53 protein-coding genes, 1 tRNA gene and 1 pseudogene are annotated in these 55,227 nt (G+C 70.4%); 38 read left to right on the top strand and 17 right to left on the bottom strand.

Features of this window, described 5'->3' with window-relative positions:
- The first annotated feature begins 249 nt into the window (after positions 1-249).
- From ftsH (OV207_RS31665) to tsaE, 7 genes are all read left to right on the top strand, one after another.
- Positions 250-2,166: an ATP-dependent zinc metalloprotease FtsH gene (gene ftsH, locus OV207_RS31665; protein ID WP_193348447.1), complete on the top strand. Its 1,917-nt coding sequence runs from the start codon at positions 250-252 to the stop codon at positions 2,164-2,166.
- A gap of 182 nt (positions 2,167-2,348) precedes the next feature.
- Positions 2,349-3,572 carry a dihydropteroate synthase gene (gene folP / locus OV207_RS31670; RefSeq protein WP_193348448.1) on the top strand — a complete coding sequence of 408 codons (1,224 nt, stop codon included), beginning with the start codon at positions 2,349-2,351 and terminating at the stop codon, positions 3,570-3,572.
- A gap of 167 nt (positions 3,573-3,739) precedes the next feature.
- Positions 3,740-5,134, top strand: a complete 1,395-nt coding sequence (glmM, locus tag OV207_RS31675) for a phosphoglucosamine mutase (protein ID WP_267558745.1) — start codon at positions 3,740-3,742, stop codon at positions 5,132-5,134.
- A gap of 129 nt (positions 5,135-5,263) precedes the next feature.
- Entirely contained in the window at positions 5,264-5,989 is a 726-nt protein-coding gene (locus OV207_RS31680) for a pyridoxine 5'-phosphate synthase (protein ID WP_193348450.1), read from the top strand.
- Positions 5,990-5,994: 5 nt separating this feature from the next.
- Positions 5,995-6,369 carry a holo-ACP synthase gene (gene acpS, locus OV207_RS31685; protein ID WP_193348451.1) on the top strand — a complete coding sequence of 125 codons (375 nt, stop codon included), beginning with the start codon at positions 5,995-5,997 and terminating at the stop codon, positions 6,367-6,369.
- Positions 6,370-6,388: 19 nt separating this feature from the next.
- Entirely contained in the window at positions 6,389-7,921 is a 1,533-nt protein-coding gene (locus tag OV207_RS31690; protein WP_267558746.1) for an NAD(P)H-hydrate dehydratase, read from the top strand.
- Positions 7,918-8,397 (top strand): tRNA (adenosine(37)-N6)-threonylcarbamoyltransferase complex ATPase subunit type 1 TsaE, encoded by a 480-nt coding sequence (gene tsaE / locus OV207_RS31695; protein ID WP_193348453.1) that lies wholly within the window; start codon positions 7,918-7,920, stop codon positions 8,395-8,397. Before OV207_RS31690 ends, tsaE begins: the two co-directional genes overlap by 4 nt.
- Positions 8,398-8,414: 17 nt before the next feature.
- Here the strand turns inward: tsaE and OV207_RS31700 are convergent, their stop codons facing one another.
- The 5 genes from OV207_RS31700 to OV207_RS31720 form a co-directional block, all read right to left on the bottom strand.
- The gene (locus tag OV207_RS31700) at positions 8,415-9,290 is read right to left on the bottom strand and encodes a class II glutamine amidotransferase (RefSeq protein ID WP_267558747.1); all 876 of its coding nucleotides are present in this window, start codon (positions 9,288-9,290) and stop codon (positions 8,415-8,417) included.
- A gap of 87 nt (positions 9,291-9,377) precedes the next feature.
- Positions 9,378-10,649 (bottom strand): imidazolonepropionase, encoded by a 1,272-nt coding sequence (hutI, locus tag OV207_RS31705; protein WP_267558748.1) that lies wholly within the window; start codon positions 10,647-10,649, stop codon positions 9,378-9,380.
- Between the two features lie 5 nt (positions 10,650-10,654).
- Positions 10,655-11,377, bottom strand: a complete 723-nt coding sequence (locus OV207_RS31710; protein WP_267558750.1) for a hypothetical protein — start codon at positions 11,375-11,377, stop codon at positions 10,655-10,657.
- 10 nt (positions 11,378-11,387) lie between these two features.
- Positions 11,388-13,043, bottom strand: coding sequence for a urocanate hydratase (hutU, locus tag OV207_RS31715; protein ID WP_267558751.1), 1,656 nt, complete (start codon positions 13,041-13,043; stop codon positions 11,388-11,390).
- 131 nt (positions 13,044-13,174) lie between these two features.
- On the bottom strand, positions 13,175-13,606 hold the full coding sequence (locus OV207_RS31720; protein ID WP_193348458.1) for a hypothetical protein: 432 nt from the start codon (positions 13,604-13,606) through the stop codon (positions 13,175-13,177).
- A 201-nt stretch (positions 13,607-13,807) separates the two neighbouring features.
- Between OV207_RS31720 and OV207_RS31725 the strand changes: the two genes are divergently transcribed.
- The 4 genes from OV207_RS31725 to OV207_RS31740 all read left to right on the top strand — a co-directional run bounded on the left by OV207_RS31725 (position 13,808) and on the right by OV207_RS31740 (position 20,781).
- A complete protein-coding gene (locus tag OV207_RS31725) occupies positions 13,808-16,195 on the top strand; it encodes an FdhF/YdeP family oxidoreductase (RefSeq protein ID WP_267558752.1) in 2,388 nt (795 codons plus the stop codon).
- Entirely contained in the window at positions 16,192-18,447 is a 2,256-nt protein-coding gene (locus OV207_RS31730; protein ID WP_324291580.1) for a hypothetical protein, read from the top strand. The genes OV207_RS31725 and OV207_RS31730 overlap by 4 nt, the downstream gene beginning before the upstream one ends.
- 209 nt (positions 18,448-18,656) lie before the next feature.
- Positions 18,657-19,817: a sigma-54-dependent transcriptional regulator gene (locus OV207_RS31735; RefSeq protein ID WP_267558753.1), complete on the top strand. Its 1,161-nt coding sequence runs from the start codon at positions 18,657-18,659 to the stop codon at positions 19,815-19,817.
- Between the two features lie 94 nt (positions 19,818-19,911).
- Complete coding sequence (locus tag OV207_RS31740; protein WP_267558754.1) at positions 19,912-20,781, top strand: MaoC family dehydratase; 870 nt, start codon at positions 19,912-19,914, stop codon at positions 20,779-20,781.
- Positions 20,782-20,826: 45 nt separating this feature from the next.
- On the opposite strand, the gene OV207_RS31745 is transcribed toward OV207_RS31740, so the two are convergent.
- Entirely contained in the window at positions 20,827-21,063 is a 237-nt protein-coding gene (locus tag OV207_RS31745) for a helix-turn-helix domain-containing protein (protein ID WP_120533568.1), read from the bottom strand.
- Positions 21,064-21,401: 338 nt separating this feature from the next.
- Between OV207_RS31745 and OV207_RS31750 the strand changes: the two genes are divergently transcribed.
- The 6 genes from OV207_RS31750 to OV207_RS31775 all read left to right on the top strand — a co-directional run bounded on the left by OV207_RS31750 (position 21,402) and on the right by OV207_RS31775 (position 27,618).
- Complete coding sequence (locus OV207_RS31750; RefSeq protein WP_193348462.1) at positions 21,402-21,809, top strand: (deoxy)nucleoside triphosphate pyrophosphohydrolase; 408 nt, start codon at positions 21,402-21,404, stop codon at positions 21,807-21,809.
- A gap of 2 nt (positions 21,810-21,811) precedes the next feature.
- Entirely contained in the window at positions 21,812-22,747 is a 936-nt protein-coding gene (locus tag OV207_RS31755) for a hypothetical protein (RefSeq protein WP_267558755.1), read from the top strand.
- A 149-nt stretch (positions 22,748-22,896) separates the two neighbouring features.
- Positions 22,897-24,951 carry an ATP-dependent zinc metalloprotease FtsH gene (gene ftsH, locus OV207_RS31760; protein WP_415835160.1) on the top strand — a complete coding sequence of 685 codons (2,055 nt, stop codon included), beginning with the start codon at positions 22,897-22,899 and terminating at the stop codon, positions 24,949-24,951.
- A 102-nt stretch (positions 24,952-25,053) separates the two neighbouring features.
- A complete protein-coding gene (locus OV207_RS31765) occupies positions 25,054-25,302 on the top strand; it encodes an RNA polymerase sigma factor region1.1 domain-containing protein (RefSeq protein ID WP_193348463.1) in 249 nt (82 codons plus the stop codon).
- Between the two features lie 84 nt (positions 25,303-25,386).
- On the top strand, positions 25,387-25,983 hold the full coding sequence (locus OV207_RS31770; RefSeq protein ID WP_267558756.1) for a nucleotide exchange factor GrpE: 597 nt from the start codon (positions 25,387-25,389) through the stop codon (positions 25,981-25,983).
- Positions 25,984-26,085: 102 nt separating this feature from the next.
- The gene (locus OV207_RS31775; RefSeq protein WP_267558757.1) at positions 26,086-27,618 is read left to right on the top strand and encodes a trypsin-like peptidase domain-containing protein; all 1,533 of its coding nucleotides are present in this window, start codon (positions 26,086-26,088) and stop codon (positions 27,616-27,618) included.
- Positions 27,619-27,649: 31 nt separating this feature from the next.
- Here the strand turns inward: OV207_RS31775 and OV207_RS31780 are convergent, their stop codons facing one another.
- Positions 27,650-28,288 (bottom strand): DUF6066 family protein, encoded by a 639-nt coding sequence (locus OV207_RS31780; protein WP_193348466.1) that lies wholly within the window; start codon positions 28,286-28,288, stop codon positions 27,650-27,652.
- A gap of 188 nt (positions 28,289-28,476) precedes the next feature.
- Between OV207_RS31780 and OV207_RS31785 the strand changes: the two genes are divergently transcribed.
- The gene (locus OV207_RS31785; RefSeq protein WP_193348467.1) at positions 28,477-28,836 is read left to right on the top strand and encodes a PilZ domain-containing protein; all 360 of its coding nucleotides are present in this window, start codon (positions 28,477-28,479) and stop codon (positions 28,834-28,836) included.
- A gap of 79 nt (positions 28,837-28,915) precedes the next feature.
- On the opposite strand, the gene OV207_RS31790 is transcribed toward OV207_RS31785, so the two are convergent.
- Entirely contained in the window at positions 28,916-30,466 is a 1,551-nt protein-coding gene (locus OV207_RS31790; protein ID WP_267558758.1) for a Glu/Leu/Phe/Val family dehydrogenase, read from the bottom strand.
- Between the two features lie 301 nt (positions 30,467-30,767).
- Here OV207_RS31790 and OV207_RS31795 point away from each other — a divergent pair.
- The 3 genes and pseudogenes from OV207_RS31795 (at position 30,768) to OV207_RS31805 (ending at position 32,443) form a co-directional block, all read left to right on the top strand.
- Positions 30,768-30,843, top strand: a tRNA-Thr gene (locus OV207_RS31795).
- 69 nt (positions 30,844-30,912) lie between these two features.
- The gene (locus OV207_RS31800) at positions 30,913-31,476 is read left to right on the top strand and encodes a hypothetical protein (protein WP_267558759.1); all 564 of its coding nucleotides are present in this window, start codon (positions 30,913-30,915) and stop codon (positions 31,474-31,476) included.
- Between the two features lie 222 nt (positions 31,477-31,698).
- Positions 31,699-32,443: pseudogene (locus OV207_RS31805) on the top strand (IS5 family transposase).
- 235 nt (positions 32,444-32,678) lie between these two features.
- Here OV207_RS31805 and OV207_RS31810 read toward each other — a convergent pair.
- From OV207_RS31810 to OV207_RS31840, 7 genes are all read right to left on the bottom strand, one after another.
- On the bottom strand, positions 32,679-33,059 hold the full coding sequence (locus OV207_RS31810) for a YgaP-like transmembrane domain (RefSeq protein WP_267558760.1): 381 nt from the start codon (positions 33,057-33,059) through the stop codon (positions 32,679-32,681).
- Between the two features lie 119 nt (positions 33,060-33,178).
- Positions 33,179-33,955, bottom strand: a complete 777-nt coding sequence (locus tag OV207_RS31815) for an MBL fold metallo-hydrolase (protein WP_267558761.1) — start codon at positions 33,953-33,955, stop codon at positions 33,179-33,181.
- Between the two features lie 35 nt (positions 33,956-33,990).
- Positions 33,991-34,446 carry a beta-lactamase hydrolase domain-containing protein gene (locus OV207_RS31820; RefSeq protein ID WP_267558762.1) on the bottom strand — a complete coding sequence of 152 codons (456 nt, stop codon included), beginning with the start codon at positions 34,444-34,446 and terminating at the stop codon, positions 33,991-33,993.
- Between the two features lie 108 nt (positions 34,447-34,554).
- Entirely contained in the window at positions 34,555-35,178 is a 624-nt protein-coding gene (locus OV207_RS31825) for a class I SAM-dependent methyltransferase (protein WP_267558763.1), read from the bottom strand.
- Positions 35,179-35,206: 28 nt separating this feature from the next.
- Positions 35,207-36,043: a sulfite exporter TauE/SafE family protein gene (locus OV207_RS31830; RefSeq protein ID WP_267558764.1), complete on the bottom strand. Its 837-nt coding sequence runs from the start codon at positions 36,041-36,043 to the stop codon at positions 35,207-35,209.
- Between the two features lie 19 nt (positions 36,044-36,062).
- Positions 36,063-36,389 carry a rhodanese-like domain-containing protein gene (locus OV207_RS31835; protein WP_267558765.1) on the bottom strand — a complete coding sequence of 109 codons (327 nt, stop codon included), beginning with the start codon at positions 36,387-36,389 and terminating at the stop codon, positions 36,063-36,065.
- A 32-nt stretch (positions 36,390-36,421) separates the two neighbouring features.
- Positions 36,422-37,123, bottom strand: a complete 702-nt coding sequence (locus tag OV207_RS31840) for an MBL fold metallo-hydrolase (RefSeq protein ID WP_267558766.1) — start codon at positions 37,121-37,123, stop codon at positions 36,422-36,424.
- A gap of 234 nt (positions 37,124-37,357) precedes the next feature.
- Between OV207_RS31840 and OV207_RS31845 the strand changes: the two genes are divergently transcribed.
- The 15 genes from OV207_RS31845 (at position 37,358) to OV207_RS31915 (ending at position 49,822) form a co-directional block, all read left to right on the top strand.
- Entirely contained in the window at positions 37,358-37,825 is a 468-nt protein-coding gene (locus OV207_RS31845) for a carbonic anhydrase family protein (RefSeq protein WP_267558845.1), read from the top strand.
- 180 nt (positions 37,826-38,005) lie between these two features.
- Entirely contained in the window at positions 38,006-38,431 is a 426-nt protein-coding gene (locus OV207_RS31850; protein WP_267558767.1) for a YeeE/YedE family protein, read from the top strand.
- 12 nt (positions 38,432-38,443) lie between these two features.
- Positions 38,444-38,905 (top strand): DUF6691 family protein, encoded by a 462-nt coding sequence (locus OV207_RS31855; protein ID WP_267558768.1) that lies wholly within the window; start codon positions 38,444-38,446, stop codon positions 38,903-38,905.
- A 96-nt stretch (positions 38,906-39,001) separates the two neighbouring features.
- Positions 39,002-39,631 carry an ATP-binding protein gene (locus OV207_RS31860; protein ID WP_267558769.1) on the top strand — a complete coding sequence of 210 codons (630 nt, stop codon included), beginning with the start codon at positions 39,002-39,004 and terminating at the stop codon, positions 39,629-39,631.
- Complete coding sequence (locus OV207_RS31865) at positions 39,628-40,140, top strand: RNA polymerase sigma factor (RefSeq protein WP_267558770.1); 513 nt, start codon at positions 39,628-39,630, stop codon at positions 40,138-40,140. The genes OV207_RS31860 and OV207_RS31865 overlap by 4 nt, the downstream gene beginning before the upstream one ends.
- Positions 40,127-40,888 (top strand): anti-sigma factor family protein, encoded by a 762-nt coding sequence (locus OV207_RS31870; RefSeq protein ID WP_267558771.1) that lies wholly within the window; start codon positions 40,127-40,129, stop codon positions 40,886-40,888. The genes OV207_RS31865 and OV207_RS31870 overlap by 14 nt, the downstream gene beginning before the upstream one ends.
- Positions 40,889-40,988: 100 nt before the next feature.
- A complete protein-coding gene (locus OV207_RS31875; RefSeq protein ID WP_267558772.1) occupies positions 40,989-42,194 on the top strand; it encodes a cytochrome c biogenesis protein CcdA in 1,206 nt (401 codons plus the stop codon).
- A 161-nt stretch (positions 42,195-42,355) separates the two neighbouring features.
- Positions 42,356-42,709 (top strand): rhodanese-like domain-containing protein, encoded by a 354-nt coding sequence (locus OV207_RS31880; RefSeq protein ID WP_267558773.1) that lies wholly within the window; start codon positions 42,356-42,358, stop codon positions 42,707-42,709.
- Positions 42,710-42,824: 115 nt separating this feature from the next.
- The gene (locus tag OV207_RS31885; RefSeq protein WP_267558774.1) at positions 42,825-44,435 is read left to right on the top strand and encodes a bifunctional metallophosphatase/5'-nucleotidase; all 1,611 of its coding nucleotides are present in this window, start codon (positions 42,825-42,827) and stop codon (positions 44,433-44,435) included.
- A gap of 35 nt (positions 44,436-44,470) precedes the next feature.
- Positions 44,471-45,346: a DoxX family membrane protein gene (locus tag OV207_RS31890; protein ID WP_267558775.1), complete on the top strand. Its 876-nt coding sequence runs from the start codon at positions 44,471-44,473 to the stop codon at positions 45,344-45,346.
- A 105-nt stretch (positions 45,347-45,451) separates the two neighbouring features.
- Complete coding sequence (locus OV207_RS31895) at positions 45,452-46,162, top strand: MBL fold metallo-hydrolase (protein WP_267558776.1); 711 nt, start codon at positions 45,452-45,454, stop codon at positions 46,160-46,162.
- Positions 46,163-46,318: 156 nt separating this feature from the next.
- Complete coding sequence (locus tag OV207_RS31900) at positions 46,319-47,290, top strand: YeiH family protein (RefSeq protein ID WP_267558777.1); 972 nt, start codon at positions 46,319-46,321, stop codon at positions 47,288-47,290.
- Between the two features lie 27 nt (positions 47,291-47,317).
- Positions 47,318-47,788 (top strand): DsrE family protein, encoded by a 471-nt coding sequence (locus tag OV207_RS31905; RefSeq protein ID WP_267558778.1) that lies wholly within the window; start codon positions 47,318-47,320, stop codon positions 47,786-47,788.
- A gap of 47 nt (positions 47,789-47,835) precedes the next feature.
- Positions 47,836-48,909, top strand: coding sequence for a hypothetical protein (locus OV207_RS31910; protein ID WP_267558779.1), 1,074 nt, complete (start codon positions 47,836-47,838; stop codon positions 48,907-48,909).
- A 103-nt stretch (positions 48,910-49,012) separates the two neighbouring features.
- Positions 49,013-49,822: a sigma-70 family RNA polymerase sigma factor gene (locus tag OV207_RS31915; protein WP_267558780.1), complete on the top strand. Its 810-nt coding sequence runs from the start codon at positions 49,013-49,015 to the stop codon at positions 49,820-49,822.
- Between the two features lie 23 nt (positions 49,823-49,845).
- On the opposite strand, the gene OV207_RS31920 is transcribed toward OV207_RS31915, so the two are convergent.
- Positions 49,846-51,360, bottom strand: coding sequence for a flavin-containing monooxygenase (locus tag OV207_RS31920; protein ID WP_267558781.1), 1,515 nt, complete (start codon positions 51,358-51,360; stop codon positions 49,846-49,848).
- A gap of 229 nt (positions 51,361-51,589) precedes the next feature.
- Between OV207_RS31920 and OV207_RS31925 the strand changes: the two genes are divergently transcribed.
- A complete protein-coding gene (locus OV207_RS31925) occupies positions 51,590-52,948 on the top strand; it encodes a hypothetical protein (protein ID WP_267558782.1) in 1,359 nt (452 codons plus the stop codon).
- On the top strand, positions 52,945-53,316 hold the full coding sequence (locus tag OV207_RS31930; protein ID WP_267558783.1) for a DUF2019 domain-containing protein: 372 nt from the start codon (positions 52,945-52,947) through the stop codon (positions 53,314-53,316). Before OV207_RS31925 ends, OV207_RS31930 begins: the two co-directional genes overlap by 4 nt.
- A gap of 26 nt (positions 53,317-53,342) precedes the next feature.
- On the opposite strand, the gene OV207_RS31935 is transcribed toward OV207_RS31930, so the two are convergent.
- Complete coding sequence (locus OV207_RS31935) at positions 53,343-55,199, bottom strand: DUF4135 domain-containing protein (protein WP_267558784.1); 1,857 nt, start codon at positions 55,197-55,199, stop codon at positions 53,343-53,345.
- Positions 55,200-55,227 lie beyond the last annotated feature (28 nt).

Here is a 55,227-nt window from a genome sequence, read left to right on the forward strand (position 1 = left end):
TGGCTTCCCGACACTCGCTGTGGGCGTCGCCGCCGCTCTCAAGCGAACACCCGGGGCCTCCGTTATAGAGTCGATGCCTCGAAACAGGGGATGGTCGCGCACCCCTAAATAGTTGAGGGCTTTTTGCTGTTGCTGATACGGTCCGTCGCTGGCCTGCACACAGGCGGGCGCCGGGCACATGACGAACTTCGCCGGGGTTCTTCCTGGCACGGCCCTCATCCCGCCGAGTACCGAAAGGGCAGCTGAAACGTGCGTTCGACCTACAAGACCATCGGGCTCTGGGTCATCCTGATCGTCCTCTTCGTCGCCTTCTACAATTTCTTCTCGCAAGGCAACGAGCAGGTGCAGGAGCCGACCTTCACCCAGCTTCTGACGAAGGTGGATGAGAAGAAGGTCCAGGCCGTCTCCATCAAGGGCAACACCTACTCCGGCACGTTCAGTGATTCGAACGACAAGTTCCGGACGACGGGGCCGCCGCCGGAGGTGGCCGTGCTCAACCAGCTCCGCGCCGCCGGCGTGGACGTGAAGTACGAGCGCGAGGAGCAGAACAGCCTCTGGCTCACCATCCTCGGGCAGTGGATGCCCGTCGTCTTCCTGTTCCTCTTCTTCATCTTCTTCATGCGCCAGCTCCAGGGCGGCAGCGGCAAGGCGATGACGTTCGGGAAGTCGAAGGCGAAGCTCCTGAGCGAGAGCCACAACAAGGTCACGTTCGCGGACGTGGCGGGCGTGGACGAGTGCAAGGAGGAGCTGGAGGAGATCGTCGCCTTCCTCAAGGACCCCAAGAAGTTCACCAAGCTGGGCGGCCGCATCCCCAAGGGCGTCCTGATGATGGGGCCTCCGGGCACGGGCAAGACGCTGCTCGCCCGCGCGGTCGCCGGTGAAGCGGGCGTCCCGTTCTTCTCCATCTCCGGCTCGGACTTCGTGGAGATGTTCGTGGGCGTCGGCGCCAGCCGCGTGCGCGACCTGTTCGAGCAGGGCAAGAAGAACGCCCCCTGCATCATCTTCATCGACGAGATCGACGCCGTGGGTCGCCACCGTGGCGCGGGCCTGGGCGGCGGTCACGACGAGCGCGAGCAGACGCTCAACCAGCTGCTGGTGGAGATGGACGGCTTCGAGTCCAACGACGGCGTCATCCTCATCGCCGCCACCAACCGTCCGGACGTGTTGGACCCGGCGCTCCAGCGCCCGGGCCGCTTCGACCGCCGCATCATCGTTCCCCGTCCCGACCTCAAGGGCCGCCTGGGCGTGCTGAAGGTGCACACCCGCCGCGTGCCGCTGGCGCCGGAAGTGGAGCTGGAAGTGATTGCCCGCGGAACTCCCGGCATGACGGGCGCGGACCTGGAGAACCTGGTCAACGAGTCGGCCCTGATGGCCGCGCGCCAGAACAAGGAGCGCGTGGACCTGACGGACTTCGAGCAGGCCAAGGACAAGGTCTTCATGGGCCCGGAGCGCCGGTCCATGATCATGACCGACAAGGAGAAGCGGAACACGGCCGTCCACGAGGCCGGCCACGCGCTGCTCGCCAAGCTGCTGCCGGGCTGCGACCCCCTGCACAAGGTCACCATCATCCCGCGCGGTCAGGCCCTGGGCGTCACCTGGTCCCTGCCCACCGAGGACAAGGTGAACGGCTACCGCAAGCAGATCCTCGATCAGATCACCATGGCGATGGGTGGCCGCATCGCCGAGGAGATCATGTTCAACGAGATGAGCAGCGGCGCGGCGAACGACATCGAGCGGGCGACGGAGACGGCGCGCGCCATGGTGTGCCGCTGGGGCATGAGCGAGAAGATGGGCCCGCTGGCGTTCGGCAAGAGCGACGGTGAGGTGTTCCTGGGCCGCGACTTCAACTCGTCCAAGGACTACTCCGAGGACACCGCCCGGCAGATCGACGCGGAAGTGCGCAGCATCGTCGTGGGCTGCTACACGCACGGCAAGCAGCTGCTGACGGACAAGATGGACGTGCTGCAGCGCGTGTCCGACGCCCTGGTGGAGTACGAGACGCTCGACGCCGAGGACGTGAACATCATCCTGCAGGGTGGCCAGCTCACCCGTGAGCGTCCGCCCCCGCGCGTCAGCTCCTCCCCGAAGCCGACGGAGAAGAAGGACAAGCGGAAGATCCTCGACGCGCTCGAGGGCCTGCCCAACATGGAGCCGAAGAAGGCGTAGTCGCCTCCCAGGTTCCGCTGAAGTGACGAAGGCCCTTCCCGCGACTGTCGGGGAGGGCCTTCTGCTTTTCTCCCACGCGGGGCCGGGCCTTCACGCGTTCGTGACGTCGCCCTTTCCGTGGACCCCGGGAAGCGGCGACACTGGGCCTTCCGCCAGGCCCGTGCCTCCGAGGTGTCCCGACCGTGCTGCGTGCCCGCCTCATCTCCCGTGACCGCCCCGACGACCTGATGCTGGCGCTGCGCCGGCTGAACCTCTCCATGCGCTCCTGTCAGCAGCTGACGCGCGAGCTGGGGCACGCGCAGGTGCTGGTGACGGGGGGACGTCCGTCCTACGAGGAGGAGCTGCTGCCCGAATACGGCACCCGCGAGCGCGAGCAGTTCCCGGCCTGGGTGTCGGGCAAGGCCAGCGACCGCGCCGGGGACTCGCTCCTGTCCGGCAGCCGCAAGCAGTTCGAGAAGCTCATCACCCTGGCGCGCAAGTCCCCCCGCACGGACGCGCTGGCGCGGGCGCTGGAGGCCGTGCTCGAACTCCAGGTGACGCCCGTGCTGGAGCTGGGCGGCCGCACGTTCGAGTGGGGCACGCGCACGTACGTGATGGGCGTGGTGAACGTGACGCCCGACAGCTTCTCCGACGGGGGCCGGTTCCCGGACGCGGCCAGCGCGGTGGAGCACGGGGTGGCGCTGGCGGAGGCCGGCGCGGACATCCTGGACGTGGGCGGAGAGTCCACGCGGCCGGGGTCGCTCCCGGTGTCCGCGGAGGAGGAATTGGCGCGCGTGCTCCAGGTGGTGGAGGGCCTGCGCGCGCGCACGTCGGTGCCCATCTCCGTGGACACCATGAAGGCGTCGGTGGCGACCGAGGTGCTCAAGGCCGGCGCCCACCTCATCAACGACGTCACCGGCTTCCACTTCGACCCCGCGCTGCCCGGCGTGGTGGCCGCCGCGGGCGCCGCCTGCTGCCTGATGCACACGCAGGGCATGCCCCGGTCGATGCAGCAGGCACCCCACTACGAGGACGTGGTGAGCGAGGTGATGGAGTACCTGGAGCAGGGGGTGCTCCAGGCGCTGCTGGCGGGCATCCCGCGCGAGCGCATCCTGTTGGATCCGGGCATCGGCTTCGGCAAGACGCTGGAGCACAACCTCTTCCTGCTGCGCCGGCTGGAGGAGCTGCGCGGGCTGGGACAGCCGCTGCTCGTGGGCACCAGCCGCAAGTCCTTCCTGGGGACGCTGGCGGGCGGCAGGGGCCCCACCGAGCGGCTGGCGGCCACGCTGGGGTCCGTGGCGGCCATGGCGGTGATGGGCGGCGCGGACGTGGTCCGGGTGCACGACGTGACCGAAGCGCGCGACGCGCTGGCGGTGGCGGATGCCATCCGCAGGGCCCGGGGTGGCGGCGACCTGTATGGCGCCTGACGCACGCAACCCCGACCGTCACAAAGAGGCCAGGCGGGCATGCCTGGGTGCTTGCCTGGTGGTGGACCCGTCCCTACGTTCGAGCCCGCGTGACGGAAGGGGTATAAGCCCCGGGACGTGAGCGAGGCCGGAAACACTCCGGCGTGCGAAAGGTTGGAGCGGGACACATGGCGTACAGGATGAACATGCCCCCCAAGGAAGCGCAGAAGACGGAGCGGCTGTTCGGCACGGACGGCGTCCGCGGCGTCGCCAACGTCTATCCGATGACGGCCGAGGTCGCGATGAAGCTGGGGCGCGCGCTCGCGTACCTCATCCGCAACGGCCCGCACCGGCACCGCGTCATCGTGGGCAAGGACACGCGACTGTCCGGCTACATGCTGGAGCAGGCGCTGTCCGCCGGCCTCATCTCCATGGGCGTCGACGTGGAGCAGGTGGGCCCGCTGCCCACGCCCGGCATCTCCAACCTCACCACGTCCATGCGCGCGGACGCGGGCGCGGTCATCTCCGCCTCCCACAATCCCTACCAGGACAACGGCATCAAGTTCTTCTGGCGCGACGGCTTCAAGCTGCCGGACGAGACGGAGGCCAAGATTGAAGAGCTGGTCTCCAGCGGAGAAATCGACAACATCCGCCCCACGGCCACCAAGATCGGCCGCGCCATCCGCCTGGAGGACGCGCGGGGCCGCTACATCGTCTACCTGAAGGCCACGTTCCCCCGCGAGCTGACGCTGGAGGGGATGACCATCGTGGTGGATTGCGCCAACGGCGCGGCCTACAAGACGGCGCCCGCGGTGCTGGAGGAGCTGGGCGCGAAGGTCATCGCGCTGGGCGTGTCTCCGGACGGCAAGAACATCAACCACAAGTGCGGCGCGCTCCACCCGGAGGGGCTGGCCAAGGCGGTGGTGAAGCACGGCGCCAACCTGGGCGTGGCGCTGGACGGTGACGCGGACCGCCTCATCGTCGTGGACGAGAAGGGCAACGTCGTGGACGGCGATGCCATCATGGCCATCTGCACGGGGGAGCTCGTCGCGCGCAAGGAGTTGAAGAAGAAGACGCTCGTCGCCACGGTGATGAGCAACATCGGCTTGGAGCGCGCGGTGGCGCAGTGGGGCGTGAAGGTCGCGCGCACCCGCGTGGGCGACCGGCACGTCGTGGACGAGATGCGCCGCAATGGCTACAGCCTGGGCGGCGAGCAGAGCGGCCACCTCATCTTCCTGAACCACACCACCACGGGTGACGGCACGCTCGCGGCGCTCCAACTGCTGGCGGTGATGTGCCGCCACGGCAAGCCCCTGAGCGAGCTGGCCTCCATCTTCCAGCCGGTGCCCCAGACGCTGCTCAACGTGGTGGTGAAGCAGCGCCGGGAGCTGGGCGAGCTGCCCACGGTGATGAAGGCCATCAAGAACGTGGAGCAGAAGCTGGGCACCTCCGGCCGCGTGCTGGTGCGCTTCTCCGGCACGGAGCCCAAGGCCCGCGTCCTCATCGAAGGCGAGGACGCCGCGCGCAACGAGGCCTATGCCCGGGAGATCGTCGAGGCGATCTCCAAGGCCCTCAACGGTTAGCAGGGCGGGACTTCCGTCCTGTGCCCCTCGCAGGACGGTTGACTTCCGGACGCCGGCCACGAATAGAGGGGCCGGCGCGGGCCCGGGCCCCGGACAATCCCGCACCTCGCGCCAGGTGAGGAGCGGTCGATGGGACAGCGACTGGGTGTCAACGTGGATCACGTGGCGACGCTGCGGCAGGCGCGGCGCACCGTGTATCCGGATCCGGTGACGGCGGCGGCGTTGGCGGAGCTGGCCGGCGCCCGGCAGATCACCATCCACCTGCGCGAGGACCGGCGCCACATCCAGGACCGGGACCTGCGCATCCTCCGCGACACGGTGCAGACGCTCCTGAACCTGGAGATGGCCGCCACCGCGGAGATGGTGAAGATCGCCTACGAGTACAAGCCGGACGTGGTGACGCTCGTCCCCGAGCGGCGCGAGGAGCTCACCACCGAGGGCGGCCTGGAGGTGGCGGGCCAACGCGAAACCATCGCGAAGATCATCAAGAACCTGAAGGACGGGGAGATCGCCGTCTCGCTGTTCATTGATCCGGACCTGGACCAGGTGCGCGCGTCGCACAAGGTGAACGCGGACCGGGTGGAGCTGCACACGGGGCGCTACTGCGAGGCGCGCAACGACAAGGAGCGCGCGCGGGAGCTGGCGCGCATCGTGGACGCGGCCAAGGCGAGCGCGAAGCTGGGCATGGGCGTGGCCGCGGGCCACGGGCTCAACTACGACAACGTGCAGGCCATCGCGCGCATCCAGGAGATCGACGAGCTGAACATCGGGCACGCCATCGTCGGGCGCGCGGTGCTGGTGGGCTTCGAGCGCGCGGTGCGTGAGATGTTGGACCTCATGCGCGACGCCAGGTAGCCGGCATGCCCATCGTCGGCCTGGGGTTGGACCTCTGCTCCATCGAGCGCATCCAGCGCATCCTCGACGGTCCGCGCAAGGACGCCTTCCTCGCGCGCGTGTACACCGAGGGTGAGCGGGCCTACTGCGCGCCCCGCCACGACGCGGCCAGCGCCTTCGCGGCCCGGTTCGCGGCCAAGGAGGCGCTGGTGAAGGCGATGGGGGTTCCGCCCGGGGTGCACTGGAAGGACATGGAGGTGGTGCGCGAGGGCGGCCCGCCGCGCTTCGTGCTCTCCGGCGTGGCCCGTGAAGTGATGGAAGCGCGAGGGTGGGAGGCGATGCTCGCGCTCACCCATGATGCCGGCGTGGCCGCGGCCACGGTGGTGCTCCAGACGAAGTGAAGCAGGAAGGACTGAAGCCATGCAGCGCGTGCTGACCGCCGTCCAGATGCGTGAAGCCGAAGCGGCCGCCCAGGAGCGTCACGGGATGCCCTCCGGGTTGTTGATGGAGAACGCGGGCCGCGCGCTCGCGGACGCCGCCCGGAGCGTCGCGGGCCCGGGCGGGCGCTTCACCGTGCTCTGCGGCCCCGGCAACAACGGCGGGGACGGGCTCGTCGCCGCGCGCTTCCTGCTGGAGGGCGGCGCGCGCGTGGTGGTGTCGCTGGTGGGAGACGCGGCGAAGCTCACGGCGGAGTCGAAGCGCAACCTCCAGGCGCTGGAGGGCTTCGGTGAGTCGCCCCGCGCCTTCGAGGCGCTGCCGGAGGCGGGCGCGGGCGACGTGGTGGTGGATGCGCTCTTCGGCACCGGCCTGCGCCGCGCGCCGGAAGGGGCGTTCGCGGATGCGATTGGCACCGTGGCGCGGTGGCGGCGCGCGGGGGCGAAGGTGGTGGCGGCGGACGTGCCTTCCGGCCTCCAGAGCGACACCGCGGAGCCCTTCGCGCTGTGCGTGGAGGCGGACGTCACGGTGGCCTTCGGGTTCCTGAAGCCCGCGCATGAGCTGGAGCCCGGCGCGTCGCTGTGCGGGGACGTGCGGCGGGTGGACATCGGGCTGGGCGGGGAGTCCGCCCGGGCCGTGTCCGGCGCGGAGCTGCTGCGGGTGGAGGAGGAGGACGCGCGCGAGGTGATCCCCGCGCGCCGCGCGGACTCGCACAAGGGCACCTACGGCCACGTGCTGGTGGTGGCGGGCAGCCCTGGCAAGACGGGCGCGGCGGCCATGGTGGCGCTGTCGGCGCTGCGCAGCGGCGCGGGGCTGGTGACGGTGGCCACGCGCGCGGAGGCGCTGCCGTGGGTGATGGCGCACTCGCCGGAGATCATGGGCATCGCGCTGCCGGGGGACGGGCCGCTGGGCAAGGGCGACCTGGAGGCGCTCCAGGCCGCGCTGGAGGGCAAGGACGCGCTGGTGATGGGACCGGGCATCCCCCGGGGGCCGGAGACGGGCGCGTTGATTGGCGACCTGCTGGCGACGGTGGACGCGCCCGCCGTGCTGGACGCGGACGCCCTCAACGCCGTCGCGGAGGACCTCACGGTGCTGCGCCGGGCGAAGGGTCCCGTGCTGCTCACGCCGCACCCGGGCGAGATGGCCCGGCTGTGGGGGCGGACCACCAAAGACGTGCAGCAGCACCGCGTGGGCGTGGCGCTGAACCTGGCCACGTCGCTCAACGTGACGGTGGTGCTCAAGGGCTCGCGCACGCTCATCGCGGAGCCGGGCGGGCGCGTGTTCATCAACCCCACGGGCAACGCGGGCATGGCTACGGGGGGCACGGGTGATGTGCTGTCGGGCGTGTGCGGCGCGCTGCTCGCGCAGGGCATCAAGCTGCCCCGGGCCGCGTGGACGGCGGTGTACGCGCACGGGCTCGCGGGCGACCTCGCGGCGAAGCGGCGGGGCCTGATGGGCCTCATCGCCACGGACCTGCTGGAGGACCTGGGATCGGTCTGGCTGCGGTGGGGACGGTGAGCGGGCCCACGCGCACGCGGCGCCTGGTGTCCCCATCCCCGGAGGAGACGCACCGGCTGGGCGTGAAGCTGGGCACGCTGCTGGCGCCTGGGGACTTCGTGGGCCTCGTGGGCGACCTGGGCGCGGGCAAGACGCACCTGGTGCGCGGCGTGGCGGAGGGGGCGGGCGTGGCGAAGTCGGAGGTCGCGAGCCCCACCTTCGCCATCGTGTACCCGTACGAGGGCCGCATCCCGCTGTACCACGCGGACCTGTATCGCCTGGCGGACTACGAGGAGCTGTACGCCACTGGCTTCGTGGACATGGTGGCGGACAACGACCGCGCGATGCTGGTGGAGTGGCTGGACCGCATCCCCCAGGCCGCCCCGCGTGAGCACCTGCGCGTCACGCTGCGCCATGAAGGGGAGGCCGCGCGGAGCCTGGAGGCGGAGGCCTTCGGCGAGCGTCCCGCCGCGCTGCTGGAGGCGTGGCTCGGCTGAAGGAGGAAACAGCGCCGTCAGGCCGCGCCGCCGTGATTCGGCTCGGGCGGACGCGGGCCCAGCACGCCTTCGGCCAGTGTCTGCACCTTCCAGCGGCGGAAGACGAGCCGCGCGTCCACGCCCACCACGTCCTCTTCATCCACCGGCGCCCAGTGGGGTCCGCCGCACAGCGACTCGCTGGCGATGAGGAACTGCTGGAGCGGGACGTCCGTGTGCGGCGCGCGCAGCGCTTCGGGGCAGCCGCCGATGCCGGATGAGATGAAGAGCGTACGGTTGCGGCGCGTGGCCACCATCGCCTCGCCGTCGGTGACGAGGAAGTTCATCGCGGAGCGCTCCTTCGGCTCGCGGCTCCCCGGCACGTCCGTCATCGTGGACACGAGCGTCATCGTCTCCGCGAGCGCCCGCGCCATCGCCTCCGCGGGCACCGACCCGCCGAGCGGGCCCCACTCCGCGAGCCGCGTCAGGAACAGATAGAAGCAGCGCTCGCTGTCGGTGGTGCCCTTGATGTTGACGCGCAATTCCGGGTGGATGAGCGCCTCCACGGCGGCCTTGTGCTTCGCGAACTCGCGCAGCGTGCCGTTGTGCACGAACGACCAGCGGCCGTAATGGAACGGGTGCGAGTTGCGGATCTCCACCGCGCCCACGCTCGCGAGCCGGATGTGCGCGACCACCGTGCGCGCGGACACCTGGCTCGACACGCGCTCGAAGTCAGGGTCGCTGTGCGCGGGACCCACACCATGCGCGACGAGCGGCGAGCATTCCTGCCCATACGAGGCGATGCCCCAGCCGTCCTTGTGCTCGCGCGACTGGATGAGGAGGGAATTCCTCTCCGTCACCAGGGCGGTATGGACAGCAGCGGGGACCGCGGATCTGAACCCAAATAGTCGGCACATGGTGGCAGCTGATCTCTACAACGGCCGGCCCACGAGAGAAGTTCCACTTGCCCCCTCGGACGATGGCCGTTGTTCAGCGGCGCGCACTCAGGGACAGCATTCCATCCGCGCGCGGCCCACCACCCGTCCACTCTTCACCACCACCCGCGCGTGGCTGATTCCCAGATGATAGGGCAGGTGCCTGTAGCTGCGACAGCCGAAGACCACCAGGTCGCCCGCATCACCCACGGCCAGCCGCCCCTGCCGTTGCAACCCCAAGCACTGCGCGGCGCCCCGGGTGGCGGCCCAGTACGCCTCGGCGGCCGTCAGGCCGTTCTCCAGACAGGCGAGCCCCAGCACCAGCGCCAGGTTTTCCGTCATGGAGGAACCGGGGTTCACGTTGGAACCCAAAGCAATGTTGACGCCCGCGTCGCGCAGCTTCCGGCCGGGCGCGTAGGGGCGCATGCGCAGGAAGAGGGTGGAGGTGGGCACGAGCACGGCGGTGACGTTCGCGGCGGCGAGCGCGCGGATGCCTTCGTCCGTCACCTGCTCCAGGTGGTCCGCGCTGGAGGCCCCCACTTCGGCGGCGAGCGCGGAGGCCCCGCAGGCGGTGAGCTGGTCCGCGTGCAGGCGCGGCGTGAGGCCCAGCGCCTTGCCCGCGAGCAGCAGGCGGCGGGACTCCTCCACGGTGAAGGCGCTGTCCTCCGTGAAGACGTCACAGAAGCGCGCCAGTCCCTCGCGGGCCACCGCGGGGAGGATTTCGTTGATGCACAGGTCCAGGTAGTCGCCCCGGCGGCCCTGGTACTCCGCCGGCACCGCGTGCGCGCACAGGAGCGTGGGCACCAGTTCCAGCGGGGACAGCGCGCCCAGGCGGCGCACCGCGCGCAGCATCTTCAGCTCGTGCTCCAGCGACAGGCCGTAGCCGCTCTTCACCTCCGCGGTCGTCACGCCCTGCGCGAGCAGCCGCTCCAGGCGGGGCAGGGCGAGCCGCGCGAGCTCCTCCTCGCTGGCCGCGCGCGTGGCGCCCACCGTGTTGACGATGCCGCCGCCCGCCTTCGCGATTTCAAGGTACGTGGCGCCCTGGTTGCGCAGGTCGAACTCCGCGGAGCGCTCCCCCGCGAAGACCAGGTGCGTGTGCGGATCCACGAAGCCGGGGCCCACGAAGCCGCCTTCGGCGTCGATGATCTCCGTCGCGTCCGTGAGCGCGCCCTTCGGCAGGTCCGCTTCCCGGCCCACGAAGGCCACGCGGCCCTGGCGCAGGCCCACGCACGCGGCGGGGCGCGGGGTGAGGGCGACTTCAGCGGGCTCGCGGTGCGTGCCCTCCACGGTGAGCACTTCGGACGTGTTGCGGATCCACAGGTCCAGGGCTTCGGTTTGCATCACGGTCAGCGTCCTCCACGCACTCCAGCGATGGGCACGTTCCAGCTCGCTCCATTCGCGTGCGCCCGGCCGTAGCCGCCGGACACCTCCAGCTTCGACTTGCCTGCGCTCAACGAAATCTGCGCCGCCACCACCGCGCCGTAATAGAGGGCGGTCTGCTGCGAGCCAGGATTCACCAGCGACCGGTGCGCGCCCACGAAGGGCACCAGCCCCAGGGACACGCCGGCCTCCGGATGCACGGTGAAGGCGCAGGTGCCCTCCAGGCCGAACAGGCTGCTCGTGCTGTCCGTCTCGCCCAGGCCGAAGTCCGACGCGCCCCGCACCGCGAACGCCGGGGCCAGGCCCACCGTCGGCGTACCGATGTAGTACGACAGGCCCGAATAGAGGCCGTAGCCCGGCACCGGCGCGAGGAAGAACTCCCCCTGGAGCCCGACGTGCAGCGACAGCCGCTCATCCAGCGGCAGCGTCACCGCGCCGTCGAAGGCGACGCCCCACTGCTCGGTGTCGAAGGGCTTCGCGTCGCCCTGGAAGGCGCCGTCCAGCTCCCCGCGCTCGGACAGCTGCGGGGCGTTGAGGCGGGGGCCGGTGCGGAAGCCGACCTGGTAGAAGCGCTCCGTGGAGAGGCCCGGCCCCATGCGCATCACCATGGGCCCGGTGGTGGTGGGCCTGCAGCCCGCGAGCACGCCCAACACCCCAGTCGTCAGGAACGCGAGGATCCGGCTTGGCATCCGGCGCACTCTAGGCGGTGAGGCCCGGGATGCGCACGCCCCGCTCCTTCGCGACGTCGGTGGCCTCCGTGTAGCCCGCGTCCGCGTGGCGCAGCACGCCCATGGCGGGGTCGGACGTGAGCACGCGCTCGATGCGGCGCGCGGCCTCCGGCGTGCCGTCCGCGACGATGACCTGGCCCGCGTGCAGCGAATAGCCCATGCCCACGCCGCCGCCGTGGTGGAACGACACCCAGGAGGCGCCGTTCACCGCGTTCACCAGCGCGTTGAGGATGGGCCAGTCGCCCACCGCGTCCGAGCCGTCCTTCATGGCCTCCGTCTCGCGGTTGGGGGACGCCACGCTGCCGCAGTCCAGGTGGTCGCGGCCAATCACGATGGGCGCCTTCACCTCGCCCTTGCGCACCAGCTCGTTGAACGCGAGGCCCGCCTTGGCGCGCTCGCCGTAGCCCAGCCAGCAGATGCGCGCGGGTAGGCCCTGGAACGCCACGCGCTCCTGGGCCATGTCCAGCCAGCGGTTGAGCGACGCCTTGTGCGGGAACAGCTCGCGCACCGCGCGGTCCGTGCGGCGGATGTCCTCCGGGTCCCCGGACAACGCCACCCAGCGGAACGGGCCCATGCCCTCGCAGAACAGCGGGCGGATGTACGCGGGCACGAAGCCGGGGAACTCGAAGGCGTTCTGCATGCCGCCCTCCTTCGCCTGGCCGCGCAGGTTGTTGCCGTAGTCGAAGACGTGGCTGCCGGCGGCCTGGAAGTCGTTCATCGCCTGCACGTGCATGATCATCGACTCGCGCGCGCGCTTGACGTAGCCCTCCGGGTCGCGCTTGCGCAGCTCCGCCGCGGCCTCCAGCGACAGGTCCGTGGGGACGTAGCCGTTGAGCGGATCATGCGCGCTCGTCTGGTCCGTGACGAGGTCCGGCTTGATGCCGCGCCGGAACAGCTCCCGGAACACCGAAGCCGCGTTGCCGATGATGGCGATGGAGCGGCCCACGCGCTTGGCCTGCGCGTCCTTCGCCAGGGCCAGCGCTTCGTCGATGTCCTTGGCCACCACGTCCAGGTAGCGCGTCTCCACGCGGCGCTGGGCGCGGTGCGGATCGATTTCAACGCCCAGGAACACGGCGTTGTTCATCGTGGCCGCCAGGGGCTGCGCGCCGCCCATGCCGCCCAGGCCGCCGGAGAGGATGAGGCGGCCGGCCAGGTCCTCGCTGCCGAAGTGGAAGCGGCCCGCGGCGGCGAAGGTCTCGTAGGTGCCCTGCAGGATGCCCTGCGAGCCGATGTAGATCCACGAGCCCGCCGTCATCTGGCCGTACATCATGAGGCCCTTCTTCTCCAGCTCGTGGAAGTGCTCCCAGTTGGCCCAGTGGCCCACGAGGTTGGAGTTGGCGATGAGCACGCGCGGCGCGTCCGGGTGCGTGCGCAGGATGCCCACGGGCTTGCCGGACTGCACGAGCAGCGTCTCGTCGTCGGTGAGCGACTGGAGGCTGGACACGATGCGGTCGAAGGACGGCCAGTCGCGCGCGGCCTTGCCGGTGCCGCCGTAGACGACCAGGTCGCCGGGCGCCTCGGCCACGTCCGGGTCGAGGTTGTTCATCAGCATCCGGAGCGCGGCCTCCTGCACCCAGCCCTTGCAGGAGAGGGTGGTGCCGCGGGAGGCGCGGATGATGCGGGACATGCGGAGGACTCCTGGATAGGTGGCGCGGGAGAGGACGCCCGGGCGGGCACCCTAACCGAACCTCCCACGTCGCGGGGGAACGCCGTGCGCGGCATGTCCCCTCGCGAACCCAGGCGGCTGGACGCCGTGCGTCAGTAGTCCTTGCGCGTCGTCACGGAGGCACTGAAGCCGTAGACCTCACCCGTCGTGTAGAACTTGAAGTAGCCGCCCACCGCCGCGGTCAGTCCGTACGCGCTGCCAGTGCAGCCGCCGCAGACGAGCACGCCGTTGCGGCGGACGTTCCAGAGCCCCGTGATTTCATACGCGGTGGCCGTGCTGGCCGGAGAGCCGACGAGCTCGAAGTCGTACTCGTTGCCGCCCGCGAAGCCGTGGAAGTTCAGGAACGCGGTGCGGGTGGTCACGTTCCAGCTGACCACCGCGTTGGAGCTCGTGACCGGGAGCGAGCCCGCGGTGTCGTCCTTCACGAACAGGCCCTTGCTGGACCAGATGCTGTGCACGTCCGCGGCCAGGGCGGGGAGGGACACCAGCAGCGCGGCGACGACGAGGGAGCGGAACGACTTCATGGGGGAACCTCCAAGAGGGGTGAACACGCGGTGTCGGGGGACACTGCGCGTGAACCCATCCTGCCTGAAGGCCGCAAAGCTTGATAATGCTGCCTTGTCATTATTGACGGAGATTCCTGCTCAATCCCCGCGCTGTCGGGAAGTCGGGAGCGGGGTAGAGTCGCGCGCCCGGAAGAGGAAGACCCGGCACGAAGGTGGGACATGGCCAAGGCACCACGACAGGGGGAGGACGCGGACGTGAAGGCGGAGGCCCTGGCGGTGCCGGCGGCCCAGCCACCCGTGGAGGCCCGGCCCCCGGACGTGGGGGGCGTGAAGACGGTGGCGGGGGGCGCCCCCGCGGTGCTGCACGCGCTCAAGCACGTCCTGGGGGAAGCGGGGCCGTGGCGCGGCGGCAAGCTGCTCTGGAAGATCAACCAGACGGATGGCTTCGACTGTCCGGGGTGCGCGTGGCCGGACCCTTCTCACCGGTCCGCGAACGAGTACTGCGAGAACGGCGCGAAGGCGGTGGCGGAGGAGGGGACGCGCGAGCGCGTGACGCCGGAGTTCTTCCGCGAGTGGAGCGTGGCGAAGCTCGCCGAGCAGTCGGACCTGTGGCTGGGCAAGGCGGGGCGGCTGACACACCCGATGGTGCTGCGCGAGGGCGCCACGCACTACGAGCCCGTGTCCTGGGAGGACGCGTTCGCGCTGGTGGCGGAGGAGCTGGACGCGCTGGGGTCGCCGGACGAGGCGTGCTTCTACACGTCTGGCCGCACGAGCAACGAGGCCGCGTTCCTGTACCAGTTGTTCGTGCGGCAGTTCGGCACCAACAACCTGCCGGACTGCTCCAACATGTGCCACGAGTCCAGCGGCACGGGCCTCACGGAGACGCTGGGCATTGGCAAGGGCTCCGTCACGCTGGAGGACTTCGACCACGCGCAGGCCATCTTCGTGATTGGCCAGAACCCGGGGACGAACCACCCGCGCATGCTGACGGCGCTCCAGGCCGCCGCGCGCCGGGGCTGTGAGATCGTCAGCATCAACCCGCTGCCGGAGGCGGGGCTCAACCGCTTCAAGCACCCGCAGGAGGTCCTGCACCTGCTGGGCCCGGGCACCGCGCTCAACAAGCTCTTCCTCCAGGTGCGCATCAACGGCGACGTCGCGCTCCTCCAGGGGCTGGGCAAGGCGCTGCTGGAGCGCGAGGCGAAGGCGCCGGGCACCGTGGTGGACCGGGCGTTCGTCGAGGGCAGGACGGCGGGCTTCGACGCCTACGCGGCGCACCTCGCCACGGTGTCGTGGGACGACGTGGTGGAGCAGGGCGGCGTGCCCCGCGACCAGATCGAGGCCGCGGCGGACATCCTGGCGCGCTCCGAGCGCACCATCTTCTGCTGGGCCATGGGCCTCACCCAGCACCGCAACGCGGTGGGCAACGTGCAGGAGGTGGTCAACCTGACGCTCCTGCGCGGGAGCATTGGCAAGGCGGGCGCGGGCGTGTGCCCGGTGCGCGGCCACAGCAACGTGCAGGGCGACCGCACCATGGGCATCTGGGAGCACCCCCGGCCCGCGTTCCTGGATGCGCTGGAGCGCGAGTTCGCCTTCTCGCCGCCGCGCGAGCCCGGCCTGGACACGGTGGGCACGCTCAAGGCCCTGCACGACGGACGGGTGAAGGTGTTCTTCGCGCTGGGCGGCAACTTCCTGTCGGCCACGCCGGACACGGAGTTCACCGCGGCGGGGCTGCGGCGCGCGCGCCTCACGGTGCAGGTGTCCACGAAGCTCAACCGCGCGCACCTGGTGCACGGAAGGCGCGCGTTGATCCTCCCGTGCCTGGGCCGCACCGAGCACGACGTGCAGGCCACGGGGCGTCAGTTCGTTACCGTGGAGGACTCCATGGGGATGGTGCACGCGTCGCGCGGCGCGGTGACGCCCGCGTCCGAGCACCTGCTCAGCGAGCCCGTCATCGTCGCGCGGCTGGCGCACGCGGTGCTGGGGGCGCGCTCGACGGTGCCCTGGCTGTCGCTGGTGGAGGACTACGACCTGGTGCGCGAGCGCATCTCGCGCTGCATCCCGGGCTTCGACGACTTCAACCGCCGCGTGCGCGAGCCCGGGGGCTTCGCGCTGCCCAACGGCCCGCGCGAGGGGCGCTTCCCCACGCCGGACGGCAAGGCCCACTTCACCGTGCACGCCATGCCGCGCCTGGAGCTGGGGCCCGGCCAGCTGCTGATGATGACGCTGCGCTCGCATGATCAATACAACACCACCGTGTATGGCCTGGACGACCGCTACCGGGGCATCCACCAGGGCCGGCGCGTGGTGTTCCTGCACCCGGAGGACGTGAAGGCGCGGGGGCTGACGGCGGGGCAGCTGGTGGACCTCACCAGCCACTTCCAGGGGGAGACGCGCGTGGCCCGGGAGTTCCGGGTGGTGCCGTACAACATCCCCCGCTCGTGCGCGGCCACGTACTTCCCCGAGGCGAACGTGCTGGTGCCGGTGGACAGCCACGCGGAGAAGAGCCGCACGCCCACGTCGAAGTCCGTCGTCATCACCGTGGCCCCCAGTCCGGGCGCCGGGGCCTCGTCGCAAGCCGGCGCTCCGGATGACGCGAGGCCCGGGTGAGCCTGTCCGTGCCCATGCCGTCGTCGGCCGAGGCTGGTTGGCCGGAGTCGCTCCAGCCGCTGCATGCGCAGGTGGCGGCGGCGGCGGCGCAGGAGGCCGTGGCGCTGAGCGCGGGCTGGCGGGAGGACTTCGCCCGCTGGGTGCGGGGCGCTTCGCTGGAGGAGCGCACGCGGGCCCAGGCCACGGCGTGGGAGCGGCTGTCCCCGGGCGAGCGCAGCCCGGGCGAAGTGCTCTTCCTGCTGTCCTCGTGCAGTGAGCTGCTCTGGCCCTACGCGGAGCCGCCCCCGGGCCTGCTGCGGCAGTTGCTCGCCCGGCAGCGCGAAGCCGTGGCGATGCTCCGCGAGGCGGGGGACCCCGAGGGCGCGGAGCGGCTCCAGCGCGAGACGGACGCCTCGCTGTCCACCGTGCTCACGCGCTACCTGAAGCGCCACCCGGACGCGCTCCTGTCGCTGGTGCGGGGCGTGCCGTGCACCTTCGACGGCCGCGCGCTGCGCTTCCAGGACGCGGTGGACGTGGACCTGAAGCAGGTGCTGGGCGCGGGGCCGAAGTCGGTGGGGCTGCTGGAGCAGTTGCGCTCGCTCTTGCCCGACACGCGGGAGGAGGGCCGGGACCGGCTCTCCGAGTTCATCCGCACGCGCGCGGCCCGCATCCCCTGGCGCGAGGCGAGCGAGGTGCTGGGCGAGCGGCTCTTCGCGCTGGCCACGTCGCCGGACGGTCGCGGCGGGATGCGCGGCTTCCTCGCGTGCTACCCCAACGGGCGCAAGGAGCCGGACTGGTGTTCGCGCGCGGGCCTGCTGCTGGCGCGCACGGTGGAGGTGGGCGGGCCGCCAGCGGTGGTGGAGAACCTGTGCGAGCTGCTCACGCTGTTCGACTCGCCCCCGGTGGACGGGCTGCGCGGGGCGCTGGGCGCGCTGGTGCAGAGCGACTTCGAGACGGCGGCGGACCTGGGCCACGCGCGGTTCGTGTTGGATCACTGCCAGGGCACGATGCGCAAGAAGGAGCCCGCGCTGGCGCTCGCGCTGCTGTGGCTGGAGGAGCGGCTGTTCCGCGCGGCCGTGCGGCGGGGCGCGCCGGAGGCCTTCGAGCGGCGCACCCGGGCCCGCGCGCGGCTGGAGTCGCTGCCCGGCTTCGAGCACCTGGTGTGGCTGGCGGAGGAGTGCGCGGAGGTGTGGCCGCGCTTCCGGACGTCCGCGCGGCCCGGGTTGGATGGGCTCGTGGCGTGGCGCGCGGAGGTGACGCAGCGCATGGGCAAGAAGCCCGTGCTGCGCAAGGCGGCCATCGAGTTCCTCCTGTGGTGCGCGCCGGACGAGGCCTCCTCGGAGGCGGAGCTGGCGGCGCTGGCGCTGGTGCGCACCGCGACGGACCGGCGGCTGGTGCGCAAGATGCTGGAGCACCCGTCCCCCAAGGCCCGCTTCCGCGCGCGCTCGCTCCAGTCCTGGCTCCAGGCCGGGGCGGGGCAGGGCAGGACCCCGGCGCCAGTGGAGGCCACCGAGCCCGCGACGCTGACGGCCTCCCTGCGCCACCTGCACGCGACGCGCGCGGTGCCGGTGGGCGGGCGCACCTGGCTGCGCGACCGCGACCTGGAGGACCTGCTGGTGGGCGCGGTGGGGCGCGTGGAGGCGGACGTCGCCTCGCGCCACCCGGAGCGCTTCCGCGAGGAGACCGCGGAGCTTGTCGCGGGGCTGCTGGAGGGCGTGCGCTCGGAGCTGGAGCGCATCCACGCGGACCTGGGCTCGCTGCTGGCCCAGGGGCGGGCCTCGCCGCTGTCCCTGACGATGACCGTGCACCGCCAGCCGCCCCGGGCGCCCGAAGCCGGCGTGGAGGTGGCCTTCATCGTGTCCGTGGAGCGCGAGGGCTTCGTGCGCACGCGCCGCGTGGTCCGGATGCCGGTGGCGAAGCTGGAGCAGCGCGGCGAGGGCCAGTGGCTGCCCACGTTCCGGCTGGGCCGCGAGCGGCTGGACGCGCTGCTCTCGCGCACGGAGGCCGCCTTCTGTCTCTTCCTGGTGCCCGCCTTCGTGCGCGCCGAGTGCTGGGTGGTGCCGGCGCGGCTGGCGCGGGCGCTGATGGAGACGCAAGGCGCGCTGGCCGGCGTGCCCCGTGAAGCGGCGCAGGGCGTGTCCCGGCCGCTGGCGCAGTGGCTGGTCTACGACGTGCTGGGCCTGTGGGTGGGCGACGAGCGGCCCGACGTGGTGGACGCGGCCCGGGCCGAGGACACCGGCGCGGACTTCGTGGTGGACCTGACCGTTCGCTGAAGTCCCCCTCCCGGGCGGCGGAGAACGCCCCAGGGAAATGTCCGGGAATATCCAGAAGGCCCAGCGTAAGGGCTGAGGAGGGTGCTGGGACACCGTCCGGGACAGGGGCCCAGGAGCTCCGTCCGTCCGCAGAGGGGGAAGTCCGTCAAGCGCAGGGGGGCTGGATGAGGAGCGTTTCCTCAATGAAGACGTCGAGCGAGGGGGTCGCCGTGTCGCGTTTCCAAGGCGTGCTGAAGACGGAGCGCAAGGGCGCGCGCATGCGGTCTCCGGATGAGCGTCCGGGGACCTTCGTGCATGGGGTCCGGTGGCGTCAGGCCCAACCGCGGGGGGGCGGCGGCGCCGGCGGGGTGTCGCTCTCCGCCCGCTGCGAGGCGCAGGAGGGGAGCGTCGCGCCGTCGTGTCCGGAGCGTGCCGCGGAGTGGGCGACCTTCGGGGACCTGGTGGCCACGTCCGCCGTGGCGCGGGCCAGCTTTGACTGGATGGAGCGCGCGGCGTCGTGCAGCGCCACGGTGTTGCTGGAAGGGGAGACGGGCACGGGGAAGAGCCGGGCCGCGCTCGCCATCCACCGCGCGGGGGCGCGTGCGAGCGCGCCCTTCCTGGTCGTGGACTGCGGCGCGCTTCCGGCCAACCTGCTGGAGAGCGAGCTGTTCGGGCATGAGAAGGGCGCCTTCACCGGGGCCATCCAGCGCCGCGTGGGTGCGTTCGAGGAAGCCGACGGCGGCACCATCTTCCTGGATGAGATTGGCGAGCTGCCCTCGGAGCTGCAGCCCAAGCTGCTGCGCGTGCTGGAGAACCGGGAGATCCGCCGCCTGGGCTCCAACACGCATCAAGCGGTCAACGTGCGCGTCATCGCGGCCACGCACCGCGACCTGCGCGCGGAGGTGCAGGCGGGCCGCTTCCGGGCGGACCTCTTCTTCCGCCTCGCGGTGGTGGGCATCCCGATCCCCTCCCTGCGCGAGCGCACGGAGGACGTCCCGCTCATCGCCGAGCGCATCCTCGCGGGGCTGGGCGCCACGCCCGCGCAGGTGGCGTCGCTGACCACGCCGGACTTCCTCGCGCAGCTCCAGAGGGCCCCGTGGCCGGGCAACGTGCGCGAGCTGCGAAACCACCTGGAGCGGTGCGTCGTCTTCCAGAGCGCGCTGCCGCCCCCGGTGTCCGGGACTGGCGTCCAGACCCCGGCCCCCCGTTCCGTGGACGCGTTGCTGACGTACGCGGAGTCCCGCCGCAGGGCGCTGGAGTCCTTCGAGCACGACTACGTGGAGGCGCTCCTCAAGCTGCACGGAGGCAAGGTGTCCCAGGCCGCCGCCGCCGCGGACATGGACCGCGTGTACCTGTACCGCCTCCTGCGCCGGCACGGCCTGAAGAGCTGAAGCCGGGCTGGATCCGGGCCGGGGGCGTGCCGAAGCCGCCGGGCCGTTCACAAAACTCGCGCGGGATGAGGACGGGTGGCGGAGAATCCCGCCCATGTCCGCCACCATCTTCGACCTGCACACGCTCCCCGCGATGCCCGCCGCGCTCCTGCGGGCGGCCTTCACCCGCAGGAACGCGCGCGGCACGTCCCTGCCGGACATGAGGCTGCGCGTGCACGGCTGCCGCGCCTCCCCGGAGCTGCTGGCGCGCTACCGCGACGCGTGCGGCTTCGATGCCGACGGCTTCCTGCCGGCGACGTACCCCCAGGTGCTGGCGACGCCGCTGCACCTGGGCCTGCTGGGCCTGCCCGACTTCCCGTACCCCGTGCTGGGCACCGTGCACGTGCGCAATCAGATCGCGCAGCACCGCCGCATCGCGGACACCGCGCCGCTCACCGTGTCCTGCCACTTCGAGGGACCCCGGGAGGTGCCCGCGGGCCACGAGTTCGACGTGCACACCCGCGTCGAAGCCGAGGAGAGCGGCGAGCTGCTCTGGCAGGCCGTCACCACCATGCTGCGCCGCCACGGGGCCCGGACGGACAAGGACGCGGGGCGCAAGGACCGGCCGCCGGAGGACGCGCGGTTCGCCGCGAGCCGCCCCGCCCCCTGGACCGTTCCCGCCGACACCGGCCGCCGCTACGCGCGGGCCTCCGGCGACTTCAACCCCATCCACCTCACCGCCCTCACGGCGCGGCCCTTCGGCTTCCCGCGCGCCATCGCCCACGGCATGTGGACGCTCGCGCGCTGCGTGGCGGAGCTGGGCGAGGCGGCCCACCCGGACGCGCTCACCCTGGACTGCGACTTCAAGAAGCCCCTGCTCCTGCCAGCCCGGGTGACGTTCCAGACGGCCCGCGAGTCCGGGGGCGTGGCGTTCCGGGTGCTGTCGGGCGAGGGGAAGCCGCACCTGCTGGGGCGGCTGGGCTGACCACCGAGCGACCTGCCGTCGGGCCGGAGGACGGCCCGCCCGACGTCAGTCGCTCAGCTCCGGGAGGTCCGGCAGGCTGTCCGGATCCAGCTTCATCATCGCGCACAGCCGGCTCAACGTCGGGATGGTGGGCACCATCACGCCGCGCTCGACACGGGCCAGGACTTCCACCCCCAGCTCCAGATGTTCGGCGACTTCCTCCATGGAGAGCCCCGCCTGCTGCCGCGCCGTCTTCAGCGCCGCGCCAAGCGCTTCGGCCCGCTCTCTCCGACTCTGTGTCATTCCCCGAGCATGGCGCCATCCGGCCCTGGCGTCACTTGAATCCCACACGCACCGCTTCCGGACGGTGGCCCGCCCGGGGACCTGTCCCTCCCGGCGTGAAGTCCCCAACAGCACGCCGACCCCAGGGCCCGCTGGACCGGCCCTCCCGGCCCTCCCCACCGCCGCCCGGACCGGTGGCGCCCGCCAGCCAGGGGGCGGGCATGGCGGGGTGGACGCCCGTCCAGGGCATGCGCACGCTGCCTGGGAGAAGGGGCCTGCGGCATTGGCGCCGGTCGGGGCCTGTGTTAGGCCGCCGCTCCCTGCCCGTGGTTCATGGGACACCCATCGAGGAGAAGTGAATGACCCGTCGTCACGTGCGCGTCGTCGGCGCGATGCTCCAGAACGATCAGGGTCGCTACCTCATCACCCAGCGGCCTCCCAAGGCGACGCTGCCCCTCCTGTGGGAGTTTCCGGGCGGCCGGGTGGAGGAGGGGGAGGACGACGCCGCGGCGCTCGCCCGCGAACTCCAGGAAGAGATGGGCGTCCGCATCGTGGTGCTGGAGCAGGTGATGCACACCCACCACGAGTACCCCACCTACGACATCGACTTCCGCGTGTTCCGCTGCCAGCTGAGCGACCGCGGGGCGGAGATCCAGCACCTGCGCGTGCATGACCACCGCTGGGTGGCGCTGGAGGAGATGGGGCAGTACCGCTTCCCTGACGCGGACGCCAAGACGCTGGCCCGGTTGCTGGACCTGGACCACTGACCGTGCGCTCCCTCCCGCGTCTGCTCGCCACCGCGGCCCTGCTGCTGGGGTCCGCCTGCTCCAGCTCCCGTCCCACCCCGTCCGCCTCCGAAGTCCCCGATGCCGGCGCGCAGGTGCCCGCCACCGGCCTGGAGGGCTGCACGCTCTACGCGGACGGCCGCAAGACGGGCACCGTACCCCGGCAGGTCCCGGAGCTGTCCGGCCTGGCCGCCAGCCAGCGCCACCCCGGCATCTTCTGGGGACACAACGACTCCAACAACGCCTTCGAGCTGTTCGCCCTGGACGAGGCGGGCGCCGTGAAGGCCACGCTGACGCTCACCGGCGCGGATCCGCGCGACATCGAGGACGTGGCGGTGGGGCCGTGCGCGCCGGGGCAGAAGGCCACCTGCGTCTTCCTGGCGGACACCGGCGACAACTTCGAGCGACGCAAGGAGGTGCGCCTGTTCCGGCTGGCGGAGCCGGAGTCGCTCGCGGACGCCACGCTCCCGGTGGAGGCGCTGCCCTTCACCTATGAAGACGGCGCGCACGACACCGAGTCGCTCATCATCGACGCCCGCTCCGGCCGCATCGCGGTGCTGACGAAGACGCGCGTGTCGCTGGGCGACCTGTACGCCGTGGAGGGCCTGGCGCCGGGGGGCTCCGGCAAGGCGCGGAAGCTGGGCACCCTGCGCGTGCCCGAGGACGTGGACCGGCTGTCCACCGGCGCCGCGCTGCACCCGTCCGGCGAGCGCCTGCTGGTGCGCACGTACACGCGCGTCTGGGAGGTCCGCAAGTCGGGGGCGAAGCGCCTGGAGGATTTGATCCAGGCCCAGGTGGTGGAAGTGCCCGGCGCCAGCCAGGCCCAGGCAGAGGCCATTACCTTTCTACAGGACGGGCGCGGCTACCTGCTGGGCAGTGAGTTCACGGGGGAGCCCCTGGTCCGCGTGGATTGCCGCTGATCCAACACTCCGGCGGGCCTCAGTTGTCATCCCGTCACGACCGGCGGTTGACGGCTTGGCGCGGGTGACCATCTTTGGCCGGCTAAGGGAACCGTCACACGACATGTCGTCTGTGTGTACGGGGGAGGGGGAGGGCGAGCGTGCCGACGATGAAGCCACAGGACCTGCCGCCGGGGATGGGCCCGCGCGGAAAGAAGAGCGACAAGCCAACACCCACGAAAGGTGGGTTCAAGTTCGGCTCACCACTGGGCTACATCCTCCTGCTCGTCCTGGGGTTCCTGCTGTTCCGGAACGTGTTTCAGGACGCGGGTGTTCGCCGGGTGTCGTACAGCCAGCTGCGCGACGCGGTGGAGAACGGCCAGTTCAGCCGGGTGCAGATCTCCAACGAATGGGTGAAGGGGTTCCTCAAGGACAACGCCCAGCCGCCGCCGCCGGCCTCTGGCGAGCGGGGCACGCTGCGCAGCGAGCCCAGCGCGCTGCCGTGGATGGCCTACCGCGTCCCGGGGGACGAGGGGCTGGTGCCGCTGCTGGAGCAGAAGGGCGTCCAGTTCGAGGCGGTGCCGCAGTCCAGCTTCAGTGAGGTGTTGTGGATCTGGCTCATCCCCATGGGCCTGCTCATCCTCTTCTGGAGCTTCATGATGCGCCGGATGTCCGGCGGCATGGGCCAGGGCCCGCAGAGCGTCATGAGCTTCGGCAAGACGCGCGCGAAGGTCCAGGCGGAGAACGACACCGGCGTGGGCTTCAAGGACGTGGCCGGCGTCGACGAGGCCGTGGACGAGCTTCGGGAGATCGTGGAGTTCCTCAAGACGCCGGAGAAGTTCCGCCGCCTGGGCGGTCGCATCCCCAAGGGCGTGCTGCTCGTGGGCCCTCCGGGCACGGGCAAGACGCTGCTGGCGCGCGCCGTCGCCGGTGAGGCCGGGGTGCCGTTCTTCAACCTCTCCGGTTCGGAGTTCGTGGAGATGTTCGTGGGCGTGGGCGCGGCCCGTGTCCGCGACCTGTTCGCCCAGGCCACGGCCAAGGCGCCGTGCATCATCTTCATCGACGAGCTGGACGCCATCGGCAAGAGCCGCAACTCAGGGGTGGCCGGCGGTCACGACGAGCGCGAGCAGACGCTGAACCAGCTGCTCGCGGAGATGGACGGCTTCGACAGCCGCGCGGGCCTCATCATCCTGGCGGCGACGAACCGTCCGGAGATCCTGGACAGCGCGCTGATGCGCCCGGGTCGCTTCGACCGGCAGGTGCTGGTGGACCGCCCGGACAAGCGCGGCCGCGAGCAGGTGCTGGAGATCCACGCCAAGGGCGTGAAGCTGGGCACCGACGTGGACCTGAAGCAGATCGCCTCCCGCACGCCGGGCTTCGCCGGCGCGGACCTGGCCAACGTGGTGAACGAAGCGGCGCTGCTGGCCGCGCGCAAGAACCGCGACGCGGTGATGCGGGCGGACTTCGAGGAGGCCATCGAGCGCGTGGTGGCGGGCCTGGAGAAGAAGAACCGCCGCATGAACGAGCGCGAGAAGGAGATCGTCGCGCACCACGAGGCGGGCCACGCGGTGGTGGGCTGGATGCTGCCGTACGCCGAACGGGTGACGAAGGTGTCCATCATCCCGCGAGGCCTGGCGGCGCTGGGCTACACCATGTCGCTGCCCCTGGAAGACCGCTACCTCATGTCCGTGGACGAATTGCGCGACAAGATGGCGGGGATGATGGGCGGACGTGCCGCGGAGGAGCTCTTCATCGGCGAGGTGTCCACGGGCGCCTCCAACGACATCAAGCAGGCGACGGAGATCGCCAAGATGATGGTCCGCGACTACGGCATGAGCAGCCTGGGGCCGGTGGCGCTGAGCGGTGAGCAGGGACCGGGCTTCTTGAGGAGCGCGGGCCTGCCGGAGTCGCGCAGCTACTCCGAACAGACGGCGCGGATGATCGACGACGAGGTCCGCAAGATGGTCTCCGAGGCGCTCGACCGCGCCCGCGAGGTCCTCAGCGTGAACCGCGACAAGGTGGAGGCCCTGGCGGCGAGGCTGCTGGCGACGGAGGTCATTGAGGAGGAGGCGATGACCGCCATCCTGGGGCCCAAGGTGCTGGCGCAGCGGGGACTGCTGCACCCGGAGGCCCGCACGGTCATCTCCGCGCATCCGGTGGGCAGCGGCGAAGCCGAGCCTGGCATGCCGCCCACGCAGCACGCGCAGGGCAAGCTCGACTCCTGAGTGCTTGCCTGCCCTCCGGGCAGACCTTCGCCCACCGGATCCACCGCCAGCCTGCGGTGGCCGGTGGGCGAAATTACTTTTGGCAAACAAGGAGGCGTCGCCGTGGAGAACCGCATTGGGAAGAGCTACGTCGCGCGGAAGTCGTTGTTCGCCAAGGGCCTCAAGGAAGGCCGGCTCACGGTGCAGGAGATCGAGGAGGCGCTGCCCCCGGGGACGCTGACGGCCGCCGAGCGCTGGCTCCTCTACTACTCGCTCAGGGCCGCCCAGGTGGAGATCATCGACGAGGTGACGGGGCAGGTGGATCACGGCTTCATGGCCGAGGCCCCACCCGCGGCCCCTTCCAGTCACTAGGCGCGTTGACAGGGCCGCCCTCGCGGTTAGGTTCGCGCCGCGTATCGAGGTCCGCTCTTTCAACCCCCTGGTGCAGGTTCGACAATGGACGGCAAGCCCCGCAGCGACGAGACCCCGGAGACGCAGTCCCCCGCCAGCGAGGCGGGGGAGGCTTCTTCGACCGACTTCCCGGAGGACCGCGAGGCCGCATCGGACGGCGAGGTGGCGCGGCTCCAGACGGAGCTGGAGGCGGCCCGCCGCCGGGTGAACGAGCTGGCCCGGGCCTACCAGGACCTCAACAAGGACCGCGAGGAGTTCAAGCAGCGGCTGACGCGCGAGCGTGAGCGGATGATCGACGTGGAGCGCGGAAACGTCGCCGGCACGCTCCTGGAGGCCATCGACGAGCTGGACCTGGCGCTGGGCTCCAGCCAGCAGGACACGTCCCCCCTGGCCCAGGGGGTGCGGATGATCCGCGACAGCCTCCTGGCCAAGGCCCAGGCCACCGGCATCGAGCGGCTCCAGGTGGTCGGCCTTCCCTTCGACCCCAACGTGGCGGAGGCGGCGGACATGGAGATCACCCCCGTGCCGGAGGACGACCAGAAGGTCGTCGCCGAGTTCCGCGCGGGCTACCGCCTGAAGGACCGCGTCATCCGCCCCGCCCGGGTGAAGGTGGCCCGGTACGTGGCCCCGGCCCAGGCCTGAGCGGCCCGGCGCCCGGCGCCGGAGTCATCCACGGAGGCCCCCTTCCTGATCGCCAGCGCGTCGGGAAGGGTGGGGCCCTCCACGCTGTTGGGGCCTGACGCCATGGCCCGCCGTGTAAGCTGCCGCTCCGTGCCCGTCCGACTGTTCAGCGTTCTCTGCGTGTTGGCGCTCGCCCCGGTGGCGGAGGCCGCCGAGGATCCGCTCCTGCCCTGGCTCCAGGCCCGGGTGCGCGAACACACCGCCTTCTTCGCCGCCCCGCCACCGCCCTCCGCCGTGAGCGAGGGCACGGTGGGCCCCTCCGCCCTGTGGCGCGAGCGCGCGCCCGGGAGCGCGGGTGTCCCCCAGTTCGTCCCGCCCACGTCCCTGGCGCCGTTGATCCGCGCGGTGGAGGCGGGCGTCGTGAACATCACCACGGTGGGCCCCGGGGCGCTGCCGGGCGCGGTGAAGCGCTCCACCGGCTCCGGCTTCGTGCTGACGCCCGACGGGCTCGTCGTCACCAACAACCACGTGGTGGCCAACGCCCAGGGCCCGGTGGTGGCCCCGAAGGGCGGCGTCACCCCGAACAAGGGGGGCCCGCGCGAGGTGCCCGTCCAGCAGGTGTCCGTGCGGCTGGCGGACGGCCGCGAGTTCCCCGCGGAGGTGGTGGGCCGCGACGCGTCCACGGACGTGGCGCTCCTGCGCCTGAGCGGCGCGGGGCTGGGGACGCTGCCGGCGGTGTTCCTGGGGGACTCGGACGTGCTGGAGGTGGGGGACTGGGTGGTGGCCATCGGCAACCCGTTCGGCCTGGACCACTCGGTGGCGCACGGGATGATCTCCGCGAAGGAGCGCGTGCTGGGCGTGGGCCAGTTCGACGACTTCATCCAGACGGACGCGCTCATCAACCCCGGCAACTCCGGCGGCCCGCTCTTCAACATGCGCGGCGAGGTGATTGGCGTGAACACCGCCATCATCAGCGAGGGCCAGGGCATCGGCTTCGCGGTGCCCATCAACCTGGTGAAGGACCTGCTGCCCAACCTGCGGGAGAACGGCAAGCTGGAGCGCGGGTGGCTGGGCGTCGTCATCAACGAGGACGGCCAGCACTCCACCACCACGGCGCCGGTGGTGAAGGACGTCTACCGGGGCAGCCCCGCCGCCGCCGCGAACATCCGCCCCGGGGACCGGTTGGTGGCGGTGAACGGCCGGCCCATCGGCAGCTACCTCCAACTGCTGCGCAAGGTGGCGCTCCTGGCCCCGGGCACGGAGGCGAAGCTGACGCTCCTGCGCGAGGGCGGCACCCAGGAGGTCGCGGTGCGGCTGGTGGCGCGCCCGGCGCAGGAGGCCACCGAGGGCCTGGCCAACCGGGGCGGCAGCACCACGAACGACCTGGGGCTCGTCCTGCGCGACCTGACGCCGGAGGTGGCCGCGCCCCTGGGCTACGACGCCTTCGTGGGCGCGCTGGTGTCCGGCATCGTCCCGCGCAGCGCGGCGGAGCAGTCCGGCCTGCGCGCCGGCGACGTCATCACCGAGGTGAACCGTCGCCGGGTGAAGGACGCCGCCGGGGTGAAGGCCGCCCTGGAGCGGGGCAGCGCGGGGGCCAGCATCCTCCTGCGCGTCCAGCGGGGCGACGCGCTCCAGTACATCGCCATCGCCCGCTGAAGCGGTGGGGCCCGCCAGGGGCCCCCCACGCCTACTTCGAGCCGGCGGCGTCCTTGCCGTTGAGCCACAGGCCCATGTGTCCGCCGCTGCGGCCCTCGGTGAGGAGCACGCTCTCCACGCGGGCGTTCACGCCGTAGATCTTCCCGCCGCCCTTCTTGGGCATGGACCACACGCTCTGCGGCGTGAAGACGACCTGCGCGCGCACGCCCCGCGTGGAGAACAGCCGGCTGAAGACGCCGCCGTTCCACCCGTCCGGCGCCGTGCCGCTCACCGTGAGGTAGTTCATCAGCGGGTTGCCCTGGGCGTCCGTCTTCTTGGGCGCGCCGTGGGTGAGCGCGTACTTCCCGCCCCCGAAGAAGGGCGTGATGTTGATGGTGTAGTCGTTGGTGCCGGGGTTGTAGTCGCCCGCGGACAGCATGGTGGCGTCGTCCTCGGTGATGATCATGTACAGCTTCTTGCCCGTGTACTTCTTGCGGAAGGCCTCCGCGTTGGCCTTGCACTGAGGGTCCACGAAGGCCCCGTCGCACTCGCCCACGTACTTCTCCAGGAAGGCCCCCAGGCCGCCCAGGGGCTCGGACTCGTCGCGCAGCTTCGCGAAGCGCTTGTCCACGTCAGCCAGGGCGAGCGTGGGCACAAGGAGGGCAAAGGCGACGGCCAGGAAGCGGTTCACGGGCGGAGACTCCAGAAGAAGAGGGGGATGACGACCGGGGGATGCTGCCACTTTCGGCCGCGCCGGGGGCAGGGCTTTCCCATGGGTGGGGCGCAGTGGGGTGGGGTGGATGTAGGTAGATAAGTTGCCTACATGTAGCCACCATGTAGTTTGTCCCTGTCACCCCCTGTTTCGGAGGCACCCCCGCCATGAACACCCAGCCGCAGGAACGCCGCACCCACCTCCGATTCGACAAGATCTTCACCGTGTACCTGTCCACGCAGGACGGGATGATGCGGGGGATTGGCCGCAACATCAGCGCGCGGGGCATGTTCATCGAGGTGCGCGACTCGCTGGGGCTGGGCGAGAAGCTGAAGGTGACGTTCGCGGGCGAGGACGGCACGGAGATGACGTGCCTGTGCGAGGTGCGCTACCAGGTGGCGCTGGCCTTCGGGCGCAAGGATGGGCGTCCGGGCAACAGCCGTGGCGTGGGCCTGCGCATCGTGGCGTACGAGACGATGGACGACGCGCCGCTGCTCCTGGTGGACCGCGAGCGGGTGATGCACTGAAAGACCGCGGGGCACGGCCCTTCCCCTGCGAAGCGGGAAGACACCGTGCCCCGGGCGTGGGACGTCAGCTGCGCTGGGACTACTGCGAGAAGCCTTCGAGCAGGTAGTGCGCTTCGATGCGCTTGAGCGCGAGGATCATCGCGGCGCAGCGGCTGTCCACGTTCTTGCCGATGCAGTACGGGCGGCTGTCGTGCATCTCCGTCTTGCGCGGCTGGTTGCGCGAGATGTCGCGGATGATGCGGTAGTTGCGCTTCATGGCGCGCTCGAGGCGCTGATCGACCTCCGCCTCGCTCCAGCGCTCCATGCGCTTGTTCTGGATCCACTCGTAGTAGCTGACCGTCACGCCGCCGGCGTTGGCGATGATGTCCGGGATGAGCTCGATGCCGCGCTTCTGCAGGACGCGGTCGGCCTCCGGGGTGGTGGGGCCGTTGGCGCCCTCGGCGATGAGCTTCACCTTGAGGCGCTCGGCGACCTCGGCGGTGATTTCGCCACCCAGGGCGGCGGGGACGAGGATGTCCGCCTGCACGTCCCAGAGGTCCTTCTTCTCGATGCGCTGGGCGCCGGGGAACCCGATGACGGAGCGCTTGAGGTTCTTCGGGTCGGCCACGTAGGCGGCCAGCGCGTTCACGTCGATGCCGTCGCCGTTGAAGATGGAGCCGTCAGCGTCGTTCACCGCGAGCAGGCGCGCGCCCATGTTGCCCAGGATGATGGCGGCGTGGCTGCCCACGTTGCCAAAGCCCTGGAGGACGAACGTCTTGCCCTTCACGCTCTCGCCGCGGTCGGCGTAGTAGTCCTCGATGCAGAACGCGACGCCCTGGCCGGTGGCCTTGCCGCGGCCTTCCGAACCGCCGATGCGCACGTCCTTGCCGGTGACGATGCCGCGCAGGTTGTGGCGCTCGCGCTCACCGTCGGAGAACTGGCGGTAGAGCAGCGCCATGATCTCCGGGTTCGTGCCCACGTCCGGCGCCGGGATGTCGATGTTCGGCCCGATGAGGCTCTTGAGCCGGTACATGAAGCGCAGGGTGATGGCCTGGATCTCCTCGCGGCCGTACTCGCGGGGATCGATCTGGATGCCGCCCTTGCCGCCGCCGAAGGGAACCTCCGCGATGGCGGTCTTCCAGGTCATCTCCGCGGCGAGCGCCTTGAAGAGGTCCAGGGACACTTCGCGGTGGTAGCGCAGGCCGCCCTTGTAGGGGCCACGGGCCTGGTTGTGCTGGACGCGGTAGGCCTTGAAGCGCTGCGACTCACCGGGGACCAGCTGGTAGACGAGCCCGTCCGGCAGGCGCAGGTGGCCGTGGCGGATGGCGACGTCGGAGCCCAGCAGCGCGCGGCCGTTGAGGATGATGTTGCCGTTGGCCAGGCGCTCCAGGCCCTCGGTGTTGCGCACCTGCGTGACGGACAGGTCGGCGAAGGACTTGGCCTCCTCGGGCAGCAGGGGGACGAGCCGGTCCTTGAGCTTCGCGGTGACGTAGAAGATGTGCTCGTAGTCGGGCTCCTCGAGCTCCAGACGCACCCGCTTGTCCAGGCCGATGAGATCCGCCGCGAAGTGGAAGATCTCCATCGCCTCCGTGTAGATGGTGCGCTTGGGCGTAGGGGCCGGGGCGCGCATGAAAGTCTCTTCGCTGGCCATGATGGAACGTGCTCCTTGAGGGCCCTTCCTGAGTGGGGGCCGCAGGGGAAAGCGGGGCCCTTATGTGCACAGGCTCCACAGGGGGTCAACCGCTGCGGAGATCGTCAATTCTCCAAATAGTGGAGAAAAGACGCGCACTTAGCCGACGCGTTGTGTCACCCCGCCGGATGCGCCGTGTCATGGATGTCAGGGCTTCTGGATGGAAGAAGCGGCGGTGACTTCAGGTGGGCGAGCGGTGGGCGAGATTCTGCTTGCGGGGCCCGGAACCGGATGGTACTTACGCGCCGCTTTCAGCCGTCGCGCCGACATAGCTCAGTTGGTAGAGCAACTGATTCGTAATCAGTAGGTCTCCGGTTCAAATCCGGATGTCGGCTCCAAAAGAAGAAGGCCGGTTGCCCCCAGGGCAGCCGGCCTTTTTTGTTTCCAGGCGTGGCCTGGAGGTCCGCATGCGGCTGCCGTGGTGGGTGCTGTGCCTGCTCTGGGCGCTGGTGGGGTGCGGTGGGGCAGCGCGGGTCATCCGGATCGAGACGGGCGCGGGTTCTCCGCCCATCGTCCATGTTCCCCGCGCGGAAGGTGCCGCCGGAGCAATTGAGCTGGATGACGACGCGGTGCGGTCGGCGGTGGCGCGGTGGGCTCGGACCCTTTCCCTGTCCGTGCATCCCCAGGAGGCGGCCCGACGCCTGTTCGAGGTGGATCCCCGGAGCGGGTCGTATCTCTTCGACGTGCGCAGCCGACGGATGATCCCGCTGGGGCTTGGCGAGCACCTGACGGCCGAGGTGTCCCATGCGGATGCGGAGCTGACGCGTGCCTATCTGCGCTGGTGCGTGCGGACGGGGCGCCAGGGTGACTGTCTGGGGTTGTTGGCGGAGGGGCCCACGCTCACAGGGGATGCGCGCTTCACGCTGGCCATGGCCCTGGCGAGGGGCGCGGTGTTGGAGGCGCTCTGGGACGCCGTCAAGGACACCAGGAAACGTGCAGCGGTTTGGACCCGAGTCCTTACACAATGCTGAGAACGTCATCCCCCTGGATGAGGCATTGCATAGGCGAGTGAGTTCGTTCTGCTCCACGAAACAGCCTGAACTCATTGGTACTTCACGCCTCACGGTGCGTTAGGGGCTGTCCCTGATCTCCGGCCCGAAAATCAACCTGGCGGATCAAACACCCGAGTTGGACCTGGCGTCCGAAGGCATCCGGAGGTTGCCAGCCAGCATCGGACGTGATCAACGCTGGCTGTGCGCCGACATGAGCTGAGCGATGCCGAGTGGAGCCGCATCGAGCCCCTGCTGGGCTCGCGCAGCGGCCCGCCCTCGAAGCGAGGTGACCGCGACTTCATCAACGCCGTCATCTGGCGAGTGAAGACGGGAGTGCAGTGGCGGGACCTGCCCGAGAGGTTCGGCCACTGGAAGACGGTCTACAACCGCTTCCACCGCTGGGCGAAAACCGGGCGCTGGGAAGCCATCTTCAAAGCGCTGCGGCTGGACGTGGATGAGCTCGGCTCCCTCGCTGACGCTTCCGTCGTCCGAGCGCACCAGGACGCCTCGGGCGGAAAAGGGGGGTCCGAAGAAATGCTCTGGGGCGTTCTCGAGGAGGTTTTCAACGAAGGTTCACGCCGTCACAACGACGGGCGGTAAGCCGCTCCACCTCGTGCTGACGCCAGGCCAGCAGCATGAGTCCACGATGGCCGAGGAACTGCTGGTGCACGCCGGGGGCGAGGCCTTCATCGCGGACACGGGCTATGACGCCGAGCGCATTCGCGCCAACGCCCAGAAGGTGGGGATGAAGCCCGTCATCCATCCCCATCCCAGCCGCAAGCAGCCTCCAGCGCTGGACCGAACCCTCTATCGGCTTCGCTACCGGGTGGAGTGCTCCTTCCACGACCTCAAGCGCTTTCGCGCCGCCGCGACCCGGTACGACAAGACGGCGAGCAGCTACCTCGCCGTCCTGCACGTCGCCTCCATGCTTCTCTGGCTGCGTTAATCAGGGACAGCCCCTAGCTGATACCCGCCTGGAGCCCCTGGTTTTGAATCAGCCCGGATCGTGCAGGTGGCGGGGTTGACGGCCTGGGTCGCCGCATCCTGTCGCTGCATCCGGCCAGGCGGCGGAGCTTGGCGTGGGTCGCCAGTCGGTCCAGCACGTCAAGACGTCATGAAGGTCGGTGCTCAAGAGGCTCCGGGAACTGAGCGCAGGCCATCGAAGTCTCCCCGGAGGGCCTTCAACGCCGCCTTCTCCGTGTCGATCTCCCCCGCGTCCGCAGCCCGAGGCGCCGGAAGAGGGGAAGCGGTGGGCACCAGCCCTGGAGGCCATGTTGGAGGAGGAAGCTCGCCACCACGCCGGTAAGCAGGAGCCATTTGCGGTTGACGGTGACGCCCAGCAGCAGGCTCAGGAGGGCGAGCGAGGAGGCGTTCACTTCCAGGGCTCGCTCCATGTCCCACTCGCACTCCAGCTCCGCCAGGCGGAGGGTGATGCTCGCCTTCGGCTGTTCGGAGTAATGCGCCACGCGCTCGGCAATCTCCTGGTCGCGTTCGCGGTTGGTCGCCGCCGGGCTGCTCCGGCGGACGAGGTCATCGCTCGGTTGGGTGGCAGGCGTCGTCATGGTGGACCTCCGAGGATGTACACCTGCTGCGAAGCTGCGCCCTTTGGGTTGCCCATGCCAGCCTGGGGGTGCCCGCTCGCTTGCTCCTGGCACCGGCGCACGCCGAGTCTTCCTGGCCCTCAGGCGTTCCCGTCCGGAGCCGGCACGCCCTGCGCCGACTTCCCCCCGAGTTCATGGAGCTGCTCCACCGCCTCCGGGGCACAATCCCCACACTGGCGGTTGGCGGGCACGGCGATGTCGATCTTCTTTGGGTAGGCGAGCTTGAGGTTCGCCATGATGGAGATGAACTCCTCGCGCGCCTTGCCGCTGCCGAGGCGAGGGTTGCGCTCACGCTCCTGCGCGACGGTCGAGACGTGGCGGTGCTGGTAGTCATGCGCCGGGTACACGAGGGTGTCGTCCGGCAGCGAGAAGAGCTTTTCGTGGATGGAGCGATACAGCGCCGCGGAGTCGCCGCTCTGGAAGTCCGTCCGGCCGCAGCCGTCAATCAGGAGGGCGTCCCCGGTGAAGACGCGCATGACGCCCGGTAGCTCGACGAGGTAACTGTGGTGCGTGTCGGTGTGGCCCGGTGTGAAGCGCGGCTGGAAGCGGAGGCTCCCCACGCCGAACGGCTGCCCCTCCTCGACACCGACGTCCCTGCACGACACCTGCTCCATAGCCGGGAGCGCGATCTTGCACCCGGTGAGGTTGCGCAGCCGGCACGCGGAGGTGATGTGGTCCGCGTGGATGTGCGTCTCCAGGACGTACGCGAGCTTCAGTTGCAGCCGCTGGAGCAGCTCGAGGTCCCGGTCGACCGTCTCCAGCACCGGGTCGAGCAGCACGGCCTGGCCCGTCTCCGGACAGCCGAAGAGATAGGTGTAGGTGGAGGACTCGGGCTCGAAGAGCTGGCGGAAGATCATGAGGAAGCTCCTTTCGCGGGTATGAGGTCCAGGGTTCAGCGCTGCCCCTCGCCGTCGACGTGCTGCCGGAAAAGCGACTTCGCCTGCTTGTTGAGCTCGAAGCCGAGCCGCTCGGCCCTGGCGATGGCGTCGTCACCGGAGAGTCCCTCGGCCCGGGCGACATGCATCAGGGTGAAGAGCCCCGCGCGACGTCCCGAGGCGCAGTGCACCACCGTGGGCGCAGGAAGGTGTGCCACCTCCTCGTCGAACTTCCTGGCGACCTCGGCTCCGAGGTTCGAGGGGGAAACCGGCACGTGCCGGTACTGGAGGCCATGCCGGCGGGCCACCTCGCCCTCTTCATCCGGTGAGAGGGCCTGGCCCTCCTCCTCCGCGGTACGCAGATTGACGAGGCTACGGAACCCCTCCGCAGCGAGTGCTTCGACCCGGTCACGCGTTGGCGGCGACATCTCCACGGTAAATCGCTCGCTTACCTTGATGCGCTCCGCTGTCATGGTGCCTCCTGGGAAACGATGGATTCTTCAGGCTGCGCATGCCGTCCACTCCCAACAAGGCAGCGGACGGGAACTGTCGGGCAGAGCGCGAGGCGCTTGCCCTCGGGCTCAGGTGGGCTTGCGCCCGACGAGCTGCACCACGGCGGCCGGACCGGTGTGCAGCGTGCCCTCGCGCACCTCGCGCGTCATCTCCCGCAGCACCGGCAGTTCCAGCCCCGCGAAGTCCTCGCGGAGGGCTTCGGCTGTGTAGAGAAGCTCCGTGACGGGCGGGCCACCCGTGCGGAAACCCAGCTGGGCGGGTGTGTAGGCTTCGAGGAGGACGATGCCTCCGGGCCGCAGGCTCCGCACCAGGGACTGGTGCACCTTGCGCCGCAACGCGGGGGGCAGGTGGCAGAAGATGGCGACGGCCGCATCCCACGCCTCAGGCGCGAAGGTGAAGTCGGCCAGGTCGCTCACGATGGTTTCGATGAAGACGCCGCGCTCGGCGGCCAGACGCTGCGATTTCTGGAGCCCCACGCGGGAGGCGTCCACGGCGGTGACGGCGTGGCCCAGGGAGGCGAGGTAGACGGAGTTGCGGCCCTCGCCTTCACCGAGGCTCAGCACGCGCCCGCCGGGCGGCAGGCGCGGGGCCATGTCCACGAGGAAGTCGTTGGGCTGGGTGCCATAGACGTACGCCTCGCTGCTGAAGCGTGCATCCCATTGGGTGCCGGCATTCGGGTGCTGCTCGGCCATGGTGCTCCTCCTCGAATCTCGAAGGCCTTCAACGTGTGTGCGGTGCCGCGGAGGTTGTAGGCGTCGCGGGCTCCCCACCCCCTTGCGCCAACGCTTCCCGGTTCTTGAAGAAGATGAAGACGCCCATCACAACGAGGAAGACGGAGAAGGCCCGCTTGAGGGCCGCCTGCGAGACGTAATGGGAGGCCCAGGTGCCGATGAGAATGCCCGCCACGGCGATGGCCGTGAAGATGCCGAGGTAGAGCCAGGGCACCTCGACGTGGCCGAGGTAGCCGGCGAACCCCACGAAGGAGTTGAGGGCGATGACGAGCAGGCTGGTGCCCACCGCCTGCTTCATGGGCAGGCCCACCAGGAGCACCAGCGCCGGGACGATGAGGAAGCCACCGCCCACTCCGACAAGGCCCGTGAGTCCGCCCACGCCGAGGGCGGCCAGGGCCATGACGGCGAAGGGGGCCTTGTGGGGCTCGGGCGCGTGCGCGGGCTCCTTGCGCGCCGCGAGCGCTGCCTCCTTCCGGCCATTGCGGAACATGAAGAAGGCGGCCACGAGCATCACCGTGGCGAAGAGCAGCAACTGCGCGGCGCCGGAGACGAAGGCGGACAGGCGCGCTCCGGCGTAGGTGCCCGCCATGGCCACCGAGCCGAAGACGAGGGCCGCCCGGAGCTGGACGTTGCCCTTACGCCAGTGGCTCGCCGCGCCGAAGAGGCTGGTGACGCCCACCACGGCCAGTCCCATGGCAATGGACTCCTTGGCCCCGAAGCCCAGGACGTACACGAGGATGGGGACGGTGATGATGGAGCCGCCGCCGCCGAGCAGGCCGAGCGACAGGCCAATGAGGGCCGCGAGGGAGAAGCCGATGATGGGCATGGTGTCCGTTCTGGCGCGCTCAGCCCTGGGGTTGGGCAGCGAGCGCCTCGCGCACGGCGAGCATTCCGCCCGCCAGGTTGTAGAGGTGCTTGAAGCCACTGCGGGCGAGCGCCTGCGCCGCCTTCGCGGGGCGTCCGCCCGAGCGGCAGATGAGCAGCAGCGGCTGTTCGCGCGGCCACGAGGCGGAAGCCGCCTCCAGCGTGCCCAGCGGGACGAGCTCCGCCCCGGGCAGGTGGCCCAGGGGACCGGTGTACTCATCCGGCTCGCGCACGTCGATGCGCCGCACCTCGGGGCCGAGCGTGTCGAGCTGCGAGGGAATGATGTCCTGGTAGGGGTGTGGAGTCATGGTCGGGCCTCCTTGGGAACAGGGCAGGGCGCTCAGGCTCCCTGCGGTGAGGGCGCCACGTGTCCGCAGGCGCGGTTGGCGGGGACGGCAACGTCGAGCTTCTTGGGCTTGGGCAAATTGAGGTGTTCCATGATGTGGATGAACTCCTCACGGTTCTTGCCGGCCACGCGCGGGTTGTGCCGCTTCTCCTCGGCGATGCTCGTCACGGTGCGGCCCTTGTAGTCGTGGCCGGGGTAGACGAGCGTCTCGTCGGGAAGGCTGAAGAGGACGCGGGTGATGGAGTCATGGAGCTGGGCCGCGTCGCCGTTCTGGAAGTCGGTGCGGCCGTTGCCGCGCACGAGCAGGGCGTCCCCAGTGAAGACACGGTCGCCGAGCAGGTAGCTGATGCTGTCGTCCGTGTGCCCCGGGGTGGCGAGCACCTGGAAGACGAGTTCCCCGACGCGCACCTCGTCCCCGTGGCGCACCTGGAGGTTGGCGCAGGCGGCGCCGCCCACGCCCCCCACCACCGTGGCCTGCGTGCGCTCTCGCAGCACGCCCGACGCGGTGACGTGGTCGGCGTGCACGTGGGTGTCGAAGACGTGGGTGAGCGTGAGGTCCAGCTCGCTCACCAGTTGCAGGTCTCGGTCGACCTGCTCCAGCACGGGGTCGATGAGGACGGCCTGGCGCGTGGTCTCGTCACCGATGAGGTAGGTGTACGTCGAAGACTCGGTATCGAAAAGCTGACGGAAAATCATCTCGAAGCCTCCTGTCGGTGAGAGCCAGGGGGTCGGAAAAAGGATTCAGGGTCTTCCCGCTTCTCACCTTGCTCACGACAGAAGTAGGCAGAGCGGCCGGGGGAGTGGGGGGACGCCGCTTCGCTCCAGCAGCCATGTGGCGGTGGCGCCACCGCCCGGGAACTCGAAATGGGCTTGGCCGTGTCTGCCCGCGCATGACGAATCATTCCCGTTCATTCCGAGGATCCCTCGGGACTGTGCCGGCTCGCGCAGTTCCACTTCCACACGCCCAGCGAGCACACCGTCGACGGCGTGAGCTACCCGCTGGAGCTGCACCTGGACGCCAGAGGCAGGCCCGCGGTGGTGGTGGGCGTCCTCGCCAAGGAGGGCACCCACCCTCTTGCGGCGCTGGAGCCCGCCTTCCAGCACCTCCCGACGCACACGGACGAGCACTCCAGGCTGCCCGGTGTCACCGTGAACGCCGCGAACCTCCTGCCGGCCGAGCGGAGCTTCTTCCACTACCCGGGCTCACTGACCACGCCTCCGTGCACCGAGGGCATCCAGTGGTACGTGTTGAGCACGCCCATCCAGCTGCCGCAGGCGCGGATTGACGCCTACCGCGTCCTCGCCCACCTCAACCCCTCGAACCGGCCCTTGCAGCCCCGGAACGCACGCCCCGTCACCCTGATCCGGGTGGCGGGCACGGGCTCGCCCGCTCGCTAGCGGATGGCTCCGTGAATCCTCGGGAGCACTTCCTGGCTCCTACTCTTCATCATGGACTCTTTCTGGATGGTGTTGGCCTTCGTCGTGCTCTGGGTCCTGCTCCAGATGACAAGGACGGCCCGTCGAAGCGCGGCTGCTGAGCGGGCGAATCCTCTTTCTGGAGTCTGGCTCTAAAAGAACATGACTTCTTCCATTCTCCCTCCGCTCCTGGGCGGGGCGCTCATCGGGCTGAGTGCCTCATTCCTCTTGCTGGCCAACGGCCGGGTGGCTGGCATCAGCGGCGTCGTGGGCTCGCTGCTGGCCCCCGTGCGCGGCGACATCGCCTGGCGCGTGCTCTTCTTTGGCGGGCTGCTCAGCGGCGGCCTGCTGCTGGCGTGGCTGCGCCCCGGCTCCTTCGCGGCCCCGGCGCCCCTGGGCATGGGTGGGGGGGCGCTGCTGGTGGCAGCGGGGCTGCTCGTGGGCTTCGGCTCGCGGCTGGGCAACGGCTGCACCAGCGGGCATGGCGTCTGCGGCATCAGCCGGGGCTCGGCCCGCTCCCTCGCGGCCACGCTGACCTTCATGGCCACCGGCGTCCTCACCGTCTTCCTCGCCCGCCACGCCTTCTAGAGAGAGTCCTCCATGCGTCCCTCCATCAGTGCGTTTCTCAGCGGCCTCATCTTCGCCGTCGGCCTGGGCATCAGCGGCATGACGGATCCAGTCAACGTCCTGGGCTTCCTCGACATCGCCGGGGACTGGGACTACCGGCTCGCGTTCGTCATGGGGGGGGCCATCGCCGTGCACGCGGCGCTGCGGCCCCTCATCCACAGGCGGGAGCGGCCCCTCTTCGCCCCGAAGTTCCCCTCGCTCTCCGCCAGCGGGGTGGACCGCAAGCTCCTCGTGGGCGCGGGCCTCTTCGGCGTGGGCTGGGGGCTGGGCGGCTACTGCCCCGGTCCCGCGCTCACCTCGCTCGCCAGCGGTGCGACACAGCTGTTCGTCTTCGTGCCCGCCATGTTCGCCGGCATGTACCTCGCCCAGGTGCTGCAAGCGCGGCGCAGCGTGAGCGCGGGGACGCCGGGCCTGGGCGCGACGCCCGCTCCGTAGCCCTGGCCTCTCGGACCGCCCGCATGGGGCCGGCGACACCGAAGGAGGATGACCCACTCACGAGCCGCGCTGGCGGCCAGATGGAGAGCGGCTGGATTGCGACTCGCGCGGACGAAGAACCTGCTGTGGGCCTATGGACTGGTCGTGGCGCTCGGCATCGCCTTTGGCGTGCTCGCCCTCGGTCAGCTCCGCGCCACCACGGGCCAGCTCGAAGAGGTGGTCTCCGGCCACGCGGAGCGCGTCATCCTGGCGGTGGCCCTGACGGTGCTGCTCGTGCGCAGCCGGTCGCGGCTCGAGCAGTCCCACCGACGCCTCGAGGACATCAACCGGGACCTGGACGCCTTCGCCGGGCGGATTGCTCATGACCTGCGCAACATCCTCGCCCCGGTTTCGTTGCAGGCCGCCACGCTGCGGCTCCAGGCGACGGACGCCGCCGCGGTGGAGAAAGCCGCCGACAGGCTCCAGCGCATGGCGAAGCGCTCGGAGGGCTTGATAGAGGCCCTGCTGGCCTTCGCTCGCGCTGCCCAGCCGCAGACGGGAATTGGTCTCGCCACGGTCCAGCGCATCGTGCAGGCGCACCACGGCTCCGTCTCCGTCCGCTCCGAGGCAGGCCGTGGGGCGACCTTCACGGTGCGCCTGCCGCTGCGGGAGGAGGGGGCCTCCATCGCCTTGGCGCCCTGCCCCGGGAACTTTTCTCCACCGTCGCCGTGTCTGGGGGAGACGTGAGCAGCCGCGCCTTCATCGAACGTGCCCTGGAGCACCTGCCCGCCCTGCGACGGGTCGGCCGCCGGCTGACGGGCAGCCCGGCGGAGGCGGATGACCTCGTGCAGGACACGGTCGCGCGGGCCCTGGAGCAGCGTGGCGAGCTGCGCGATCCGGAGCGGCTCAAGGGCTGGCTGCTCGCCGTGCAGCGCACCGTGTTCCTCAACTCCCGCCGGGGGCTGCGTCCCCGCCTGGAGGTGCTGGAGGGCGGGATGGGCAGGGAGTCCCCCGCCGGGGACCTGGAGGCGGAGTTGCACGCCCGCACGCTCAGCTCCGCAATGAAGGCGGCGCTGGAGTCGCTGTGCCCGGAGTGGCGCGATGCGCTGTGGCTGCGGGAAGTGGAAGAGTTGAGCTACGAGGAGATCGCCCAGGTCCAGGGCTGCCCGGTGGGCACCGTGCGCTCGCGCCTCGCGAGGGCGAGGCTGGCGATGTTCGACTTCCTCGAAAAGGAGAAGGCACATGGAAGCCTGTAGCCCGGAGTGGCAGGAGCGTCTCTCCGCGTGGTTCGACGGGGAGGCCGAGGAGCCGGAGCGGCAGGCGGTGGCGCACCACCTGTCCGGGTGCGCGGGCTGTGCCCGGGAGGCGGCCCGCTATGCCCCGCTGCGCCAGGAGCTGAGGGCCCGGGCCGCCGCAGAGACGCACGTGCCGCCCGCGCTGACGGAGCGTGTCGCCCGGCTGGCGCCGCCCCCGCGTCCGGCCTTCCGGAGGCGGCGGCTGACGGCGAGCTTGGCCGCGGCGCTCGCGTCCGTGGGCGTCCTCTGGACGTCCTGGCCCAGCGGCATGAATGACGCGCTGGCGATGGACCTTGAGCGGCACCACCTCAAGGCCTTCTCGCGCACCACCCCCTGCGAGTTCGAGTCCTCGGACCCGGCCGCGGTGAAGGCCTGGGTGGAGCGGGAGCTGGGCTACGCGGTGGAGGTGCCGGTGGTGCCCGGCGCCACGTTGCTGGGCGCCCGCCGCTGCAAGCTGCATGGTCAGCTCTCTGCCTCCCTTCTATACCGGCACGAGGGCGGCAAGGCGATGACGCTCTTCCTGCCGCCGCCGGGCTCGCCCGCGGCGCGGGAGGCGGCGAGCTTCGCCGGAGAGGAGACGCGCTGCACGCAGGGTCCCGTGGGCGAGCGCATCTGCGTGGCGCCGCGTGGGGGCGAGCAGGCCGCGCTGGCCGTCTCTGAAATGGAGACGTCGGTGCTCCTGGACGCGCTGGCCCGCCTCTCTCCCTGAAGAACGCGGGGCCGGGAACTTTCGAAAGCTTCGGCCGTGTCCACTTCCGCATGAGCGATTGTCATCGGCGGCCGTGCCGCCCCGGCGCGGGAGGCGTGCGATGAGTCTCGGCCTTCCCGGCATCTTCCTCGCGGGCCTGCTGACGTTCCTGTCGCCCTGCGTCCTCCCGCTCGTTCCGCTCTACCTGTCCTTCCTCGCGGGCGAGTCCGTGTCCCGGCTGAAGGAGGCGGGCCGTGGCGTGCGGCGGCCCTGGGGCGTGGCACTGGCGTTCTCGCTGGGGCTCGGCACCGTGTTCGTCGCGCTGGGAATGGCGGCCACCGCCGTGGGTGGAGCGCTCGCGGAGTACCGGAGCTGGCTCCTCCATCTCGGAGGGCTCGCGCTCTTCCTGCTGGGGCTCAAGCAGCTCGGGCTCATCCGGATTCCATGGCTGGAGGGAGAGTCGCGGCCCCTGCTCGGGCGGGTACGGCGGGGTGGCAACCTCCTGGGAGGCTTCTTCTTCGGAGCGGCCTTCGCCCTGGGGTGGACGCCGTGCATCGGGCCGGTGCTCGGTGCGGTGCTCACCTATACCGCCTCCTCCACGTCGGAGCCCGCCATGGGGGCGCTCTACCTCGGCACCTATGCGGCGGGACTGTCCGCTCCGCTGTTGCTCGTGGCCACCGCCGCGCCGCTGGCACTGCGCTGGCTGGAGCGCGCGAAGCGCCACCTGCGCAAGGTCGAGGTCGCCACGGGCGTGCTGCTGGCCGGGTTGGGGGTGCTGCTCTTCACCGACTCGCTCGGACTGCTCGTGCCTCCCACGGAGGCGGTGGAGACTTCCGTGGCCGTGGCGAAGGCCCGCGCGTCGTCCGTGGCGGGGGCGGCGTGCACCACCGAATCCGGTGGAGAGGGCGCGTGCGCACTGCCGGAGGAGGGCTTCGTCCCGCCCATCAGCGGCCCGTCCGCACTGGACCGCCTCGAGCGCCCGACGATGGTGGAGTTCGTGAGCCGCAGCTGTCCTGTCTGCCAGCGGATGGAGCCCGTGGTGGCCCTGGCCGAGCAGCATTGCACGGGAGCGGGCGTGGAGGTCCTCCACCTCGACGTCGGGACGGCCGAGGGACGGCAGGCCGCCGCCCGTCACGGCATCCGCGGCGTTCCGACATTCGTCTTCCTGGACGGCGCGGGCCAGGAGGTGGCGCGCCGCGTGGGTGAGCAGTCCCTGACCTCCCTCCGTGACGGACTGGAGTCCATCACGGGTGTCCGTTGTGCCGGGATCTTCTCCCCTGGCGCCCCTGGACTCCCGCCGCGAAGCGACGCTGGCGCGGACTCCTGAGTCCCGCTTCACGCCGGAGCTGATCGCGCCTGGATGCCCGGGAGAGGCTGGGCCGCCGTGCACCGAGGGCGCTGAATCCTTTGCCCGCCTCCATGGCTCTCACCGCGCTGCACCTCACTTCCCGGGGCCCATGGGCTTCCGGTGCCGGTTGGAGCCGCGCCATGAAGGTCGTTCTCGTCGTCGCCGCCGTATTCGTCGGTCTGTTCCTCGTCTCCTGTGCGCGCCAGCGGCCCGCCGGGGCGGCGGCCGGGCCCGAGGCCCGCCGCAGGGTGGAGGCGGGCGCCACGCTGGTGGATGTGCGCACGCCGGAGGAGTTCGCCGCTGGGCACCTGCCTGGCGCGGTGAACATCCCAGTGGATGAGCTGCCACAGCGGCTCGGAGAGCTCGGCTCGCCGGAGAGGCCCCTGGTCATCTACTGCCGCAGTGGCGCGCGTAGCACCCGCGCCGAGCTCCTGCTGAAGGAGCGTGGCTTCGAGCAGGTCTTCAACCTCGGCCCCATGTCGGCCTGGGAGTGACGCGAGGGGAGCGGCCAGGGGGGCAACCACCGCTGAGCTGCCGTCCGGGAACTTCACGCGGCGCACCTCGTGTCCCCTCCGCTGTCTCTTTCCACTCCTCGCAAGGTGCTCCACGATGACCCGTCTCCTCTCCCTGCTCGGCGCGCTGCTCGCCCTGGCCTCCGGCTGTGCTTCGCCGAGGCCCGTGGTCACTGGCGCGGGGGCCGCCAGTGCTCCCGCTTCCAAGCGCAAGCAGCTCACCGTCCTCTACGTGGCGGACCTGCACGCGCAGCTGCGCGCCCACCCCGAGCTCTTCTGGCGCGACGGCAAGGAGCGCATCGAGGAGGCGGGAGGCTTTGCCAGGGTGGCCGCCGCCATCCAGCGGATTCGGGCCGAGCGCGGTGGTGACGTGCTGGTGCTCGACGCGGGAGACACGATTCAGGGCTCGGGCGCGGCGGCGCTCACCGAGGGCGGCGCCCTCATCGAGCCGCTCAATGCGCTCGGGCTGGACGGGGCGGTCCCCGGCAACTGGGAGGTGGTGTACGGCCCCAAGGTGCTGCGCCAGCGCGCCGGTGAGCTGAAGCATCCGCTCTTCGCCGCCAACCTGCGCGATGCGGCCAGCGGTGAACGTCTCTTCCCGCCGTACCTGGTGAAGGAGGTGGGCGGAGTGAGGGTGGCCGTCGTCGGCTTCACGGACCCGGACGTCCCGCGCCGTCAGCCCCCGGCTTACAGCCAGGGCTTGCGCTACGACGGCCCGGAGGAACTGCCGGCGCTGGTGCGCGAGGTGCGCGAGCGCGAGGGCGCCCAGGTGGTGCTGCTGATGACGCACGTGGGGCTCGCCAAGGCGGTGGGGCTCGCCGCCCGGGTACCCGGCGTGGACGCTCACCTGTCCAGCGACACGCACGAGCGCACCTATACGCCGATTGAGCAGGCCGGTAGCTGGGTGGTGGAGCCCGGCGCCTTCGGCTCCTTCCTCGGCCGGTTGGATTTGTGGGTGGAGGAGGGGAGGGTGGTGGACCGCCGCTGGGAACTCATCGAGCTGACCGCCTCGCGCTTTCCCGAGGACCCGAAGGTGGCCCGGTTGGTGGACGCCGCGCTCGCTCCGCACGAGGCGAAGCTGTCCGCCCCGGTGGGCCACACCGGCGTGACGCTCGCGCGCTACGCGGTCGTGGAGAACCCGCTGGACAATGTGCTGGCCGACGCCATCCGCGCCGCCGGAGGAACGGAGATTGGCCTCTCCAACGGCTTCCGCTTCGGCACGCCGCTGCTGCCCGGGCCGGTGCGCGAGGCGGACCTGTGGAACTTCTTCCCCATCGTCAACAAGCTGAAGACGGGCAAGGTGAGTGGCCGCCAGCTTCGTGCCTTCTGGGAGCAGGAACTGGAGAACGTCTTCGCGAAGGACCCGGAGAAGCGCTTTGGCGGGTGGCTGCCGCGCCCCTCGGGAATGACGCTGCGCTTCCGCGCCGACGCACCCAAGGGGCAGCGCCTCCTCACCCTGGAAGTCGGTGGCGAGCCGGTGGAGGACGAGCGCCTCTACACGGTGACGGCCTGCGAGCGGGAAGGGGATGCCCCCGACATGGTCTGCCGCATCCCCGGCATCCAGGAGCCGCGCGTGCTGGACGTGGATGCGCATGAAGCGGTGCGCCGCTTCCTGGCCGGCAAGCCGCGGCTGCACGACTCGCTGGAGGGCCGCGCGGTGGGCGAGGACCTTCCGGCCGTGCTGCGCACCCAGCAGGTCCAGCAGTGAGCTCCATCCCCTCCAACCGCACGAATGACACTCGAATGAAGCTTCACTGTCCCAGGCTTCGCGCCGTCACGCAGCTCGCCTTCCGTACCCTCTTCAGCCTCATCTTCCTCGCCGCTGGCGCGAAGCATCTGCTCGCTCCTGATGCCATCGTGGGGCGCCTGGTGGAGGCCCCGGGGGCCGCCCTCGTCAGCGCGCTGGCCTCTCCCAAGCTCCTCGTCGTGCTGAGCGGTGCGGTGCTGCTGCTCGGCGGGCTGGCGCTCCTCACCGGGACGCTGACGCGCTGGGCCGCCGTCGCGCTCTTCGCCGTCCTGGTCCCCATCACCCTCACCGTGCAGGTGGGAGCCGCCGAGGGCATGGGGCCGCTTTTCAAGAACGTGGCCCTCCTGGGCGGACTGCTGCACTGGGCCGTGGAGGGTGGGGGCGCCTTCAGCGTCGATGCGTGGCTGAGCACGCACCCGCGACTCCGGCTGCCCCTGGTGGGGGCGGTGGGCGTCCTGACCGTGGCCCTGGCGCTACCGGCGCTCGCGGCGCGGCCACCTGCCCCCGGAGCTTCGGCCAGGCGCGGCGCGGACGCCACGGAGCGGGTGCTCTTCCTCGTGCAGCAGCCGCCACAGCTCAAGGCCGCGCTGGCCACCGGCCAGCAGTCGCTCGCCGGGCGCGGCTTTCCCGCGCGCGAGGTGGAGGTGCTGGTGTGCGGGCCCGCAATCACTTCACTCCTCGCGGGGGACGTCATGGAAGCCCGTCTTGCCGAGGCGAAGCAGGCCGGCATCCGGGTGGTCGCGTGCGGACTCACCCTGACAGAGAAGGGGATTGCCCCGGACAAGCTGTCCCCCTCCGTGGAGGTGGTGGAGAACGGCCTCGTGGAGGCCCTCCAGCGTCAGGCCGAGGGCTTTCGCTCGGTGGAGCTCTAGCCGCCAGGGGCATTCTAGGTGCGCGGGAACTCCCGCTCCAGTTCCTCGTGTCCTCCAGGCGCAGGCGCTGTCTCAACGCAGACTCGTTTCAGGAAGGAACCTCCGATGATCTTCCGGCAACTCTTCGACTCCGAGTCCTCCACCTACACGTACCTGCTGGCGGATGAGCAGACGCGGGAGGCGCTTCTCATCGATCCGGTGCTCGAGCAGGTGGAGCGAGACGTCAAGCTGCTCGCCGAGCTGGGGCTCACCCTACGCTATGTGCTGGAGACGCACGTACACGCCGACCACGTGACGGCGGCGGGCCTGCTGCGCCAGCGGACCGGAGCGCGGGTGGCCGCGAGTCGGCTGGGGGCGCCTTGCGTCGACCTCCGGCTGTCGCATGGCGACACGCTCGAGATGGGGGAGGTGCGCGTCGAGGTGCTCGAGACGCCCGGCCACACCGATGACAGCCTGTGCTTCCGCGTGGGCGACAGCGTCTTCACCGGCGACACGCTGCTGGTGCGCTCCGCCGGTCGGACGGACTTCCAGAATGGGAGCGCGAGCGCGCTCTACGACTCCATCACCCGGGTTCTCTTCTCCCTGCCCGGCGGCATCCGCGTGTACGCGGGCCATGACTACAAGGGACACGGGGTCAGCACCATCGACGAGGAGAAGCGCCACAACGCGCGCGCAGCGGGCAGGAGCCGCGAGGACTTCGTCCACCTGATGAACAACCTCAACCTGCCGCCGCCCAAGAAGCTGGCCCAGGCCGTGCCCGCCAACCTCGCGTGTGGCGTGGCCGAGCCGGCGCGGGCGCCTGCGGCGATGGCCTGACACGAAACCGAGCTGGAGGAGCGCTTGGCCCGGGTGCCCGTTACCCGGGCCAAGCGCTCCTCCGGATGGAACCGAGAACACGAAATGACCACACCTCTTGCCGCACCCGCCTCCACCACCGTCGCGCCTCCGCCTGGAGGCGTCTGGCGTCGGCGCTTGCCGGGCCTCGGGCTCGCCGCCGGGCTGGCGGTGGCCAGCTACTGGCTCGCTACGCTTCCTGGCCTCAAGGTGGTGGGGCCGCTCACGGTGGCCCTGCTCATTGGAATCACGCTGCGCACGTCCCTGGGGCTGTCTCCTGTCCTGGTGGAGGGCACGCGCTACTCGGCTCGCACGGTGCTGCGGCTGGGCATCGTGCTGATGGGGGCGCGGCTCGACTTCGGGCTGGTGGCGAAGGTGGGCCCGCGCGTGCTGCTGCTCGCCCTGGCCGTCATCGTCGGCGGCATCCTGGGCATCCGCTGGGTGACGAAGCGCTTCGGTGTGCCGGAGAAGCTGGGCACGCTGCTGGCCGTGGGCACCTCCATCTGCGGCGCCAGCGCGGTGGTGGCCGCCAGTTCCGTCACCCGCGCGGAGGAGGAGGACACCACGCTGGCGGTGGGCCTGTGCGGAATTCTGGGCACGGTGGGCGTGCTCTTCTACGTGTTCGCGGGGCCGCTGCTGGGGCTGAGCACCGCGCAGCTCGCCATCCTCTCGGGCGCCACGCTGCACGAGGTGGCGCAGGTGATGGCTGCGGCCTTCACCTGGGGCACCTCGGCGGGGGACCTGGGCACGCTGGTGAAGCTCACCCGCGTGGTGCTGCTGGCCCCCGCGCTCGTCGTGCTGGGACTGGTCTCCGGTGCGGGCGGGAAGGTGCGCTACTCGCTGAAGGAGCCGCCCATTCCCTGGTTTGTCATCGGCTTCCTCGCCGTGGGCGTGCTGGGCTCGGTGGGCGTGCTGCCCGCGGCCGCCAAGGCCGGGCTCTCCACCGCCAGCGTCTTCCTCATGGTGATGGCCATGGCGGCCATGGGGTTGGGCACCCACCTGAGCATGGTTCGCCGCGCGGGCATGCGCGTCGTCTACGCGGGCCTCGTCGGCTTCGCGGCCCTGGCGCTGTCCGCCTGGGGCCTCATCCAGTTGCTGTCCATCCAGTAATCCTCAGCTTGATTCGGAGTCCCTCGAATGAATCGCTTCCTGTTGCTGCTCGTCACCGCGCTCGTCACCGCTCCCCTGGCCACGCTCGCCGCGCCGCCGTCCCAGCCTTCCCAGGCCACCGAGAAGAAGGTGCCCGCGCGCCAGGGCAAGCTCGTCTTCGTGGCCACCACGGGCCTGGAGGACATCGGCACCCTCTCCAGCTCCTTCCGGCACGCGGTGAACGCCAAGGAGTCCGGCTACCTCTCGGACGTGGTGTGGCTCACCTATGGCCGCGCGGTGGTGGCGCTGGACCCAACGGTGAAGGCCGTGCCGGAGTCGGTCCGCAAGGAGGCCCAGGCGGCGAAGGCCGCGGGCGTACGGCTGGTGGCCTGTGGCAACGCGCTCGCGAAGTTCGGCATCGACCCGAAGAAGCTCCAGCCGGAGGCGGAGGTGGTGGACAACGGCGTCGCGGAGCTGTCGCGCCTGGTGGCCGCGGGCTACCAGGTCATCCGTTACTAGAGAGCCGCATCCGCCCCATGGAGAGCGCGACACGGAGAAGGCGGACCGTGCTGTCCATCTGCCTGCTGTCCATGGCCGGCGTGGCGTGGCCTGGCCGAGCCGAAGAGGTGGCGCGGGAGGAGGGGCCGCGGCTGGAATTCGAAGAGGCGCTTCAGGTGCGCCTCGACCAGCAACTCGGGCTGCCGGACTCAACGGCCGTGAGCCTGCGACGGGGGCGGGTGGGATTGCGCCTGGCCGGGTTGCCATGGGTGCGGGGCTCGGTGGAGGTGTCCTTCGACAGACTGACCCTCCTGCCGGGTCCTCTTCGGGGGCCGCCGCTCGCCCTTCACGAGGCCAGCGCCACCTTCACCGTGCTGCCCCGCAGGCTCTGGTTGAGCGTGGGCCTGTTCCGTCCGCAACTGGGCCGCGAGAGCCTCACCAGTGGCTTCGTGGTGGACTCGCTGGACAAGGCATTCACGCAGGGCCCCCTGCGCGAGCACCTCGCCGGGACGGAGTCGGGACGCGCTCCGGGGGTGGATATGGGCGGTCTGCTCCGGGGGGAAGGCTGGAGCGTGCGCTACGACGCGGGCCTCGTGGTGTACCGCCCCGGCTCAGAAGGAGAGCAGCGGTCGCCGCTGCTGCTGGCCCGCACCGCCCTCACCCTGGGAGCCCCCGAGGCGGAGGCGTACGCCCTCAGCCTGCCCATGAATGATTTTGGCCTCCGCCCCGGCTTCACCCTGGCCCTGCAAGGGAGCACGGAGGCAGGGGGCGATGCACACTCATTGGGTGTGGATGCGCTGCTGCGCCTGCGCCCGCTGGTGCTCTCGGCCGAGGTTCATCATGTGGCCTCCACGCAGGGACGCATGCTGCTCACCCATGTCCGCGCGGGCCTCAACCTGCCGGGCCCGGGGGCCACGGTGCTTGAACCCTGGGCACTGGTGGCTCGGGTCGCAGGCGAGGCCCTGGAGGACGCCTCTGGCGGCTTGCGACTGGAGGGTGGGCTCAGTTGGTACCTCGACCGCCATGCACTGCGGGCCACGCTGGGGGCCAGCTGGCGGCCTTCCTCCCGCTGCGCGACAGGAGGAGTGTCAGCCTCCGTACCCGTAGGGCACATGGGCATGTCCCTTCAGCACCGGCGCTAGGCTCCCGCTATGTATCCTCATGGAGACGTCCAGGAAGGCATCCTGGCGGCCGAGCGTTCTCCCATACGGAAGCGGCGGAGAGCGAGGAGGAGGCAACGGGCGGATGTCGACGCGAACCGATGAGCAGCTGATGGAGGCCGCGCGCTCGGGCGACGACAAGGCCCTGGATGAAGTCCTCGCCCGCCACGAGAAGCAGGTGTACCGCTTCGGCCTGCGCATGTGTGGCTCGGAGGAGGACGCCAAGGAGGTGCTCCAGGAGACGCTGCTCGCGGCCTTCCGGGGCATCCACGCGTTCCGGGGCGACGCGGAGCTCTCCACCTGGTTGTACCAGGTGGCCCGCACGCACTGCCTCCGCCTGCGGCGCAAGCGCGTGGGGGCGCCCGAGGCGTTCCAGCCCCTCGACTCTCCCGCTGCCAACCGCGTCGCCGCGGAGGAGGCCACCCCGGACATGGTCTCCCATGCGCGGCAGATGGGGGAGATGTTGCAGGCGGCCATCCTCGCGCTGCCGGAAGCCCATCGGGAGGTGCTCATCCTCCGGGACGTGGAGGGGCTCTCGGCCGAGGAGGCGGCGCAGGTGGTGGGAATCGAGGTGCGGGCGCTGAAGAGCCGGCTGCACCGCGCGCGCCTCCAATTGCGCGAGCACCTTTCCACCCTCATGGGGGAGGGCGCTCCGGGGCAGGCCCAGGGGTGCCCGGAGCTGGCGCAGGAGCTCGCCGGGTTCGCCGCTCAGGAGGTGGATCAGGCCACCTGCGTGCGCCTCGAGGACCACCTGTCGCGCTGCCCGCGCTGCACGGAGGCGTGCGACTCGCTCAAGCGCACGGTGTCCCTGTGCCGGCGGATTCCGGGAGATGAAGTCCCCGCGCCGGTGCGCGCGGCGGTGCGTCAGGCGCTGTCACGCGCGCTGCCCGCCTGAGCGGTATAGCTCAGCGCGTGTTCTCAGCCCGCCGCCACGATGCCCGTGCTGGCCGGACGGACGTGGGAGGAGAACCGCAGGTTCGGGTCCACCACCGCTCCCTCCCGTAGCAGCTTGACGTCCGCGTGGTAGTCCATGGACATCAGCCACGGGGCCTCGTCGCTTCGACGCGGCAGGGTGTCGAGTGCGCGCTTCACGTACCCGGCGTCGAAGTCGAGCAGCGGCCGGGTTGGCATCGCCGGGTCGCTCAGCTCGGGGGTGCAGATGGTGTGGCCGTGCGCGTCCATGTGCGTGAGCAGGCGGCAGAAGTGTTCGCACAGCAAGCCGATCTTCAACGTCCAGGATGCGTTGGTGTAGCCGATGGCGAAGGCGAAGTTCGGCACCCCGCTGAGCATCATGCCCCGGTAGGCCACCGTTTCCGGCAGGCGCACCGGCGCCCCGTCGACGGTCAGCGCGATGCCTCCGAGCGCCTGGAGGTTCAACCCGGTCGCGGTGACGATGATATCGGCCTCAAGCTCCCTGCCTGACTTCAACTGGAGGCCCTTCTCGGTGAAGGTCTCGATGTGGTCCGTGGCCACCGAGGCCCGGCCGCTGGAGATGGCCTTGAAGAGGTCCGCGTCCGGGACCACGCACAGCCGCTGATCCCACGGGTTGTAGGGCGGGTTGAAGTGCTCGTCGATGGGATAGCCCTTCGGGAGCTCCCTGGCGTTCACGAAGCGGATGAAGCGCCGGGCCGCACGCGGGAAGCGCTGACAGAAGCGCCAGAGGAAACGCTGCAGCGCGATGTTCTTCCGGCGCGTGAGCGCGTGGGCCTGTTTCTTCGGCAGCAGCTTGCGCGCGAGCTTCGCGAACAGGTCCTCGGCGGGCGTGGGCAGGACGTAGGAGGGCGTGCGCTGGAGCATCGTCACATGCGCGGCCGTGTTTGCCATTGCTGGCACGAGGGTCACGGCGGTGGCGCCGCTCCCGATCACGACGACGCGCTTGCCGCTGTAGTCCAGGTCCTCCGGCCAGTGCTGGGGATGGATGACGCGGCCCTGGAAGCGCGCGGTCCCCTCGAAATGGGGCGTGAACCCCTGGTCGTAGCGGTAGTAGCCGCTGGCGCAGAACAGCCACCGGCAGGAGAGCTTCTTGCGCTCGCCCGTGTCGGTGCGCTCGACGTCGACCACCCACCGGGCGTCGCTGCTGGACCAGGCGGCGCCGTGCACCCGGTGGTGGAGTCGGATCCTGCGGTCAATCCCGTACTCCGCCACGGTCTCGCGCAGGTAGGCGAGAATGGCTTCCGCGTCGGCAATCGACTTGTTGCTCGTCCACGCCTTGAATTCGTAGCCGAGCGTGTGCAGGTCCGAGTCGGAGCGAATACCGGGGTAGCGGAAGAGATCCCACGTTCCACCGGTGGCCCCGCGGGCTTCGAGGACAGCGTACGACTTCGACGGGTGGTCCCGCTGGAGATAACAGGCGGCCCCAATCCCCGAGATGCCGGCACCGACGATCAGCACGTCGACGTGTTCAGGGAGGTCTGCGTCGCGCGGGGGGGACATGGCGGCTCCGTTGCTCGGTCAGCGTGGGGGCGCGGTGAACGCCCTGGGCACGCGTTGACGGAAGGATGGTGAAAGGAGGTCGCCCGGACAAGGCTCAGTGAGGTTGATCGGTCGCGCTCCATGCGCCTCCAGCCCGTGCAGGCCCAGCCCTGCCGCCGATGCGAAGTAGTTCCCCGACCGTGGCTCCAATTGGGTGATGATGCCTGGCGCTCTGGAGAAGTCCTCGGGCATGGAGTGGCGCATGCGGCTGCCGTGGCTGTTGCTGTCCCTGCTCTGGGCCCTGGTGGGGTGCAGTGGGGTTCCGAGGGGCATCCGGATCGACACAGCAGGTGTCTCGCCGCCCATCGTCCACGTCCCGCGCTCGGAGGATGCCTCCGGGCTGAGCGCACTCGACGGGGATGCGGTGAAGGAGGCGGTGGCGCACCTGGCCCGAACCCTCCCGCTGATTCCGCGCCCACAGGAAGCGGCCCGGCGTCTGTTCGAGGTGGACCCCCGAAGCGGATCGTATCTCTTCGATGTCCGCAGTCGGCGGATGGTTCCGCTCGGACCTGGAGAACACCTGGACGCCGAGCTGTCCCGGGAGGAGGCCGAGCTGACGCACGCCTACCTGCGCTGGTGCGTGCGAACGGGGCAGCGGGGCGATTGTCTGGGGCTGCTGATGGAGGGGCCTGGCTTCACGGGGGACGCGCGCTTCACCCTGGCCATGTCCCTGGCGAAGGGGGCGGTGCTGGACTCGTTATGGGATGCCGTCAAGGACACGGCCCACCCGGAAGCGCTGATGAAGGCAGCCCTGTGGACGGCGACGACCTACGCGCTGCTCTGGGCCGTCCCCGAGCCCATGACGAAGGGCGTGGCGGCTGTGCTCACGGCGGCGGTCATCCTCTACGTGGGTATCGATACGTTCTGGGGCCTCGTCCACGGCTTCCGACAGTTGATGGCCGAGTCCGACCGGGCAGTGACGTTCGATGAGCTGCGCGAGGCGGGAGAGCGCTTTGGACAGTTGATGGGCCGCAACGCGGCGCGGGCTTTCGTCATGCTTGCGACCGCCGCCATCGGAAGCACGAGCGCGACGCTGAGTGCGAAGTTGCCGGGATTGCCGGGGGCTGCTTACGCCGCGGTGAGGGCTGAAGCGCGGATGGGGGTTGAATCCGCGGCGGTGGGACAGGTTGAAGCCGTGGCCCTGGCCGCTGATGGCTTCACGGTCACCCTGGCGCCTGGAGCCGTGGCGATGTCCTCGCGCGGAACGACGGCTGGGACGGTTGCCACCCGTCAGTCTGGTATCAAGGCATGGAGGTCTTTCAGTGGTTTCAAGAGCGCGATGGGACCGGCGGGGCAGGGGAAGCAGTGGCATCACATCGTCGAGCAGACGCCGGGGAACGTGCGGCGGTTTGGCCCTGAAGTCATTCACACCACGGAGAACGTGATCGCGGTCGACGCACGGATTCATGAGCGCATGAGTGCGTATTTTTCCTCCAAACAGCGCATCGCAGGAGGGCGGGTCGTTCGTGAGTGGCTTCGCGAGCAGTCCTACGAGAAGCAGCGAGAGTTCGGGCTCCAGGTCCTCAAGCAACTGGGCGTCATCCCATGAAGGTAGATGATTGGGCGGGCCTCTCAGACGAGGCACTCGTAGAGGCATTTCGGCAGGTCTCCGCCAAGCACGGACACCTGCTTGACGCGCGCAAGACGCGAGCCGCGAACAAGGAGTTCGAGCGCGTCAGCGCAATCGAGACCGAGCTGAAGTCACGCGGCGCGGAGGCCAGGGAACGAATGTTGAGGCTGCTTGATGACCCAGAGCCAGGAACGCGGTTCTGGGCGGCTTCAGTCGCCCTGGAATACGCCCCATTGGAGGGTACGCGTGTGCTGGCCGAACTGGCCATGATCCCCTTGAGCATGGTGGGACTCAGTGCCGCCATGACGCTCGAAACCTGGAGGCGCGAACACTACAGGCCTGGTTGAGCCGAGGCCCTATGGAGCGCGGGCTCCTATAGTTCGCCCAGGGTGACGTGAAGCTCTCGTTGCTTCCACGAGAACGTCAGGCGCTGGCCGACCTGCTTCCAGTCGAAGGACACCTGTCCTTGTTCGGGGGACTTCAGGTCCAGGTGGACTCCCAGCCGTGCATCGGTGACGGTGTGCTGGGGGCTGTCGCGGAAGACGAAGGCCACGGCGTCGCGCACCGCCACCCCGAGGTTCGCGAGGGTGAAACGCTCTCCCTCCAGGACGGGCAGCGAGGGCGGTGCGTTCGGCTCCAGGAAGCGCTGCGGTCCCGCGCGCCGTGTCTTCAGCGCTCCTTCCACTCCCGTCAGGTAGAGCAGGGGACCTCCCTGCGCCTCCCTGAAGAAGTACGGCACGTCGAGCCGGCCCAACTGCTCCGCCTCCTCCCGGCTGAACCTGCCACGCGGTGAGGAGGGCTCGCCGGAGGACAGCACCTGCCGGTCCAGCGCTTCGCCATACACCGAGGTGGGCTTGACCAGCACCCGGACGAACCGATTCCGTGACGCACGCTTCAGGAACTTCACGACCCGGGGGCGCTCCAACAGCAGCAGCGTCCAGAGGTCGAACAGGCCGCGCAGGAACGCCGGGAGGTACGCGCCGAAGCCGACGTTTCCCTGCGTGTCCGCGACCACCGAGCGCGTCTCCTCCCGCGCCCAGGGCCGTGTCCTCTTTTCGAGCCGCAGCACGCCTCCGCGCGTCTCCGTGAAACACACCCGCGGGCCGCCTTCGGTGCACCACCGCGCGCTGCGCTCGAAGCCTACGTGGTGGTTTCCTCCGTCACTTGCATCGTTGATGAGCCCGGTCTCCGGAAGCCGTTGGACGGGGGCGAAGAACACCTCCAGGTCCACCGGATAGGCCATGGGCCTCCGGTCCTTGCTCCTCGCTCCGACCAGGACGTTGCCCGCGAAGAGATCGCCCATTCCCAGCGCGAAGCACGCGGCGGTGAGCGAACCGGCGCGATGCCAGAAGCGCTCCGCTTCCCGGGGCTCCAGCCGACAGCCCTCCAACCGCAGGTGCTCCGCTTCCCGCAACGTGCCCCACTGCCGGGGGCGGGGGATCCACTCCTGCCAGCTGTAGGCGAACCGGTCCGCTCCACGGCCCTCCAGGATCCGCATCGTGGGCAGGTGCACCGCTCCGGACGCCGCGGGGCGCCCGTTGAGCCATTCGAAGAGGGAGCTTCCCGCGCGGCCCTCGGAGAGGAAGAGCGCTTCACCTCCCGCGGGCCTCGGCTTGTAGGCCAGCGCTCCGCCCTTGCGAAAGCGCAGCCGCAACACGCACTGCCGTCCGTTGTGCGTCTCCTCCGGGTTCGCCCACAAGCCCACCACCGGACCGGTGAAGCCCTCCCGCTGGAACACCCCCGCTCGCAGGTCCCTTCGCAGCCGGACGAGGAAGCGCGCGAAGAATGCCTGGAACCCCTTCCACAGCGCGCCCAGGTCGGGCGGCTCGGCGCCCTCGTCCGTGGCGGCGCACTGCGTGAAGGCGTCGGTGATCAACGGGCCGAACAGCTCCGCGTTGCTCAGCGTGAGCACCCGAGGGCCGAAGAGTCCTGGATGTCCTTCCGCCGTGCTTCGACACCACGCCCCCAGCTCCTCCAGGAGCTTCACCAGCGGACGGAAGCCGGGCCGGGCCAGCAGGGCATGGATGCGCCGGGCATCTTCTTCGCCGTGCAGGGCCCTCGCGACCTGGAGCACGCCTTCGGGACCTTCGCGGACCACGGGCGGGAAGAAGCCGGTGGCCCGTCCCCTTCGCACCGCCTCCACCAACCCGCGCGCCCGCGGTGGCAGGGGCGGTAGGGGACCCGGACGCGGCTTCGGGATGCCTCGGGGCAGGGCGGTCTTCCGGGGCATCGGTGACGTTGCCTCTCCCAGGCTGAAA

The sequence above is a fragment of the Corallococcus sp. BB11-1 genome (assembly GCF_026626625.1).
Taxonomy (GTDB): domain Bacteria; phylum Myxococcota; class Myxococcia; order Myxococcales; family Myxococcaceae; genus Corallococcus; species Corallococcus soli.

Bases quoted from the DNA above. Each gene is read 5' to 3' on its own strand.
- OV207_RS31750 (WP_193348462.1), top strand. From the start codon at position 21,402: ATGACCCGTCGTCACGTGCGCGTCGTCGGCGCGATGCTCCAGAACGAT.
- OV207_RS31925 (WP_267558782.1), top strand. From the start codon at position 51,590: ATGGAGTGGCGCATGCGGCTGCCGTGGCTGTTGCTGTCCCTGCTCTGG.
- OV207_RS31815 (WP_267558761.1), bottom strand. From the start codon at position 33,955: ATGATCTTCCGCCAGCTCTTCGAGCCCGAGTCCTCCACCTACACCTAT.
- OV207_RS31935 (WP_267558784.1), bottom strand. From the start codon at position 55,199: ATGCCCCGGAAGACCGCCCTGCCCCGAGGCATCCCGAAGCCGCGTCCG.
- OV207_RS31875 (WP_267558772.1), top strand. From the start codon at position 40,989: ATGAGTCTCGGCCTTCCCGGCATCTTCCTCGCGGGCCTGCTGACGTTC.
- OV207_RS31745 (WP_120533568.1), bottom strand. From the start codon at position 21,063: ATGACACAGAGTCGGAGAGAGCGGGCCGAAGCGCTTGGCGCGGCGCTG.
- OV207_RS31895 (WP_267558776.1), top strand. From the start codon at position 45,452: ATGATCTTCCGGCAACTCTTCGACTCCGAGTCCTCCACCTACACGTAC.
- OV207_RS31680 (WP_193348450.1), top strand. From the start codon at position 5,264: ATGGGACAGCGACTGGGTGTCAACGTGGATCACGTGGCGACGCTGCGG.
- OV207_RS31840 (WP_267558766.1), bottom strand. From the start codon at position 37,123: ATGATTTTCCGTCAGCTTTTCGATACCGAGTCTTCGACGTACACCTAC.
- OV207_RS31785 (WP_193348467.1), top strand. From the start codon at position 28,477: ATGAACACCCAGCCGCAGGAACGCCGCACCCACCTCCGATTCGACAAG.
- OV207_RS31800 (WP_267558759.1), top strand. From the start codon at position 30,913: ATGCGGCTGCCGTGGTGGGTGCTGTGCCTGCTCTGGGCGCTGGTGGGG.
- OV207_RS31820 (WP_267558762.1), bottom strand. From the start codon at position 34,446: ATGACAGCGGAGCGCATCAAGGTAAGCGAGCGATTTACCGTGGAGATG.
- OV207_RS31915 (WP_267558780.1), top strand. From the start codon at position 49,013: ATGTCGACGCGAACCGATGAGCAGCTGATGGAGGCCGCGCGCTCGGGC.
- OV207_RS31810 (WP_267558760.1), bottom strand. From the start codon at position 33,059: ATGACGACGCCTGCCACCCAACCGAGCGATGACCTCGTCCGCCGGAGC.
- glmM (WP_267558745.1), top strand. From the start codon at position 3,740: ATGGCGTACAGGATGAACATGCCCCCCAAGGAAGCGCAGAAGACGGAG.
- ftsH (WP_415835160.1), top strand. From the start codon at position 22,897: ATGAAGCCACAGGACCTGCCGCCGGGGATGGGCCCGCGCGGAAAGAAG.
- OV207_RS31835 (WP_267558765.1), bottom strand. From the start codon at position 36,389: ATGACTCCACACCCCTACCAGGACATCATTCCCTCGCAGCTCGACACG.
- OV207_RS31775 (WP_267558757.1), top strand. From the start codon at position 26,086: ATGGCCCGCCGTGTAAGCTGCCGCTCCGTGCCCGTCCGACTGTTCAGC.
- OV207_RS31725 (WP_267558752.1), top strand. From the start codon at position 13,808: ATGGCCAAGGCACCACGACAGGGGGAGGACGCGGACGTGAAGGCGGAG.
- OV207_RS31890 (WP_267558775.1), top strand. From the start codon at position 44,471: ATGAAGCTTCACTGTCCCAGGCTTCGCGCCGTCACGCAGCTCGCCTTC.
- OV207_RS31770 (WP_267558756.1), top strand. From the start codon at position 25,387: ATGGACGGCAAGCCCCGCAGCGACGAGACCCCGGAGACGCAGTCCCCC.
- OV207_RS31710 (WP_267558750.1), bottom strand. From the start codon at position 11,377: ATGCCAAGCCGGATCCTCGCGTTCCTGACGACTGGGGTGTTGGGCGTG.
- OV207_RS31700 (WP_267558747.1), bottom strand. From the start codon at position 9,290: ATGTGCCGACTATTTGGGTTCAGATCCGCGGTCCCCGCTGCTGTCCAT.
- OV207_RS31855 (WP_267558768.1), top strand. From the start codon at position 38,444: ATGCGTCCCTCCATCAGTGCGTTTCTCAGCGGCCTCATCTTCGCCGTC.
- OV207_RS31740 (WP_267558754.1), top strand. From the start codon at position 19,912: ATGTCCGCCACCATCTTCGACCTGCACACGCTCCCCGCGATGCCCGCC.
- OV207_RS31885 (WP_267558774.1), top strand. From the start codon at position 42,825: ATGACCCGTCTCCTCTCCCTGCTCGGCGCGCTGCTCGCCCTGGCCTCC.
- OV207_RS31880 (WP_267558773.1), top strand. From the start codon at position 42,356: ATGAAGGTCGTTCTCGTCGTCGCCGCCGTATTCGTCGGTCTGTTCCTC.
- OV207_RS31830 (WP_267558764.1), bottom strand. From the start codon at position 36,043: ATGCCCATCATCGGCTTCTCCCTCGCGGCCCTCATTGGCCTGTCGCTC.
- OV207_RS31870 (WP_267558771.1), top strand. From the start codon at position 40,127: ATGGAAGCCTGTAGCCCGGAGTGGCAGGAGCGTCTCTCCGCGTGGTTC.
- OV207_RS31690 (WP_267558746.1), top strand. From the start codon at position 6,389: ATGCAGCGCGTGCTGACCGCCGTCCAGATGCGTGAAGCCGAAGCGGCC.
- OV207_RS31850 (WP_267558767.1), top strand. From the start codon at position 38,006: ATGACTTCTTCCATTCTCCCTCCGCTCCTGGGCGGGGCGCTCATCGGG.
- acpS (WP_193348451.1), top strand. From the start codon at position 5,995: ATGCCCATCGTCGGCCTGGGGTTGGACCTCTGCTCCATCGAGCGCATC.
- OV207_RS31920 (WP_267558781.1), bottom strand. From the start codon at position 51,360: ATGTCCCCCCCGCGCGACGCAGACCTCCCTGAACACGTCGACGTGCTG.
- hutI (WP_267558748.1), bottom strand. From the start codon at position 10,649: ATGCAAACCGAAGCCCTGGACCTGTGGATCCGCAACACGTCCGAAGTG.
- OV207_RS31790 (WP_267558758.1), bottom strand. From the start codon at position 30,466: ATGGCCAGCGAAGAGACTTTCATGCGCGCCCCGGCCCCTACGCCCAAG.
- OV207_RS31825 (WP_267558763.1), bottom strand. From the start codon at position 35,178: ATGGCCGAGCAGCACCCGAATGCCGGCACCCAATGGGATGCACGCTTC.
- OV207_RS31905 (WP_267558778.1), top strand. From the start codon at position 47,318: ATGAATCGCTTCCTGTTGCTGCTCGTCACCGCGCTCGTCACCGCTCCC.
- OV207_RS31930 (WP_267558783.1), top strand. From the start codon at position 52,945: ATGAAGGTAGATGATTGGGCGGGCCTCTCAGACGAGGCACTCGTAGAG.
- OV207_RS31720 (WP_193348458.1), bottom strand. From the start codon at position 13,606: ATGAAGTCGTTCCGCTCCCTCGTCGTCGCCGCGCTGCTGGTGTCCCTC.
- hutU (WP_267558751.1), bottom strand. From the start codon at position 13,043: ATGTCCCGCATCATCCGCGCCTCCCGCGGCACCACCCTCTCCTGCAAG.